The sequence below is a fragment of the Maledivibacter halophilus genome, assembly GCF_900167445.1.
In the GTDB taxonomy this organism is placed as follows: Bacteria; Bacillota; Clostridia; order Peptostreptococcales; family Caminicellaceae; genus Maledivibacter; species Maledivibacter halophilus.
The window spans coordinates 1-53,916 of record NZ_FUZT01000023.1; the positions used below are offsets into that span (position 1 = coordinate 1).

A 53,916-nucleotide genomic window follows, 5' to 3' on the forward strand; every position below is an offset into this window, starting at 1 on the left:
CTATGAAGCATTGGGCTATGGATATGGACCAGGAATAGGGGAAGGATATGATAGAACGATACTTATTCTTTCCAGAGCATCGGGAGTACCTGTGGCAGCAAATGCCCTTGCTTATGGAGCATCCTTGGCTAAAGGAAATTTGAAGGAAATAGCAAAGACTGAATTTGAAAAAGCAAATAAGGCAGGACTAAAGGATATATTAAAGGGATTGACAAAGGACAGTAAGAAAGCTTCGGATTCTGATGAAGAAGTGGCTGCTCCGCCAAAGGAAGTAGTAACAGGATCTATATCGGGAATAGATATAATGGATCTAGAGGATGCTGTAAAGGCCCTTTGGAAGGAAAAAATCTATGCAGAAAGTGGTATGGGTTGTACTGGACCTATAGTTTTAGTAAATGAAGATAAGGTTGCTAAAGCCACTGAGATACTTGCTAAGGTTGGATTTGTTGCTAAGGAAGGGGATCCCTGTTAGATAAATAGAAAATTTTAAAGTAATATGTTTGTATAACCAATTAAAATTGTTTTATAATTTTATAATGATTTATGTATAAAACCTATTCAATCTGGTCCAAGATTGAATAGGTTTTATACTTTTTTTAAAAGCCCCATGATGATTTTATCGGGGGTTTAGTTAATATGACAATTGGTGTAGGATCTAATTATTTGTTTCATATAGAATAGTGTCTTATCAGTGGCTTCATCTATTGAATAATCTGTTTGTTCATTTAATATCCTTGAAAGCATTCCCTGATAAATTAGAATAGTCATTTCATTAATATCTTCCAAATCTTCTTTTTTAAGCTGTAAATTATTTACGAATGATTTTAGTATAGATCTATTTCTATCATAAATATTTTGTCCCAATAGCATAGGAAGAAGATTTAGTGACTGATCACCAAGTTCTTCTGGAAAAATTTTATAATATTCTTTAATATCATCATTTAAGGAATTACTAAATTTATCAAAGAAAATTCTGTAATATATTTTAGGCTTACTAAAAGAATGATAGCAGAAGCATTTCCAAATACCAAAATATTTGTCAATAGGAGTTTGGACATTTTTTAGATACTTAGGTAGACTTGTTACATATTCCTTTAAGTATTTCATAGATGCAAAAAAAATAAGGTGATCTAGATTTTCAAAATAATTATATAGGGTTGCACTATTATATCCAGCCATATCCGATACTTTTCTTATAGTAATAGCTTCTATTCCATCAGTTTCTATAATTTGGTTTACTGCTTCAATAAAATAACTCATCATACGTCTTTTTTGAATTTCTTTTTTATTCATATCAATTCACCAACTAATAAAATTTTAATTTCATAATAAGTATTATAACATATGCTTTTAAAGATAACCAACTCTAAAAGTATTATAAATTTTGTTTAAAAAATATATTTTTTAATAATACTATTGGGGAGAAATATATAATCTCAAATCACCATAATATGTAATGGAAATATTACACTTTAATTTCTATATTTGTATAATTATTGTATAAATTTATACTATAACTTATATAATTAGCTAATTTATAAAAAAAAATGCAATATAAATCAAGAATATATCACAAACGAATTTACAATATAATCATGGTTATGATATAATTGTATTAGTTAGAAAAATAACAAGAATATGCAAGAGAAATAACGTTTTCTTATTTATTGCAGTTATAAATGTTATTTTTCTAGAAATAATATAAGTTATGAAAGGAGTGTAAAAATGAAATTAGAAATTGGTAATTTTTTCGTAAAGGACATTGTTTTCGGAGACAAGACTGCCTATGAAAATGGAATATTAACTATTAATAAAGAAGAAGCTTTGGCAGTAGTTAAAGAAGATGAACACATAACAGAAGCAGACCTATTTATAGTTAAGCCAGGAGACAAAGTAAGATTAGTACCCGTTAAAGAAGCAATTGAGCCAAGACACCGTGTTGGGGGAGGCCCAGTATTTCCTGGTGTAACTGGAGACCTTATGCAGCCTGGAAATGGAAAAACCCTTGCTCTTAAAGATTGCAGTGTATTAGTAGTAGGAAAGCATTGGGGTGGCTTCCAGGATGGACTAATAGATATGGGTGGAGAAGGAGCTAAATACACGTTTTTTTCACAATTAAAGAACATAGTTTTAGTTGCTGATACCGATGAAGAATTTGAAAAACGTGAACAACAAAAGAAAAATCGTGCACTAAGATGGGCAGGAATGCGTTTGGCAGAGTATATAGGAAACTGTGTAGCTGACCTTGAGCCAGAAGAAGTAGAAACCTATGAATTAGAGCCAGTAACAAAGCGTTCTAAGGAAGTAAATGACTTACCAAGTGTAGTACTTGTTTTACAGCCTCAATCTCAAATGGAAGAAATGGGATATAATGATTTAGTTTATGGATGGGATTGTAACCATATGGTACCAACATTTATGCATCCAAATGAGGTATTAGATGGGGCAATGATCTCAGGATCCTTTATGCCTTGTTCATCAAAATGGTCAACATATGATTTCCAAAATTATCCTATGATTAAAAGATTGTACAAGGAACATGGAAAAACAGTTAACTTTTTAGGTGTAATAATGTCCAATCTAAATGTTGCCCTAGAGCAAAAAGAAAGATCAGCCCTATTTGTGGCTCAAATGGCTAAGTCCTTAGGAGCAGATAGTGCAATAGTTGCAGAAGAAGGATATGGAAATCCCGATGCAGACTTTATAGCTTGTTTAGTAGCTTTAGAGGATGCAGGAGTTAAGACTGTAGGACTTACAAATGAGTGTACAGGAAGAGATGGAGCATCACAGCCTCTAGTAACATTAGATCCAAAGGCTGATGCAATAGTGTCCTGTGGTAATGTATCTGAGCTTATAAAGCTTCCACCAATGGAAACAGTATTAGGTGAACTAGAAGCTTTAGCTAGAGATGGTTTATCAGGTGGATGGGCCGATGATGAACTATTAGGGCCATCAGTTAAAGAAGATGGATCGATAATTATGGAAAATAATGCTATGTTCTGTGGAGACCAAGTTGCAGGCTGGTCTACTAAGACAATGGTTGAATATTAAGGAGGTGTATAGAGATATGAAAAAAGCTATTTTATACTTAAACCAATTCTTTGGACAAATTGGTGGAGAAGATGTTGCCGATTATGAGCCAGAGATTAGAGAAGGTCTAGTTGGACCTGCTATGGCCCTTGACAAGGCTTTAGGTGATGATGTAAAAGTTACTCATACAATAATCTGTGGAGATAATTTCATGGGTTCAAGGAAAGATGAAGCAGTTGAAACTATATTAGGATTTTTAGAAGGATTAGAGTTTGACATATTCTTTGCGGGACCTGCATTTAGAGCTGGAAGATATGGAGCTGCCTGTGGACACATATGTAAAGCAGTAAAAGAAAAATTCAAGGTGCCTGTGATAACTTCTATGAACGATGAAAACCCTGGAGTTGAAATGTTCAGTAAAGAAATGTATATTTTCAAAGGCGGTAAAAGTGCTGCTAAAATGAGAGCAGATACTAAGGTAATGGCTAAATTTGCTAAAAAGCTAATAAATGGTGAAGAGCTTTTATCAGCAGAAGAAGAAGGTTATTATGGAAGAGGAGTAAGACATCAAAAATGGTTGAATCCTCCAGTACCGGCTACAGATAGAGTTATAGATATGCTTCTTAAAAAAGTCAAAGGTGAAGATTTTGTTAGTGAATTGCCTATACCAGAATTAGATTTAGTCCCTATAGCACCTGCTATTAAAGATTTAAGCAAAGCAAAGATTGCTTTAGCAACAACAGGAGGTATAGTACCAGTAGATAACCCTGATAGAATTCAATCAGCTTCTGCCACAAGATGGGGGAAATATGATATATCTAATTTAGATAGTCTTCCAGGTGGAGTATATAAAACTATCCATGCAGGTTTTGACCCGGCTGCTGCTGATGCTAATCCCGATGTAATAGTACCATTAGATGCATTAAGGGCATATGAGAAAGAAGGAAGAATTGGATCAATACACAATTATTTCTATACAACAGTTGGAACAGGGACTACTCAAGCTGAGGCAGCAAGAATGGCAAGAGAAATTGTTGAGCATCTTAAAGCTGATGAAGTAGATGCGGTTATTTTAACATCTACATGAGGTACCTGTACTCTTTGCGGTGCAACGATGGTTAAGGAAATTGAAAAAGCTGGAATTACAATAGTACAAATGGCAAACTTAATACCAGTAGCAAAAACAGTTGGATCAAACAGAATGGTTCCAACCATATCTATTCCATATCCTTTAGGAGATCCAAGTACTTCGAAGGAAGAGCAGTGGAAGCTTAGATATCACAGAGTAGGAGTAGCTTTAGAAGCTCTAGAAACTGATATAGAAGAACAAACAGTATTTAAAGTAAAGATATAATTGTCATTTAGATATAGTGCTAGTTATAAAGATAACCAACATTAAAATTAAATATAAATTTTATAGAAAATAGTAAATATTTCTACATTTTTTCTATGGAATTTATTATACTTTAAAGTTGGTTATCTTTAGGTTAACTAGCACTATAATATTAATGAGGAGGAGATTGAATATATGAATGATAAAAAGACTAATAACATAGTTTATTATATATCACTAATAGTCGTATTTGGAATTGTAGGATGGGGAATACTAGGTAAGGATAGCTTTGAAATGGCAGCAAATGGACTATATAAGTTTCTAACAGATAACTTTGGATGGACTTACCTTATATCCATGTTTCTATTTGTGGGATTTGCCACATTTTTAGCATTTAGTAAATATGGAAATATAAAACTTGGACCAGATGATTCTAAGCCTGAGTTTAAAACATCCTCATGGTTTGCAATGTTATTTGGAGCAGGTATGGGTATTGGACTTGTGTTTTGGGGTGTTGCAGAGCCTTTAAACCATTTTGCTCATACACCCTTCGGTATACAAAGTGGAACGCCAGAGGCGGCTAATTTTGCTATGAGAAAGTCTTTTATGCATTGGGGATTTCATCCATGGGCTAACTACAGTATTATAGGGCTAGCTCTAGCATATTTTCAATTTAGAAAAAATAGACCAGGCTTAATAAGTAGTATATTTATACCACTATTAGGTGAAGAAAGAGTAAAAGGTCCTTTAGGTAAAACTATAGATATCTTTGCAGTGTTTGCAACAGTTGCAGGAGTGGCAACTTCTTTAGGACTTGGTACTTTGCAAATAAACGGTGGATTAAATTATTTATTTGGACTTCCTATAACTAAAACTGTACAAATAAGCATTATAGCAATAGTAACATTTGTTTATATATGGACGGCAGTTACAGGAATACAAAAGGGTATTAAGATTTTATCTGATATTAACTTATTTACTGCAATTACCCTATTAATAGCAGTAATATTAATTGGACCTACAATAAAAATAATAAATTCATTTACAAACGGATTAGGAATGTATATGAGTTCATTTGTAAGAGATAGCTTTCATATAGAGCCCTTTGGAGATAATAAATGGATTGGGGACTGGACCATATTCTACTGGGCATGGTGGATTGCATGGGCGCCATTTGTAGGAACATTTATAGCACGTATTTCTAAAGGTAGAACAATTAGAGAATTTATATTAGGAGTTATAGTAGCCCCTTCTTTAGCTTCATTTGTATGGTTTGCAGCTTTTGGAACCCTCGGTATAGATCTAGGTGTTGATATGGCCACAAAGGCTGCAAAGGTTACAGAAACAGCACTTTTCATTACTTTAGAGCAGTATCCCTTAGGAAGTATAATTTCTTTAATAGCTGTATTTCTATTATGTACCTTCTTTATTACATCAGCAAATTCTGCTACCTTTGTTTTAGGTATGTTTACATCTGAAGGAGATTTGAATCCATCAAATACAAAGAAAATAGTCTGGGGAATTGTTCAAGCATTACTTGCTTTAGCGCTTCTTCTTGCCGGGGGATTAACCACATTGCAGGTTGGCTCAGTGGCTGCAGCATTTCCATTTATTTTTATAATGATCTTTGCTTGCGTTTCCCTTCTCAAGGCATTGAGAGCTGAAAAAATTAATTAAAAGATTTATATAAAGATAAACAACTTTGGGGTTTAATAAATTTGAATCTTAATGTTGTTTATCTTTATTTACTTGTTATTTTAAAAAACTCTGATTGGATTCAAGGCTTTTTTTGTTGTTTTAAATCACATAAAAAATTTTACCAATAATTTACTGCCAACTATGCCACCGAGAAATAAAAATAGTGCGAATACCCAACCTGAAAGGGAGAGTGAAGCAATGCCACTATACATTGCACCTATATTACAACCAAGACCTATCCTTGCCCCATAGCCCATTAATAGGCCACCTAAAACTGCTGCTACAACCTGTTTCATTGATTTAATTTTTTTGATTCTGAATTGAGAAGCTAAAAGAGAAGCTAAAAGAGCACCAAAGATAATTCCAATGTTTCTTATAGAAGCAGGATCATTTAAAAAACCAGAATCTAAAGTAGCTTGGGCAGCTTTGCTACTAAAATAATACCATTTATCTACACTGCCTCCAACTGCTCTATATAGCCATGCTCCCCAGTTTGCAAAAGCTTGAGAGACTCCCCAAGGGTTACCTGTAGTAGAAAATGTAACTATTTGTAAAACCGATAGCAGCACTGCACCAACTATATATGACCATGAGTTTTTAAACCAAAGTTTATAGAACTTATTGTTTTTCAAATCCAAAGCTATACCTCCTTAATTAGCTTTTTTCGTCAATACTTATAGTTGCACACTTATAAAATTTTATTTTAATATTTTTAAACTATTTAAATATTCTATTTTCCCATTTATCAGCTAAAATATATAAAGCAGCGATTAACAGTAGTTGAATTATAACTGCTCCAAACCACCCAAATAGGTCAGGTAAAAATATTGCTTTGCCCTTTAAAATAAAATTAAGTTTCCACCATTCAAAATCATGTGCTCCCCAAAGAGAACCAATAATAAAAAAGAAGAGAGTTAACATTTGAACTAAAAATCCTTCACCAACTCTCATAAGGGTACCCGATGTACAGCCTCCTGCTATAACCATGCCTATGCCAAACATAAAAGCACCGATAACTGTTGCAAAGCTAATAGGAGTAATATAGGTTTGTCCTGGAATAGGTAAGCCACTAGAATAAGCACTGAATTTTATTGCTGTGAAGGCAATAGTTGTGATTGCAAAGGCTATAAGTACTGCTCTAGTTAAGGCGGTGCCACCTGTTAAGTAAGGATCCCTCATAGATGCGGTGAAACAAAATCTTGACTTTTGAAGTACAAATCCGAAACAAATACCAGTTATCCAAAATAATCCTAATTTTACAGAAATATTAGATAACAAAAACCCAATTATTATCATAATTACTAAAACTGCAATACCTAATGGCATTTGATTTTTATTAGCATTTCTATTTTTAGAGATTCTAGAAGATGATCTTTCTTTTGGTGATGGTTGACTGTTATTTGTTTTAGTCATTAGATTACACCTCTCCTTTTACTATATATCAATTATAATTATATAGAATTAACAACTATACTAACAAAATTATAACATAAAAAAATTTTTTAGTATAAAATAATAAAATATAATGTGCTAAATAGTTATAATTTGGGAAATAGATAATAATAAAATTAATATATTATTTGTCAATTAAGATATAATTTTAACATGCTATAAGATTATATGTTATAATACTATCAATAAAGTTTATTAAATAGATGAAATTACATAATTTTAATTTCCTTAATAAATTTTATTGTGATTAATATGTTCATAAAGGGAGGAACTGTTTTGCATATAGAAAGCTTTGAATATTTTTACAAAGTGGCTATGGCTAAGAGCATATCAAAGGTTGCAAATAGTGTTCATATTTCTCAGCCTGCTCTCAGTCAGCAGATTCAAAAGCTTGAAGAAAGCTTGGGATATGAACTATTAATAAGAAGCAATAAGGGAGTTGAGTTAACAGAAAAGGGGTTAATAGTTCTTCAATATGCTGATAATTTAATAAGAACTTATGAAGCTATGCTTGAACATTTAGAACAGGATTCAAAGAATAGTCAAATTATTAAAATTGAAGCATGCTGGCCAATAGCTACTTATGCATTACCATGTGTATTATATAAAATAAAGAATAAATTTCCTCATCATAATTATGAGTTGATATCTAATACATCCCAAGCAATAGAAGAGAATGTTCTAAATAATATTGCTGACATAGGTGTTGTTTATGGAAAACCGACTGCTGACTCTTTGGAATGTTATGAAATAGGTACTGATAACCTTGTTTTAGTGGCATCAGATGATTATGAAATAGATGAAGAAATAGATTTTGAAAATTTGTTAAAACAACCCTTTGTTTTACTAAATAACAAATTGAATATTGAAGAAATTTTAATAGATAAGATTAAGCAGTTGGGATATAAATCTAAAGAATTAAATATTCTTTATAAAAGTGATTCGACGGAGTCAGTGAAGTCTTCTATTTTCAAAGGATATGGCATTGCTTTTGTTCCTTATATTTCTATTAAGAAAGAACTATATGAAAAGCGGTTAAAGCAAATAAAAATATCCGATTTTTCTATGAAATATCATATGTATTTAATAAATAAAAAGAATACAAGATTGAGCAAATCTATTACTGAATTCATAAAATATTTCAAAAAAATAGGAAAAGAGAGTCTGTGCTAGAGCTTGGTAACGGTTATTTCCCAAACACCATTGATAACTTCATCAGATTCAAATTTAACATTGTAATTTTCTAATAAGCTAACAAGAGCTTCGAGGGTACAACTGTGGTCTGTTACTACTATAATAGATTCTCCGGGCCCTATACTTTGAAGCCCTTTTTTTGTTTTTATAATTGGAACAGGACATACATCACCTAAGCAATCGATTTTCTTCATAGCAATTCTCCTTTGTTAATAAGTTATTAAATATTATATCATAATTTTGTGTTATAATGTCATAGAAATCCATGCAGTTTATATCATAAATGGAGATGTTAAAATGGATAGATATCTGATTACTGGTGGAGCTGGATTCATAGGTTCAAATTTTATAAAATATTTATTTGGAAAAAATAAAGATATAAGAATTATAAATATAGATAAGTTAACATATGCTGGAAACTTACAAAACCTTAAGGAGATAGAGAATAATTACAATTATACTTTTATTCAAGAGGATATATGTAATAGAAAGAGCTTAGAAGATATTTTTAATTTGTACAGGCCAGATTACATTATTAACTTTGCAGCAGAATCCCATGTGGATAGAAGTATTGAAAGTAGTGAGGAGTTTATAAAAACAAATGTACTAGGCACCCAGGTACTGTTGGAATGTTCACTAGATAGAAATATAAAAATGTTTATACAAATTTCAACAGATGAAGTATATGGTTCTACTGAAACGGGATTATTTACAGAAATATCACCCTTAAGGCCTAATAATCCATATGCTGCCAGTAAAGCTTCAGCGGACTTACTGGTAGGATCATTTTATAATACCTATGGATTACCTGTAATAATAACCCGGTGTAGCAATAATTATGGACCATGCCAGCATAATGAAAAGCTTATACCAAAGGTTATTAATAATTCTTTAGATAGAAGGAAAATACCTGTTTATGGTAGAGGTACCAATGTTAGAGACTGGATTTATGTTATGGATCACTGCCATGCTATAAATACAGTATTGGATAGAGGAGTTATTGGTGAAGTTTATAATATAAGCAGCAATAATGAAAAAAGAAATATTGATATAATTAAAATTATTATAAATAAAACAAAAGAAATATTACAAACCAGAGGTTTAGATTCAAAGGGTATTAGTGAAGATTTAATTGAATTTGTAGCAGATAGAAAAGGCCATGATAAAAGGTATGGTTTGGATTCAACTAAGCTTATTAAGACCTTGGGATGGAATACTATAACTCAATTTGAAAGTGGGCTTGAGAAAACAATTAATTGGTATATTGATAAGAAATTAATATTGAAGTAAAAGTCTGTTAAGGAGAGAAAATATATGAAAGGTATTATTTTAGCAGGTGGTAGAGGAACGAGATTATTTCCTTTGACTAAAATTACAAACAAACATCTCTTACCTGTAGGAAAAGAACCTATGATATATAATCCCATAAAGCAGTTAATATGCTCTGATATTAGAGATATTTTAATAATAACAAGCAGAGAAAATATGGGAGATATAGTGAATGTCCTTGGAAGTGGCAGAGAATTTGGCTGTGATTTTACCTTTAAAGTTCAGGAGGAGCCAAAAGGCATAGCAGATGCTCTTTTATTGGGAGAAAGTTTTGCCTGTGGGGATTTAATTACTGTAATGTTAGGAGATAATATAGCTACTAAAAGTATTAAACCCTATATAAATAAATTTAAAAAGCAAAAAATAGGTTGTAAAGTTTTATTAAAAAGAGTTTTAAATCCCCATAATTTTGGCGTGGCCACCTTAGACAAGGAAAAAATAATTAATATACAGGAAAAACCTGCTTTGCCACAAAGTAATTATGCAGTTACAGGTATATACATGTATGATAGTAATGTTTTTGACATTATAAAAAATATTTCCATTTCCTCTAAAGGTGAGTTGGAAATAACTTGTGTTAATAATGCGTATATTAAGAAAGGAAAATTAACCTACGATATTTTAGATGGTGATTGGACAGATGCCGGAACCATAGAATCCTATAGATTGGCAAATAATATGCTTTATAGAATAAATAATGAAATTATTGATGGTGATTATAATGAAAATTCCATTTAATAAAATCTATTTTACTGGAAATGAATTAAAATTAATAAAAGAAGCACTTAATATGGAAAGTGTTAGTGGAGATGGTTACTTTACCTCTAAAGTATCCTCACTGCTGGAAGAAACATTTTCTATACCAAAGGTTCTTATGACAACTTCTGCGACCCATGCACTAGATATAGCAATGATGCTTATCGGGCTGGGACCTAAAGATGAAGTGATAATGCCTTCCTTTACTTTCCCATCCACAGCGAACTCAGTGATGCTTCGAGGAGCAATCCCAGTATTTACTGAGATACTTCCAAGCAATTTGAATATAGACCCCGATGATATAGAAAAAAAGATTACGAAGAATACCAGGGCTATTATTCCTGTTCATTATGGAGGCGTTGGATGTGAAATGGATAGGATTATTAATATTGCTGAAAAACATAGACTTTATATAATTGAAGATGCAGCCCAGGGAGTTAACTCTAAATATAAAGATAGATTTCTAGGAGCCTGGGGGTATTTGGCCTGCTATAGTTTTCACGGAACTAAAAATTATATAAGTGGTGAAGGTGGAGCATTGGCTATTAATTCTAAGGATGAAGAATTAATAGAAAGGGCACAGATCATAAGACAGAAAGGAACAAATAGAAATAAGTTTTTAAAAGGAAAGGTGGATAAATATTCCTGGGTAGATATAGGTTCAAGTTATACACCTTCAGATATTTTAATGGCAGTGTTATATGGACAGCTGCAACAGATGAATGTTATAAAAGAAAAGAGAAGGAAAATAGTCAGCTATTATATTGAGAATTTGAATAAGCATTTAAAGTCTGGATCAATAAAAGGCATGACAACTTTACAGAAGTATCAGGATTCAAATCATCATCTTTTTTATATTCTTTTAGAAAATGAAGCCTTAAGAGATAAAGTGATTAAGAGATTAAGGGAGTTTGGTATTCATGCAACAACTCATTTCGAACCACTACACAGTTCCTTTATGGGACAAACCTTAGGATATACCCTAGGAGACTTTCCTATAACAGAAAGAGTTGGAAAATCACTTTTAAGGCTACCATTATATACAAGTATGACTATTGAAGAAGCAAATTATGTTGTATACAGGTTAGATGAAATATTAAATCCAAATTATTCATAGAAAATTTAAAACTCTGTTGTGTCCTTTTGAATTTTCCATGAAGAATCTGGGTTAAAGGAGATTTAAACATGTGGAGTAGTGGATCTGTAGTAATTCCAGTTTATAATAGTTTTGATTCTTTAGATGAGCTATATAACAGATTATCTAAAGTATTAAATAATATCTTTATAGATTATGAAATTATTTTGGTGGATGACTATAGTACAGATAACAGCTTTTCTAAGATGAAAGAGATATATAATAATACCAATAATTTAAAAATTATACGACTTAAGAATAATTATGGTCAGCAAAATGCAATAAAATGTGGATTTGAGTTTGCAACCAAGGATTTTATAATTACTATGGACGATGATCTGCAGCATCCACCGGAGGAGATAATAAAAATAATGGAAAAGATAGATGAAGGATATGATGTGGTTTATGGAATAGCAAAAAAAAAAGAACATAGCTTTTTAAGAAATATGGGTTCAAAAGCCACTAATTTTCTCTTTAATACTATTTGTCATAAACCAAAGAATATAAAAGTCAGTAGTTTTCGCTGTATTAAAAAGAATATACAGGAAGAAATTAAAAGAAATAAAACAACTTTTGTATATATAACTGCTATAATACTCAAAATAACCAGGAATATTGGAAACGTGTATGTTGATCATAAACCAAGAAAATATGGTAGTTCTAATTATAAATTTTCAAAACTAATGAGGTTATTTTTAAAATTATATATTTATTATTCAGACATTAAGTTTTTCAATAAATTCTTAGAAAACAAACCTCAATTTGAAATATTTGAAAGCTATCTTTAAGGAGGCTTGAAAATGAAACTTTTAATATTAGGTGGAGGAAACAGTCAGATTAATGCAATAAAACGTAGTAAAGAAAAGGGAATTACTACAATTGTTTCAGATTATTATGAGGATGCTCCGGGGAAAGGAATCAGCGACTTTGGTGAATTGGTTAGTACATTTGATGTAAATGAAAATATAAAAGTAGCTAAAAAATATGATATTGATGGTATTATGACTCTAGGCACTGATCAGCCAATTTATACAGTGGCTGAAGTAGCTAGAGAATTAAAATTGCCTTCTTTTTTGAAGGTTCCTACAGCAAAGGCTGTTACAAACAAAAGAGTAATGAAAAAAATTTTTTCCCACAATAAAATTCCAACGGTTAATTACGTACTTATTAATAAAAATTTTAAAGAAAAGGAATTAAAAAATCTTAAATTCCCAGTTGTTATAAAGCCCGTTGATAGTCAAGGGCAAAGAGGTATTTATAAATTATATTCCATAGATGATATAAGGGGAAAAATTGAAGATACATTAAGCTATTCCAGAGAAGATGTAGTATTAGTTGAAGAATATTATGAAAGTGAAGAAATTACTGTGAGTGGTTGGGTACAAGGAGGGAATACCCATATAATTTTAGTTACAGATAGAGTTACATTTAGCAATAATCAACATATTGGCATATGCTTAGCCCATGATTTTCCTTCTAAGCATTTATACAGCCACCATGAGGATATCTATAGAATTACAAGACAAATAGTTGAAGCCTTTGAGATACAGGATGGACCTATCTATTTTCAAATGCTTATAGGCAGTGAAGGAATTAAGGTTAATGAGGTGGCCTGTAGGATTGGTGGAGCATATGAGGATAAATTGATTCCTTTACTTACGGAAATAGATATATTGGATATGGTTATAGATTATTCCTTGGGAAATGAAATAGATTATACAAGGCTTAAAAGCTATGATTTATTGAAAAACCATAAAAAGGCATCTGTCCAGTTGTTTTTTGCAAAACCTGGTAAAATTAAGTTTTTAAGTGATATGAAAGAAATAAAAAAATTACATGGAGTAATAGAAGGTAATTTTAATTTTAAAGAAGGAGATGAGCTTAGGAGAATAGTAAATGCCACTGCCAGGGCAGGGTACATGATCATTGTTGGAGAAGATAAGAAATCTCTTGCAGATAATATAAATAGAGCATTTAGGCATTTGAAAATATATGATAATGATGGTAATAATCTTGTAATGCAGTATAAGATTTATTAACATAACAGATTAATTTGGGAGAGGAAAATACCTATGAAAAGACTTTTAAGAACTAAGGGCATTTATATATTCTTAATAATATTTACAACATTATTTTTATTCAGTGGGTGTGCATCTAAGAAGGATATATCAAGAAATAACGAGATAAAAATAGCAGAGCAATATGGACTAGCTTATGCTCCAATTCAAATAATGAAGTATAAAGAAATACTGGAAAAGAATTTACCAGAAGTTGAAATAACATGGAAACAAATGGGTAATACTGCTGCAATAAGAGAGGGAATGATATCAAATCAGGTAGATGTTGGATTTATGGCTATTCCGCCATTTATGATTGGATGGGATAAGGGTATGGACTGGAAAATAGCCAGTGGATTATCTTCCATGCCTGTTGGTTTAGTTACCTATAAAAATGATATAAAATCAATAGAGGATTTTACAATTGATGATAGAATTGCTTTGCCCCAGCCCGGTAGCATTCAACATATATTACTATCAATGGCTAGTGAAAAGACTTTTAATGATGCTAGCAAATTAGATAATTTATTAGTTACTATGGCCCACCCTGATGGTATGAATGCTTTATTAGCCAGAAAAGATATAACTGCTCACTTTACCTCCCCACCTTATATTTTTAAGGAGTTAGAAAATGAAGGTTTTCATCAAATCCTAACTGGAGAAGAGGCTATGGGCAAGGATTTTACTTTTATTGTTGGGGTAAGTACAAAGGAGTTTCATGATAAAAACCCTAATACCTATAAAGCCTTTGTAAAATCATTACATGAGGCAATTGATTTTATAAATGCTAATCCCCAGGAGGCTGCAGATATTTTAGCTGATGAATATAATTTACCGAAGGAAGAAGTATTAAGCTATATAACAGCAGATGGTACAGTGTATAGTTCATCGGTAAAGGGTTTAAAGGATTTTGCTGATTTTATGAAAAGAAATAATTATTTATCAAAATCCTTTGAAAATGCAAATGAAATATTATGGGAAGATGTTAGATATGAGAAATAAGATACTTCATAATAAATATATTTTGAGATTTTTATGGATACTAGTACTGGCTGTGATATGGCAAGGTATTGCCTTAAGTCAGGTTTTTAATCCTGCTTCTTTTCCAAGGATAGAGAAAATACTATATTCTCTAATACATGATGCAGTAAAGGGAGATATAATTTTTCAAACACTATTTTCTTTAGGTCTTATTTTTAAGGGATTAGTGTTTGGACTACTGATTGCTATAATATTATCTGGACTTTCAATGGTATCCAAGGTATTTGAAGGTTTTGTTGAAACAATCATAGCTGTTGCCCATCCACTGCCGGGTATAGCATTACTTCCATTGGTTATTCTTTGGATTGGGGTAGGAGAAGGTGCAATTATATTTATTATAATACATTCAGTAATATGGCCCTTGATACTAAATTTGCTTACGGGGTTTAGGGCGATTCCTAAAATATATAAGGAAATAGGAAGAAATTATGAATTAAATACTATAGGCATTATTCGATATATATTAGTTCCTGCTGCATTCCCTCATTTTATTACAGGATTAAAGATAGGCTGGGCAAGGGCTTGGAGAGCTGTTATAAGTGCGGAAATGGTTTTTGGTGCAGCCGGAGGAGCAGGGGGCCTTGGATGGTTTATATTTAAGAAAAGAGTTTTTATGGATACTCCCGGACTATTTGGAGGATTAATAGTTATTATATTTATTGGAATAACAATAGAGGATTTATTTTTTGATAGACTTGAAAAAATGACTATTAGAAAATGGGGGATGTCTATATGATTTCATTACTTGAAATAAAGGATTTGTCTAAATTTTTCATAAAAGACAAAGAAAAAGTAAATGTATTAAATAAAGTAAGTTTTTACGTAAAAAAGGGAGAATTTTTATCTGTAGTGGGGCCTTCTGGATGTGGTAAATCAACTCTATTGGGTTTGATTGCAGGATTTGATAAATATGATGAAGGAAGTATAATCTTGAAGGGCAAAAAAATATTAAAGCCAAGCTCCAATCGTATTATGGTATTTCAAGATTTTAATCAGCTTTTTCCATGGAAAACTATTCTTCAAAATGTTTTATTTCCATTGAATATTAACAAAAAACAAATAGCATTAAATAAGAGAATACAGTTAGCCAAAAATTATTTAAAAATGGTTAAGCTAGAAGGATATGAGGATTATTATCCTCATGAAGTATCTGGAGGTATGAAACAGAGAGCTGCTATTGCGAGGGCTCTAGCCATAAAACCTGAGGTTTTATTAATGGATGAGCCCTTTGGCAGTCTAGATGTTCAGACACGTATAAATCTGCAAAGTATTTTAATTGAATTGTGGAAAGAAATAGAATCCACTATTATTTTTGTTACCCATGATATAGAAGAAGCAGTCATATTATCAGATAGGATAATAGCAATGGGCAGATCACCTAGCAGTATTAGGGATATAATAGTCAATAATTTGGATAGGCCTAGGGACAGATTAAGCACTGAATTTATTGAAAAAGCAAAAGAAATTTATGATAAAGTGAGAGAATAACAAGTTTTCTTTGAGCTTGCTATTCTCTCACTTTATATATTTTTATCCACCAATCCCTTGTGTTAATATATCTCGCAATTCTAATACCATAGATATTATCTTTAAATTCATGTACTAGATTACATTTTGTATTTAAAAAATTTTGCATGTCATCATAATAAAAATATAGATTGCCATATATTCCGTTCCATACAGGTCTATTGTTATATATAAAATCCATTTCATCAGAATATACTATATATTCAATATCGTGGCTGTATATATAATCTGAAAAGCTAATGTTATTTTCGTCTAAAAAAGAAAGATTTCTATAATCATATAGCTTTCCATTTTCAAAATAGTATTCACTATTAAGATTAGCTAGAACAGAGTCGTTCTTTTTTACAAATTTTCCTATTTCATTGAGATAATTATCATAGCTTGTGTTTAAGTATGGGTATATATTACTGACTGTAGTAATAAGAAGAACGACAGTTATAAAAACTCCATATAATGGTTTCCATTTTCTAAAATCCTTTAGCATATAAATATAAGTTGTTAATATATAAAATGGTGGAAATAAGAATATCATGCTGGTTGCATTAAATCTGCCTATCATAATTATTCCTATATTTATAGCTAAGATAATTAAAACAATGGAAAGTAAATTTTCCTTTTTAAATTTATCTTTAATGAAGAATAGCTTGATAAAGGTTGTAAATAATACTAAAGCAAATAAGTAAAACTGAAATTTAATATTGGGTGTATAATATGTTCCACTAATACCATAATAGAGCTTTAAATAAAAATTTTTTATTTGTTTAATCTTAGAGGTAATAGGACTTAATACACCAAATTGATTTCCATAACTACTATAATTACTTAAAAAGTTTGGATCGAATTTAAAACTGAGAAAGACAAAAAATAATGCAAATAGAGAAACTATAGCAATATATATTATAAGATTTTTAATTTTCAATTTCTTAGTAATAAAAATATGATATAAATATAAAAGGCCAAAGGGAAGAGATATGATAAAGCTGTTAGGATGTATACCTATACTTAACCCTACTAAAATACCTATTATTATGTCTCTATAATAATTATCAGTTTTATTATTTTTATAAAAACTATATAGACCTAATATAAGAATAAAAAGCAATATTATTTCTTGTCTGGCAAAATGTGATGCATATATAAACTGAACATCTATAGATAATAAGAAGGTTGAAAACAGAGCAAATTTTTTTGATTTAAGTAAGAGATAGCAAAGTTTGTAAAAAAAGAATAATGTTATAGTTCCAAATATTAAAGATATCAATCTAAAGGTGAAAATACTGTAACCAAATATTTTTAAGAAAAATATTTGTGTTGAGTGAAATAGGATTTTAATGGCATGGGGATGTCTTTTATATAAGTCAAAAAATGTTTCCGTTACAGAAAAACTTTTTTTCTCCAAAATATTTCTGGATAAACCACTAAGCCAAGGCTCATCAGAGTGAATAAAGGGAAATCTATTTAGAAATATTAAATTTATTATAAAATAAAATATTAAAAGTCCTATAATAGTTCTTTTGTTTAAACTGAATTTAATTTTAAACATTTTTTCACCTCATAATATAAGTATTCTCTATTTATGAATTAATCTATTGTGATAGTAAATCAATTTTTTTCTAAAATATTATTTAGGGAGTATTAATATTTCCTTTTCGTTCATGCTATAAACCTGTTTTTTTATATGATTTTTAAGGGGAAAACAGGTTTATAAAAATCACTCAAATGAAATATTAATACTCCCGAGATAATAACTAGCATAGAGAGTTAAATTAATAATAAACAACTTTAACACCTTTGTTCATTATATCATCTCTTTTAGATTATATTATCACAAAGATCATATTTGATAATGTAATACTATATTTCAAATACCTATAACAAATATCTTTGGGATTAAAGTATAATTATAGTTGTATATAAATTAACAAATTCTTTAGGTGTTTTATTAAAAAATAAACAAGAACGGAGGAATAAAATGAAAAGATTGTTTAAATTATCATTATTTGTACTTATAATGGCGATTATGTTCATAAATGTTGGATGTAGTTCATTTACCGGAGAAACAGGAACAGAAATCATTGATGCAAAGGAAGCACTAGAGCTATTTAATCAAGAAAATGTTGTAGTGGTTGATGCTCAGAATTCTGAAGGTTATTTATATAACCACGTTAAGAATTCTATTAATATTAGTAGATCCGACATAGTAATTAATGAACCTGTACCAAATTTATTGGCTCCAAAACAACAAATTGAAGAAGTTATGGGCTCAAAGGGCATTTCTAATAATTCTACAGTTGTAATTTATGATAATAACAATAATATGGATTCAGCAAGATTGTGGTGGTCTTTGAAGGTCTATGGACATGAGAATGTTAAGGTTGTGAGTGGAGGAATAAAGGCCTTAGTCAATGCTGGTGCTGAAATGACCAAAGAATTACCGAGTATTGAACCGGTACAATATTTGGCCAAGGATAAAAACACTGACATGATTGCAACTGTTGAGGATGTGAAATCCCAGATTAATGATCCTAAAAAGAATGTGATGTTATTAGATACTCGGTCTCAGGAAGAATATGATGCAGGAACTATTCCGAGCTCTATATTAATTAATTATGTTGATAACAATCATGAAGATGGCACATATAAATCAGTTTCTGATATTCAAGCAATGTACTTAGATGCAGGGCTAATACCAGAGGATACTGCTATTATGTATTGCAAAACTTCCATTAGAGGTGCTCAAACTTACCTGGCACTTTATAATGCAGGATATAGAAATCTTAAATTATATGACGGCGCCTGGGTTCAATGGTCTAAGGATACATCTTTACCAGTACAGATGCCAGATAATAGCGAAGTAGAGATAAATCAACAGGATAATTCTTAATAATATAATTATATTGAAAAACATTAAAGGCCCTGAGTTCTTTATATAAAGAATTTAGTGCCTTTAGTTTTATTTTAAATTAACTTGTTTTGATAATAAATTTAATATTATTGTTTGTTATTAAATTTTCTTATCCTGTATTGTTTATTCCGAGTATAGAAGTATTAGAATCTATGCTATAATTAATCGTGTTAAAATAATAACATATAAGAGAGGGGATTTATAAGATTATGAAAAAATTTAAAGTTATATTTTTGATTTTAGTATTAACATTGGCATTAAGTGTTGCAGGTTGTAGTTCAACTACAGAATCAGAGCAAGCAACAGAAGAAGTTCCAGCTACAGAACAAGATGCAAATCAAGATGCAAATCAAGATACAGAGTCATCTACAACTAGTGATGAGGATGTTTTAGCTCAAGCTGTAAATGATTATTATACTAATATGGGTGAAGACATCTATAAGATTCCTCAAGATAAGTTTGTAGAGAAGGTTAAAGCTGGAGAGGATATGTTTATATTAGATATAAGACAACCGGATGTATATGGTGAAGGACATGTAAAAGGCGCTGTTAATGCTCCTTGGGGAACAGCTATAAGTGAAAATCTTGATAAGCTACCAAGAAGTAAACCAATAATGGTATATTGCTATACTGGACAAACAGCAGGTCAAACAGTTGCACTACTAAATATGGCAGGTTTTGATGCTAAGTCTGTTAACTTAGGTTGGAATCTAGGAATTTCAAAGGTTGAAGGAGTAAAGGATATAACTGAAACAAATGCTAATGAATTTGGTCAGCCAACAGGAATTGAAATTGATCCAGAAATTAAAGAAGCAGTAGATAAGTATTTTAGCGGTCTTGAAGATTTAAAGGGAAGCACATATGCTAATTATAAGATAAGTGAAGACAATGCTAAAAAGCTTCTAGATGAAGAAAATAGCAGTATTATGTTTTTATCAATAAGATCAGCAGATGACTTTGCGAAGGGACATATTCAAGGTGCAGTTAACATTCCATTTGGAACAGAAATGCATAAAGAATTCAATACGTTACCAAAGGATAAAAAGATTATAGTTTATTGTTACACAGGCCAAACAGCAGGACAAACTGTGGCAGCACTAAGATTATTAGGATATGATGCTGTATCATTGAATGGTGGTACAGGAATGAGAGCAAATGAACCGCAAGGATGGACAAATAAGGGATTTCCATTAGTGAAATAAATAATCTAGAAAGATTCAATACTAATGGTTTGGCAGGTAGTGTATTGAATACCTGCCTCTTTTGTTTTTGGATTTAAGTCTTTTAATTAAAAGTCATTACCACTTATGTTAGGTAAATAACAAACAACTATATTGGATAACGATTTCAAATAGCCGAAAAATCTTTCCATAATATATAATTATAATAAAGATTTATGATTTAATAGATAAATTAATTATAGAAGATATTGTTTAAAAGGAGGTAAAAAAATGAAAAAGATAGAGAATATTTTAGGGTTCATAGGGATTTTATTAGTGGCAATTTTAGGTAATACACTTTTAAAAACAGATATGTTATTTTTTAGACTTTTAATAGGCGTAGGATTTGGATACGTATTAACTAGAGCTTACACAGGATTTGCAGGTAGTGTTAATCGTGCTTATAATACTGGTTCAACTAAATTAATGAGAACTCTAATGGTTATGTTTTTCATTTCAGCTTTAGTGACTACAGCATTTTTATTTAAAGGAGATCCTACCAGCTACAATCTTTGGATAAATCCTATTAACTTAGGATTAGTTTTAGGAGGATTGCTATTTGGATTTGGTATGTCATTTTCTTCATGCTGTGCTTCTGGAGTACTTACTGATTTAGTAACAGGTTTACCTAGAGCTTTTGTTACACTAATTTTCTTTAGTTTAGGAGTATTCATTGGATTTCCTATGCAAAGGACTGCAGGATGGGTTAGAAGATCTTGGTTTTCTACATCAGTGGGAGAAGAATTATCTGGAGGGGTGTATCTACCAGATCTTTTTAAATGGGATGGCCTTGAAGGATATTTAGGAGCAATCATAGTGACAGGGATATTCTGCTGTTTAGTGATTTATTTCTCTTATATTTATGAAAAACATCGTAAGGAAAACAACACCTATATTGGTCATGCTATGGAAAAGAAACAGGATAGCTGTGAAAGATATGATAGTAAAAATTATAGATTTTTTAGTACTGAAACTTATAATCGTTTCTTTGTAAATCCTTGGACTTTAAAACAAGGGGCAGTAGTTATTACTATATTATTTACTTTGTTAATGGGTATAACAAAGGCCGGATGGGGAGCTTCTACTCCATATGGTATCTGGTTTGGTAAATTTTTAATGGTTTTAAAGGTTCCTGTTGAATCAATTACAGCCTTTACAAAAGTTTCATCAGGGTCTTTTAAATTGCCATTCTTTGAGCATCCAATCGCAGTACAAAATGTTGGAATTATATTTGGAACTATGATTTACCTATTAACAGCCGGTAAGTTTAAAGAAACCTTTATGTCAGAAATGAACATAACTAAAAGAGAGGTATTACTGTTTGCACTAGGGGGCATCACAATGGGGCTAGGTACTCGTCTTTCTAACGGTTGTAATGTAGGAGCATTATATACTCCGATTGCTAACTTTTCTCTTTCAGGCTGGATATTTTTAATTTTTATGGTCTTAGGTGGCATTGCTGGTAATGCATTTGCTAAGAAATTAAGTACTAGTAAAAAATTAAGTACTAGCAAATAAGGACATCAAATTTAAATTTATAATATTAAGTTATATATATCGTGTATTCTGGTTTTATATTTGTATAACTAGTTAAATTGATAATAATTAAGGAGGATATATTATGAGTAAAAGAATTTTAGTTATTGGTGGAGTGGCAGGAGGAGCTTCAGCAGCAGCAAGAGCAAGAAGAATTGATGAATCAGCAGAAATAATTATGTTTGAGAGAGGACCAAATGTTTCTTTTTCTAACTGTGCATTGCCATTTCATTTAAGTGGAATAGTTGAAAAAAGTGAAGATTTAGTTTTAATGTGCCCAGAAAAATTCAAAAGCCAATATAATATTGAAGCAAGAGTTAATAGTGAAGTTACTAAGATAAAAAGAGAAGATAAAAAAATAGTAGTAAAGAATTTAGAAACTGGAGAAGAATATGAGGAATCTTACGATAAGTTAGTATTATCTCCGGGAGCAAATCCAATACGTCCTAGAAGTATTGAAGGAATAAATGGTTCTAATGTATTTACTGTAAGAAATGTAGTAGATATTAAGAAACTTAATGATTATATTGTAAACAATAATATAGAAGATATTGCAGTTGTTGGCGGTGGATTTATAGGAGTAGAGGTTGCCGAAAATCTACGTTTAGCAGGTAAAAATGTTAGCTTGATAGAAGCTCAAGACCAAATAATGGCACCGTTTGATTATGATATGGCTCAAATACTTCATAAAGAAATGATGGATAAGGGAATTAATCTTATATTAAGTGACGGAGTACAAAAAATTAACAAAGATTCAGTAGAGCTGCAATCAGGTAAAAGAGTGGATGCAAAGACTGTAATAATGGCAATAGGCGTTAGCCCTGAAACTAGCTTAGCAAAAGATGCTGATCTTGAAATAGGTGAAACTGGTGGAATCAAAGTGGATCATAATTATTTAACCAGTGATAAAGATATCTATGCTGTTGGTGATGCTATAGAGGTATATAACCGTCTAACCCATAAAAAATCAAGACTTGCCCTTGCAGGTCCAGCACAAAGACAAGCAAGAGCAGCAGCTGACCATATGTACAATATTCCCCATAGAAATAATGGAGTAATAGGGTCATCTGTAGTTCAGGTATTTGATCTAGGAGCGGCATCTACAGGATTAAACGAAAAAGCTGCAAAGGCAGCAGGAATTTCTTATGATTTCGTATACTTAATTCCTGGAGACAAAGTAGGGTTAATGCCTGAAAGTAATCCAATGCATTTTAAACTTATATATGAATATCCGACGGGGAAAATACTTGGAGCTCAGGCAATAGGAAAAGGTAATGTAGATAAAAGAGTAGATGTTATTGCAACATTGATTCTAATGGGAGGTACTTTAGAAGACTTAAAAGAATTAGAGTTATGTTATGCGCCATTATTTGGAACTGCAAAAGATGTAGTAAATCACGCAGCATTAGTGGCCCTAAACATATTAAATGGTCAGTTTAGACAAGTGCCTGTAACTAAGGTTAGAGAATTGGTAGAGGACAATGCATTTATTATAGATGTAAGGGAAAAAGATGAATACGAAGAGGGACATCTTAAAAATGCAGTTAACATTCCACTGAGTGAATTTAGAAATAGATTGGATGAAATTCCAAAGGATATACCAGTATATCTACATTGTCGTTCATCTCAAAGAAGCTATAATGCACTAATGGCTCTGCAAAATATGGGATACGATAATCTATATAATATCTCTGGTTCGTACCTAGGAATTTGCTGTTATGAATACTTCCAAGACCAAGTAACGGAAAGAGAAAAAATAGTTACAGAATATAACTTTGATTAGATGTTCTATTAGCTTGTCAGATTGAAAATTTTTCTAAGCAAAATACATCTTTAGTAAGGCCATTGAGTTTATACTCGGTGGCTCCTTTACTATTATATTTTGTTAAAAACTTATTCAATTTAATTTGTTTCACTATATAGATAACCAGATTAAAATTTATAATACTTTAAAGTTGGCTATCTTTATAACGGGAGGATAACTTATGGATTCAAATAAATATATAAATAGCTGTGAAAAGGAAATAAAAAAGAATAAAACCGAGAAAGTACTGACTGCAGTTACTTGGATCACAATTTTAGGCACATGGCATTTAATAACTAAATTCAAAGTGTTTTCATCGACTCTGGTACCATCACCATATGGAGTATGGACCACCTTCATTAGTATTTTAAATGATGGTTATAACAATGTTTCTTTATGGATACACCTTGGAGCCAGCTTTCAAAGGTTGTTTTTAGCTTTAGGACTTGCAATTATAACTGCAATTCCCATTGGACTACTAAGCGGATATTTCAGTAAAGTTAAAGCAATTGTTGATTCTATAGTTGAGTTTTATCGTCCCTTGCCACCCCTTGCTTATTATACACTACTTATATTATGGCTGGGTATTGATAATACATCAAAGGTAACCTTGTTGTTTTTGGCGGGTTTTGCACCTATATATATTGCTTGTGTATCTGCTGTTAGAAAAATCAATGAAGATTATATATTAAGTGCCAAATCTTTAGGAGCAGATCAAAAAAAGATATTTTTTAAAATAGTATTACCTGCATGCTTGCCCGATATTTTTACAGGTATTAGAACAGCTGTTGGATTATCCTATACTACTTTAGTTTCTGCTGAAATGATAGCTGCCACTTCAGGCATAGGATGGATGGTATTAGATGCATCGAATTTTTTGAAAAGCAATGTTATATTTGTAGGTATATTGATAATGGGCTTTACAGGCATATTGATAGACATTGGATTACGCTTCTTGGAAAAGAAGATTATCTTCTGGAAAGGCCAGGTATAAATTAAAAGAGAATAAAATGGAGGGACATATATGATAAAATTATTTAAGGGAATATTTCTAATTGTATTAGCAGTGATTTTAGTAGGTTCCTTTGTTGGGTGTGGTACTAATTCTGAAAAATCTACTGAAATACCAGAGAATTCATCATCATTACCTGAAGAAATAAATTTCGGTATTCTTCGAGTTCCTAATGATGAGACATTAGCAATGGCAGAAGGATTATTTGATAAGTATTTTACCGATAAAGGTATTAAATGTAATTTTATTGTCTTTGATTCAGGTGTGGATGCTAATAAAGCATTAGCATCAGGAAGTATTGATTTTGCAACCATGGGAAATACAAATTCTATTATTGCTTTATCTAAGGAAATTGAAGTAGAAATGATTTGGATTCATGAAGTCCTTGGAGAAATTGAAGCATTAGCAATTAAAAATAACTCAGGCATAGATAAAATAGAAGATCTTTCTGGAAAGAAAATTGCAACACCCTTTGCATCTACATCCCATTACATTTTATTAAATGTTCTTAAGGAGGCTGGCATTGATGATCAAGTACAGCTTTTGGATATGAAAACAGCAGAAATTGTTGCAGCTTGGGAAAGAGGAGATATAAAGGCTGCATATACCTGGCAGCCTTCTCTAGGGAATTTATTGCAAGATGGAAAGATACTCATCTCAAGCAAAGATATGGCCGATAAGGGATATATAACTGCTAATGTAGACGTTGTAAGAAAAGAATTTGCCAATAAATATCCTGATTTAGTTTCAGATTTTATAGCTTGTTTAGCAGAGGCAGCAGATATATATAGACAAAATCCAGAAGCTGCTGCAGCAATCATAGCAGAAGAACTTGAAATAACAAAAGAAGATGCATTATTACAGATGCAAGGGTCAACTTGGCATACGCCGGAAGAATTACTTAGCCAAGACTTTTTTGGAACAAGTGAGGAATCTGGTGCCTTTGCAGCTGTTATGAAAGATACATCAGATTTTTTACAGGATCAGGGATCTATTGAAAATTCTCCATCACAAGAAGAATTTAATGATTATGTAAACCCTTTATATATTGAGAAATATTTAGAAGAAGCTCCTAAAGAATAAAATAATTAATTCACTTGTTCTATCAATTTTCTTTTGTGTGATAGGTTAATATTTTAGAAAGGAATTGAAATAATGATAAATGAAAGAAATCAAGAAGTTTTAATAGATATCCAAAATCTAAAATCAATATACGGAACAAAGTCCAATTCCATTTTAGCATTAGACAATATAAACTTACAGATTAAACGAGGGGAATTTTTATGTATTTTGGGGCCATCTGGTTGTGGGAAAAGTACATTATTAAAAACTCTTGCCGGGTATATTAGACCCAGTAGTGGAGCTTGTCTTATGCAAGGAAAGCCTATCACAGGTCCTGATCGTCATAGAGGGGTTGTATTTCAGTCTCCTACTCTATATCCATGGATGAGCGTAAAGGATAATGTGGAATTTGGTCCCAAAATGAGGGAACTCCCAGCAAAAGAAATTGAAGAAATCAGAACTCATTTTTTAGAGCAGGTTAAATTAACTGGATTTAGTGAAAAAGCCACATTTGAACTTTCAGGAGGTATGAAACAGAGAGTGGCACTGGCAAGAGTTTTAGCTAACTATCCTCAGGTAATTCTTATGGATGAGCCCTTTGGAGCTTTAGATGCATTGACTAGGGTTAATATGCAGACATTGATCCGTGATATCTGGAAAGAAAATAATAGTACTATATTTTTAATTACCCACGATATAGATGAAGCATTATCACTTGGGACAAGGATTGTCATAATGTCTAAACGTCCTGGAAGGATATTAAAGGAGTTTAACATTGATTTTACCCATACAATATTTAATAATAACTTGAAGCATGTAATGTATAATGAAGAATATTTTAACCTAAAGAATGAAATTTTGGACATTATCAACAGCCAAATTGAGGAATAAAAATGTAGAAATATAGAATATAAAAAATCTCAATACTGTCAAAGTATTGAGATTTTTTATATTTCATATTTACAGTATTTTGTAGGATAGTAATAATTAAAAATCATTCTTCGGTTGCTTTAAAGTATTTTGTATAAGTAATTTTTATACTCATAATATTTTTTCATAAATACTATTAATTTTGTGAGAATAAGTTATAATTATAGATAAATATTTAACAATCAAATCTGATAACCTAAAAAAGGAGGTATGTGACATGTTGAAGCCCAAAAATTTATTGACATTAATTCTTGTATTAGCATTGGTTGTTGGTGCAGCTGGATGCACTACTACAAGTAATGAACAGCCCCAGTCACAAGAAGAACCCAAGCAGGAGCAGAGCCAGGAGGCAAGTAAAGATCAGTCTGAGGATATGGGATATGTTAATAGTGAAAGCTTAGTAGAAGCAGAAGAATTGAAAGATATGATTGATAAAGGTGAAGTTAAAGTAGTAGACTTTAGAGATGCAAAATTACCGGGAGGATACATACCAGGTGCAGTAAAAATATCTAGAGGGGATATTTCAGCCAAAGTAAATGATGTTAGTGGAATGATAGCTCCTAAGGAACAAATTGAAAAGGTTTTAGGAGAAGCAGGTATAACGAATGAAGACAAAGTAGTAATTTATGATGCAGACAAGGAGCTTTGGGCATCGAGACTTTGGTGGGTAATGAAGGTCTATGGACATGAAGATGTAAGATTACTCAATGGAGGATTAGATGCATGGGAAGCTGCAGGCTTTGAAACAGAGGCTACTGCAGATAAGGCTGAAGCTGTAACCTATACAGCAAAGGATGCTGATAATAGCTTAATAGCAGATTTAGATATGATTAAAAAGAGCTTTGATGATGCTAGTTATTTTGTGTTAGATACCCGTTCGGAAGAGGAATGGAAGGATGGGCGTATACCAGGGGCAGTTTGGGTAGAGTGGACAAATGCGTTAAATAAAGATGGAAGATATAAAAGCGCCGATGAATTAAGGAGGATTTATGAAGAGGCTGGCATAACAAAGGATAAAACTGCAATAATGCCCCATTGTAAGAGTGCTGTCAGATCAGCCCACACTTTATTTGTTTTGACAGAGCTGTTAGGATATGAAAATGTAAGAAATTATGATGGCTCATGGCTAGAATATGAAAAAAGTGGAGAAGAAATAGAAAAGTAATTAAAAAGATGTTAAGCCATTAAAGTGTTTATGGCTTAACCTTATTTTTATAATTAAGATGTGAGAAACTTGCATAATTAACATTATTAATTTTAAAATTCTTTACATGTATTATGTAATTTCCTCATGTACTTAAACATCAACATTTCCCCATGCTTTAAAAATAATTTCATTAAATCTATTTATATCTTTTATTTCAGTTGGAATATTTATCTTATAACCATTATTTGACGAGTTATCTATTTTGAGATAACCAGTTTTTAAATCTTCTGAAGTCGAAATGACATTTTGAATATTTTTATTGAATAGTTCAGGGTGAGTTATATATAAAGCCGCAACTATATCCCAATTATAAAAACCTTTAATTCCGAATTCCTTCATAATAAATTCAAACCAGTGGATTGTTTTATTTTTAATATATCTATATATTTTTTTTGAATCATTGTTCATTAGTTTTTTATATTCTTCTTCACCAAAGAGGGCTTGAAGGCAAATGTGTCCAGTTAATACTGTTACTTTGGCCTTAGAGCTTAAAACTTCATATGAAGCTTCAGGGTCGCATGAAAAGTTCAGTTCATCTAAATTCTTATTATTAATAATTAAAGGCTTAGTTATGCCGCCCATTAAAACGATTTCCTTTACATTTTCAAAAAAATAGCTATCTATTTCATATGCTCCTAATAAATTAGTTAAGGATCCCGTTGCCAAAATAGTTACTTTGCCGGGATGGGCATTTGCTGCTTTTGCTAAAAATTTAGAAGCTTCACTTTGCCTATTTTTCTGTGTCCCAGCTCCTTTATACAGAGGGATATTATTGATGTTTAAGTCATTGAAGATTTCTACCGTGTTATTGTAAACAGTATCAATATTACTGTTACCAAAGGTTGTAGTAACACCTAAAAGCTTAATATTTTTTCTGCCTAGTAAATATAACAAGGTAAGTCCATCATCAACATCACATTTATCTATTCCCATAGTATTGTCGCAATCGAATATTATTTTATACATATTTATAACCACCTTATTTTTAAATTAAAGTTGTTTATCTTTATAAAAAATTCACATTTTCATTTTAGCATATAAATTGGTAAAATATAAAGTATATTCCTATATAATATTTAGTTATTCTGTATAAACATTCTAAATACGAAATACTTTTCCAATTGATATATAATATATATGATGGATTGACTAGAATTTAACATACTAAGATTAAAAGATGTAATCTTAGTTGAGAAAATTGCATAACTATGATTTGGCAGAATTGTACAATATATATGGTATGACTTAGAAGATTTTGAAACTATATGATAGTAGATGATTTTTGCGAAAGGTAATTAAGCAATTTGCTCAGTTGTTTATATGTTTGATCTATCATTTAGAAGGAGTGAAATAATTGTCTTCAAATAGAATAGAAGAATTAAAGAAAAAACGCCAATTAAAGTATGAAAAAAAGAAAAATCAAATTTTTAAAGGGATAGCACTTATTGTAATAGTTGGTTTTATATATTTAGTTTTCTTAAAGAACAATTTTACATATAGTGTGGTTTGGCTTATAGGACTATTAATAGGCTTCACTCTTCAAAAATCAAGATTTTGCTTTACTGCCAGCTTTAGGGATCCTATAATGGTTGGAAGCACCTCAATTCTTAAGGCTGTTATTATTGCTTTTATTATATCTACAATAGGTTTTGCGATTATTCAGTTTAGATTTTTAGAAGGTAATGTAAACATTAATCCTTCAAAAATACCAGGACAAATAGCACCAGTGGGTATTCATACAGCTTTGGGAGCAATATTATTTGGAATAGGAATGGTTATAGCTGGTGGCTGTGCCAGTGGAACTCTTATGAGGATAGGAGAAGGATTTACTTTACAATTAGTAGTATTAATTGGATTTATCTTTGGAAGTCTTTTAGGAGTAAGGAATTTTGAACTTTGGGATAAATTTTTTATAAGTAAATCACCTATTATATATATTCCTAATTATTTGGGGCTTCCTGTTTCTGCAGTTATACAAGTTTTTGTATTGATTATACTTTACTATTTAGCTGATGTTTATGATAAGAAAAATAATATGATGATAAGGTGATGTGGAGGTTTTTATATGTCAGAAGTAAGAATAGACTGTATGTATGAAGCATGTCCATTACCACTTCTTAAAGCACTTAAAAAGCTAAAGGAAATGGAAATAGGGCAAGTTTTAATAATGGAAACCGATCACAGCTGTTCAATAACAAATGTTGTTGAATGGGCTAAAAAACAAGGACATGAAGTAGATTATGCTGAGATTGGTGATGGAGAATGGGAAATATATATAGAAAAAAGAAAATAAAGGGTGATTAAATGAAAATTTTAAAGAGAATATTTAATAAACCTTGGCCCTATTTAGTTGGAGGAATAATTTTAGCAGCTTTAAATATAATTTTATTTGCTTTTTCTGGAGAACCTTGGAGAATAACTACAGGATTTTTATATTGGGGAATGGGAATATTAGAAAACTTGGGAGTAGATCATTCTAAATGGTACTATTTTAACGTATTTAGAAATGATATAACAAACCAAAGAGCTTTTTTCAATAATGAGTACACAATATTAAATTTGGGTTTAGTTTTTGGAGCTCTAATAGCAGCATTATTGGCTTCAGAGTTTAAGTGGAAAAGAATGAAAAATAAAAAGCAGTTGATATTTGGACTAATTGGTGGAGTTTTAATGGGATATGGAAGCAGATTGAGCTTTGGATGTAATATTGGTGCATACTTTAGTGCTGTGCCTTCTTTTTCTTTACATGGATGGGTATATGGAATATTCATGTTTATAGGTGCATTTATAGGGTCTAAGCTTCTATTCAAGTATTTATTATAAATAAATAAGATTGGCATTTAAAATAAATTTCAAATAGAATAATGGAGCTTTTTATATTTTTATTTTAAATTTATTAAACCTTAAAGTTGTGTATCTTTGTAAAAAGTTTTATAGGGAGGTACTTCATGAAAAAAATATTAACTATTTTATTTGCATTAATATTATCTTTAAATTTAGTGGCATGTACTAATAATTCAAATGAGATTGAAGAAAATGTTTTAGAGAAGGATTGGAATGAAATTTTAGAAAGAGCTAAGGGGACTACAGTCAACTTTTATGGTTGGGGTGGAAGTCAAAAGACTAATGAATGGCTGGATAATTTTGTTGGGAAAAGGCTTAAAGAAGAATACGATATAAATTTTAATAGAGTGCCAATGAATATTGATGATATTATAAATAAATTATTAGGAGAAAAACAGGTTGGGGCGAAGAATGGCACTATTGATGTGGTATGGATAAATGGTGAAAATTTCTATACTGCTAAAAGCAATGATTTATTATTAGGTCCATTTACTGACAAATTACCTAATTTCAATAAATATATAGATAAAGATTCTTCAGAGGTAAAATATGATTTTGGATTTAAAGTAGAAGGCTATGAAGTACCCTATGGAAAGGCTCAATTTGTTATGATTTACGATAAAGATAGACTAAAAGGAGCTCCTAAAAATCATAAAGAACTTCTTGAAATGGTTAAAAAGAATCCTGGAAAATTTACATATCCAGCGCCTCCAGATTTTACAGGGAGTGCATTTGTTAGGAATATAATATATGATGTTCTAGGCTATGAGCAATTTTTAACTTTAGAAGCCGACAAGGAGAGAATACAAGAGGAAATAGAACCGGCGATAGAATTTTTAAAGGAGTTAAAGCCCTACCTATGGAAGGAGGGAAAAACATATCCAGCTACCAATGCTCAATTAGATAATATGTTTTCAGATAATGAAGTTTTAATGACTATGAGCTATAATCCCAATTATGTTTCCGGTAAAATTACAACGGGGGAATTTCCAAAGAGCAGTAATTCGGCTATATTTGAAAAGGGAACAATAGGCAATACCCATTTCCTATCGATACCTTACAATGCACCAAATAAAGCAGGAGCCCTTGCTGTTATTAACTTCATTTTAAGCGTAGAAGCCCAAAGCTCAAAATATGATCCTAATAATTGGGGAGATTTACCTGTTCTAGATAATAGTAGGCTAAACGATGAAGAGAAGAAAGTTTTTGAAAATATTAAAATAGGAGAAGGTGCACTTCCACAAAGTATATTGCTTAATCATAGAGTTCCAGAAATGCCAGCTGATATAGTTCTAATAATTGAAGAGATATGGCAGGAGAATATTGCGGTAGAGGGTGAATAAGATTGATTAAGAAACTTAAGCCTTATATTATGTTAACCCCCGTCATGCTAATAATCTTGGGAATATTTGTAATGGGACTTATAATAGCTTTTTCACAAAGCTTAGGATATTTTCCAGTTGTTGGCTTGAAGGATTTTACTTTAAAATATTATAAAGAAGTATTGACAGATAAAAGCTTTTTAGATTCTTTTAAATTCAGTCTTTATATTTCATTTGTTTCATCTGTTTTAGCAGTTGTAATTGGGGTTTTACTGGCCTATTCTATTTTTCAAAGTAAGAATAAAAGGAAAGTGGAAGAAATAATATACAAATTGCCAATAATAGTTCCCCACTCAATAGCGGCGCTCCTTGTCTATAATATGATGGCCCAGAGTGGTGTTTTAAGTAGAATACTTTATTATTTAGGGTTTATTGAGGGACAGGGGCATTTTCCATCTTTGATATTTGATCGAAAAGGGATCGGTATAATTATTTCTTATCTTTGGAAGGAAATACCTTTTATTGCTATGGTTGTATACACTGTTTTAAGTAATATAAATGAAGATCTCTTTGATGCAGCATCAAATTTAGGTGCCAATAAAAGACAGGTTTTTTGGAAGATAATTCTTCCCTTGATACTGCCCAGTATCCTGTCATCATTTATAATTATTTTTGCATTTTCCTTTGGAGCTTTTGAAGTCCCTTATTTACTGGGGCCTACCACTCCAAAAACTTTACCTGTAAAGGCATATATTGAATATACCAATCCAGATTTAACCCATAGACCATATACCATGGTTATAAATATGATATTGACATTTTATTCATTAATTTTAGTATGGCTTTATAGTAAGAGCTTTAAGTTGATTTCAAGGTTTAACATTTAAATTATAGTTAGTGCATAGAGGGTGAGATTAAGGAGAAAGGAATAGACAAAAAGATGAAGAAAAAAGGCCTTATTTTTAAATGTATGATGTATGTTCTTATATTTTTGTTAATTTTTCCAATTGCAGTATTAGTCTTGTGGAGCTTTGTTAATATATGGCCCTGGCCCAAAGTGTTTCCCGACAACTTTGGTATAAGAGGATTTAAATATATATTTAATCCTTTAAATAATTCTTTAAAGATACTTTTCTTTAGTATATTTTTATCTAGTGTAGTTACATTTATTACTCTTTTAATGAGTATTCCTGCTGCAAAGGCTTTGGGAGTATATAAATTTAAAGGGAAAAGTTTTTTTAAGATATTAATTCTTGCTCCAATAATTGTTCCTCCTATAGCTGTTGCCATGGGAATACATTTTGTTTTTATTAAAATGGGATTAGCTAATACGTTTATAGGGGTTGTGCTGGTTCATTTAATTCCTTGTTTACCCTATGGAATAAGGATACTTACAAATGTATTTGAAATCATTGGTGAATCCATGGAAATGCAGGCAAGAGTTTTAGGAGCCAGTCCATTCCAAGCCTTCATAAAGATTACATTACCACTTATTGCCCCTGGCTTAATATCTGCAGCAACTTTGGTATTTATAGTTTCCTTTAGTCAATATTTTTTAACTTTTTTAATAGGTGGCGGACAAATTGTAACATTTTCTATGCTTATGTTTCCATACATCCAAAGTGGAGATAGAATGATGGCTTCATCATATAGCATAATATTTATTTTATCTACTTTTGGTATGCTTTTGATAATGGAAAAGCTGGTAAAGTTCTATTATAGAGGAAAAAATTATTTTTATATGTAGATAACTGAGGAAATTGCATAATACATGTGAAAAATTTTAAAACACAAAATGTAATAGAGAGGTCAGGTAAGTTATCTGAATATTGTATTTTAAAATTAATAATGTTAATTAAGCACATTTCTTATCTATGAGCTTAATAGAGGAGAATGCATATGTATAAAATAGAACTAAAAAATATATCAAAGGATTTTGAAAACAGGCAAGTATTGAGAAATATTAATTTGACCGTAAATGAAGGTGAGATGGTTTCTTTGCTTGGGCCTTCCGGATGCGGGAAAACCACAACTCTAAAGGCTATAGCAGGACTTATTTCTCCCAATAGTGGAGATATACTATTTAATGGAAAATCTATTGTAGATATTCCAGTGGAAAAAAGAGGAGCTGTAATAGTTTTTCAGGACCATCTTTTGTTTCCCCATATGACTGTGGAAGAAAATATAGGCTTTGGACTTAAAATGGTTAAAGTAAAAAAAATGAAAAGAATAGAAAAAGTCAAGGAAATGATTAAGCTAGTAAGTTTAATAGGCCATGAAAAAAAATATCCTGATGAGCTTTCCGGTGGACAAAAACAAAGAGTTGCCATAGCCAGAGCATTGGCCATAGACCCAAAAGTGCTTTTATTAGACGAACCATTTTCAAATCTTGATACTAGGCTCAGAGATACTATGAGAAAATTCGTTTGTGATATACAAGAAAAACTTAAAATAACTACCTTATTGGTAACCCATGATAAAGAGGAGGCATTGATGACTTCAGATAAAGTGGCTGTTATGCTGGATGGGGAAATAAAGCAATTTGGCGACCCACTTGAAATCTATGAAAAACCAATCTCGTCTGTTGTTGCGGATTTTTTCGGTGAAAAGAATTATTTAAAGGGTGAAATAGAAAATGGTCTTTTTCATTGTAGAGCAGGTAAATTTAAAACAAATTTTAATAGGTATTCAAAGGTAGTGGCAATGATAAGGCCCGAAGAAATAGATATAAAAAGAACAAAAGAAAGCAGCGGTTTTTGGGCAAATATAGTATCAAGACAATATGCAGGCGATAAGGTTTATTATACATTATTGGTAAATAATATAAAGCTTAAGTGCATAAATAATTCAAAGAATATTTTTCAAGAGAGAGAGAAAGTATGGGCTCAAATTGATTTTGATAAGATAGTATTTTTTAATAACATGTCCGAGGTGCTGATATGATATCTATAATCCTTCCAGTATTAAATGAGGAAAAGAATATAGAAGAAATGTTATTAAATATTAATTCATTAGAAGGGAAAAAAGAAGTGATTGTTGTTGATGGTGGAAGTTCAGATAGAACTGTGGAAAAAGCCTCGGGATATGCAAAGGTTATCCACAGTGAAAGAGGAAGGGCAAATCAAATGAATGTAGGAGCAGAGGAAGCCTTAGGAGATATATTATGGTTTGTACATTCTGATTCACAACTCCACAATAGATCACTTCAAAGCATAGAAGAAGCTATTAATAGAGGCTATGTTGGTGGTGGTTTTTCTTTAAGCTTTTATGATTGTCATACGATATTTATGAGATTTGTGGCAATAACATCAAATTTCAGGGCGAAACTTTTAAAGCTAATTTTTGGAGATCAAGGTATTTTCATTAAAAAGGATATATTTTTAAAGCTTGGTGGATACCCCCATATAGAGCTTATGGAAGATTGGGAACTGTCTAAAAAACTTTATAAAGCAGGAAAAGTAAAAATGCTGAAGACCTCTATTGGAACTTCTGCAAGGAGGTTTAATAAAGGTGGTCAGTTTAAAACATTATTACTTATGCAGAAAATAAAATTGCTTTATATACTAGGAGTATCTCCTTCCAAATTGAAGGAAATATATAGGGAGGCAAGATGATGAAGGCTTTAATATTAATGACGAGGGTCCCTATACCAGGTAGAACCAAGACAAGACTAATGAAAGTTTTAAGTGGAGAAGAATGTGCTAATCTTCATAAATGTTTTTTACTAGACTTATTTAATGTATTTGAATATATTAAGGATGATATAGATATATTTTTAACATATACTCCAGAAAAATCATTTAAACTTATGGAAGATTTCATCCCAGATTATATACAGTGTTTTCCACAATGGGGTAAAGACCTTGGAGAAAAAATGTTCAATGCTTTTCAGTATCTCTTTAATAAAGGCTATAGTGAAATAATTCTTATGGGAGCAGATATACCAAGCATTCAACCCTATGATATCAGGGTTTCATTTATGGCCCTTGGAAATAATGATATTGTATTAGGACCAACTGTAGATGGAGGATATTATCTTATTGGAATTCATAGGCCTCATAAGGACTTATTTCAAAATAAAGTAAAATGGGGAAATAAATCTGTCCTTGAAGGAACCATTGATATTGCCAACGGTTTAGGATTAAAAACCAAGCTTGTCAGCAAGCTTAGAGATATAGATACAAAAGAGGATTTATTTAATTTTATTATGAAAAGTAAGTATAAACTAGAAGATGGAAATGTTATACCCTATAACACAATAAATTATATAAATAGCCTATGGAGTGATAAACAATATGTTGAAGGATACTCTAAAGTGTAAAATCAAAGATTATATTTTCGAAAAAGAATTGTATTTTGATTTAAAACTAAATAAGAATTTTAATGTTAATTTTTTAGCCCAGGGAGAATATAATATAAATTTTACTGTAGATGATGGAAATAGCAAGTATGTTTTTAGAGTAAATACAGGGAGCCAATTAGAACTAAATAATCAAATTGGGTATGAATATAATGCTCTAAAGGCTCTGGAAATTAGTGATGTAACTCCAAAGGTATATTTCGTAGATAGCAGCAAGATGTTTTTAGAATATGGAGTATTAATTATGGAGTTTTTAGAGGGAAGACCCCTTGAGTATAATAAGGATTTAAAAAAATCTGCTGAAATATTTGGCAAAATTCATTCTATTGATTTAGAAAATATAAATCATGAGTTCATTATGGAAGATAATATTTGTAGTGATAGAATTACAGAAGGAAAAAGATTATTAAAGGATTATTTAAAATCTCCCATGGTCCACAAGAAATTAAAGAATTTCTTTTACAAATTTTTAGAATGGGCAGAAAAAAATAAGGATCGTGAACGGTATTTTACTAAAAATAAATGGCATGTTATTAATAATACTGAAGTAAATTCCCATAATTTTATTATTGGAGATAAAAATAGTTATTTAATAGATTGGGAAAAACCGGTTGTATCTGATCCCTGTCAGGATATAACTCAATTTCTAGCTCCTACAACAACTCTTTGGAAGGCCAATTATGTACTTACTAAGGAAGAGATAGAAGACTTCTATAAAGCTTATATAAATAATCTGAAAAATGGCAATAAAGATATTAAAGAGAGGGTGCATCTTTATAATCCATATTTATATCTAAGGGCACTATCATGGTGTGCATATGCATGGCTTGAATATCAAAAGCCAAATAAGGATATAAAAAATATGGATACTTATAGAAAAATAGAAGAGTATTTAAATATTGATTTCTTAGAGAAATTAATGAAAGAATATATTTAAATAAGAAGTTGTCTTGAAATAATTTTTCTAATTTAATGATAAAAACATTTGAGATTGATAATTTTTTAAAGGGAATTCTAGATACTTTGTTTTTTACCTATTTATATATAAGCTGCATAGGTTATAACGTTTTTATATTTCATAGTTAAATTTCTATTTAGTCTATTAAAAAGAAAGGTAAATTTTTGCAATAACTTAATTATAGTAAATATGAAAATTATTAGATATTTATCTTCTGTAATTTTCCCCATAAAAATTGGGCTGTCCTATATTATTATTTATGAGACAGCCTCTTCTTGTATAACGAAAACCACCTATTCTAACGGTGTAGTGCTGATTTGATTTTTTTTATATTCTATATATTTTAAATTATTGAACTTCAGAAATTATATAAGCAACATTTCCTGAAAAATCATTTTCTCCTGTTGGAATTCGAATCTGAGCTCCGTCTATCCCTATATATATTCCAGTATCAACTACACCGCTATAAGTTTGTGTTATACTGGTGGAACTAGATGAAATCTCTGCTTCTGATGTAACACTTTTTATTATATAAGCACCTTCATTTAAATGATCTACACTACCTTCATCACAGTCTGTAAATTTCCAGTTTCTTGTAGGATCAGGTTCTCCAGGTAAATATTGAGCTTCATACTCATATGAAACAGACACAGATTTTTTTAGTTTAAATTCTTCAATATCTAAGTGGTAGCCTGTTCTAGATAATGTATCTACACCAGTTTTAGTTACCCATCCATTTGAAGTTGCATTTATAAATCTATTCGAGTGGCTGGATTCAGGCATTTGTATGTAGACTTTTTCTTCAAAATGTAAAGGTTTTGAGTTTCTTTTACGAGATTTAATAATAAGACTTTCTAATTCATTTTTTGTTAAATTACTTATAACTTTATCTTGAGATAAAGTTATATTAACAATTTGTGGTTCAAAATCATACTTTGTGGCCAATTCATTTAATTCTTCAAACGTAACTTCATGATGATTACCTGCAAAAGTTATTGATGTAGGAAACAATATCAATACTACCAACAAAAATATAAATATTTTTTTCATACTAATCCTCCTTACCTATATTTTATATATTAGTAAATAAATTAATATTTATGTATATTATAACATTTTTGTTTTTTTTTCAATATAAATTTAATAAAGTCTATAAAATATATGGGAAAGTTATTTTTTATTAGCTTATAGGATGATGAAAACTACTTACTTTATATATGATTTTAAGGAGCTTCCACCAGTGAGCAGAAAAGAAAAAAACCTTTGATAAGATAGTATTTAGGTTTACAGATCAAATACTATCTTATCAAAGGGGTTATCCAGATAGACAAAATTAAACTTTTCTAATACATTTATTTATTCTTTCCAATTTTATTGAATAATTTTATAAAAAAAGTACCAATTTTGAGTTTGTCACCGATAAAATTAGCAATTTTCATAAAAAAATTTGTCAAACAAATGCAAATAATAAGTAAAATCATCATTGCTAAAACAAAATCAACTTTAATAATCACAGATACCACTCCAATTTACAAGTTTAAATTTAGAAACAATAGAGTGAAGCTTGATATTTTCAAGTTTAGATGCTAAATTATTGAAAATTAATTTTTTATAGGAATATAAAAATATAATTTTCCCAAAACTCATAGGTATAAAAAAGGTAAATTCTGTTATACATAGGAAAATCTTATGAATCCTCTTAAAGCTGTATTTAACAGAATCCTCGTTTAGAAGATTTTATAAATTTTATAAAATCCGACTCAAATGGAGAAAGCTGATGATCCTTTCTATAACCTATATAGAATTCACTGAATAATTCCAATCCTTCTATTTCAACATGTTTAAGTACATTATCCCTTAACTCTCTTTTTATTGTTAATTCTGGTATAAAGGATATACCTTTACCCGCAATTACGGAAGTTTTTATAGCTTCCATGGAATTAAGCTCATAAATAATATTTAAATCCTGAGCTCCAATGCCGTGGGGTTTTAAAGCTTTTAAAATAGTCTGTCTAGTACCGGACCCGTTTTCTCTAAATATTAAAGGTAGGCGTGTGAGTTCTTTAATTGAGATTTTATCCTTCATTAGAGGCAATGATGTAACTAACAATAATCTATCTGAGGTTACTTTTTGAATTGCAAGATTTTTATTACTTTCATAACCATGGAGTAATCCAATATTTATTGTTCTGCTTATAAGATCCTGCACTACTCCCTTTGTATTACTTATTTCTAAATTTATATCTACATCTTCATTATTTTGTTTATACATGTATATAGAACAGGGAAGAGCATATTCTCCTACGGCTTTACATGATCCTATAAGAAGATATTTCTTATCTGATTTTAAGTTTTCCAGGTCCCTTTCAATATTTTCCTGTAAAGATAGAATAGTTGTGGCGTAATCAAAGACAACCTTACCAGCCTCTGTTAGTTCAACCCCCTTATTACTTCTATTTAATAGACTTACCCCAAGATCTTTTTCTAAAGATTGAATTTGCATACTAAGACCAGGTTGCGTTAAATGAAGAATTTTAGCAGCCTTAGATATACTATTAGCTTTTACAGTTGCGTAAAACGCCCTTAAATATTGTATGTTCATATAATCACCTATACCCAAAAAATTTTTAAAATTAATTTATATACATCAAAATTCCTTCAAACAGCGGATATTTTGATATTAATAAATTAAGTTTTGCTATGGAAAATCTATATAGATATTCTAGTAAAACAATTAATTTATACATATGAAAAATCCCTAGAAGCATTGGATATTTTCATAAGAATAAATTAAGCTTTACTATTAGAAATCTATATATTTAATTCAATTTAACTTACTATATTATACCATAATATCAAATAAGGTTTGTTATTCTTATGTCAAAAAATTAAATATTTAAACTAAAATGTGGAAAAATATTTTAAAAAAATCCATGATAAATTATTATTATATTTCATAAACAATGCTTATTAAGCTTCAATACAAAAATATAATATAATGAAATTAAGAATTGTAGAGTTTTTAACAAAGATTCTTTTGAATTAAGAAAAAATTTAAACTATTATTTATTTTTAATTGAGAAGAGGAGGTAAGCTTGTGAATAAAATTGCTTATTCAAAAGAAATTTTGGATAAAATGCAGGAAATTGCAGAAGATTGTATGGGCGATGCCCCACCATACTGTGAAGCTACATGTCCAATGCATACCGATGTAAAGGGTTATGTTAATTTAATAGGAGAAGGAAAACATAATGAAGCTATAAATTTAATTAGAGAAAAATTATTCTTGCCGGCCACATTAGGTAGAATTTGTGCCCACCCCTGCGAAGAAAAGTGCAAAAGAGAAGAAGCCTTTAGGCAGCCTATGGCAATAGCAGCATTAAAAAGATTTGTTGCCGACAACTATGATGATAAGAAGAACTGGGATTTATCAGTTAAAGGAGAAAGATCTGAAAGAATTGCAGTTGTTGGAGCTGGACCTGCAGGTGCACAGGCAGCTTTGGATTTGAGAAAAAAGGGATATAAAGTAACAATATATGAAAGACTTCCAGTAGTTGGAGGAATGATGAGGGTTGGTATACCTGAATATAGATTACCTAGAGATATTATTGATTATGAATACAGGCTATTAGAGGAAATAGGTATTGAATTTAAACTAGGTGTTGAAATTGGAAAGGATATATCCTTTGAGAGCTTAGAGAAGGATTATGATGCAATAGTAATAGCAGTAGGAGCCCATAAGGGCATTGTTATTCCAGTTCCAGGACATGATTTAAAGGGCGTATTAAATGCAGTTGATTTTTTAAGGGAAGTTAGTTTAACAAGAAAATATGATATAGGAAAGAAAATTGCAGTTATTGGTGGAGGAAATGTGGCAATAGATGCTGCAAGAAGTGCACGGAGGGTAGGAGCAGAGGAAGTTCATCTTATATGTTTAGAAAATGAATCTGATATGCCTGCCCATGATTGGGAAGTAGAAGAAGCACTAGAAGAAGGAGTAATACTTCATGATGGATTTGGACCTGAAAAGATTATAGGCAAAGAAGGAAAAATAACAGGTATTGAAATAAAAAAATGTATATCTTTATTTGATAAAGAGGGTAGATTCAATCCTGAGTATGATGAAAATATTAAAAATACCTTTAATTTAGATAATGTTATATTTGCAGTTGGTCAGGGGGTAGATAGTTCCTTTGTTCCGACAGAATCTATAGAAACAATACGGGGAGGAAGATTTAAGGTAGATAATGTAACACTCCAAACAAAAATGGAAAAGGTTTTCGTTGCAGGAGATGCCACAGGAAGATCAGTAATAGCTGTAGAGGCTATGGCAGAAGGTAGAAAGGCTGCACTATCCGTAGATAGATTCCTGAATAATGAGGATATGTTTACTGACAGGGAATATGAAGGTACATATGAAACTTGGCTTGAGACTGAACTAAAGGATGAGGATGTTGATCTTCCAAGAATAAAGACAAGACAAATAGATCCAGATATTAGAATAAAGGGCTTTGAAGAAGTTGATTTAGGTTTTACTGAAGCACAAGCTGTTGAAGAAGCATCAAGATGTTTAAAATGTGAATGTAAGCTTTGTATGAAGGAATGCGAGATGCTTGGTGATTTTTGTGAATGTCCTAAAGAACTTTTTGAGCAGATTATAAAAACTGGAGAGATAGATCCAATCATACCTTATTCATGTAATATGTGTAGTCAATGTACAATAGCATGCCCTAAGGATTTTGAAATGAAGGATAGGTTTATGGAAATAAGAAAAGAGATGATTAAAGCTAATAATGGCAAATCACCAATGAAGGGTCATAAAGCTATCGAAATGCACCAGTTATTAGGATTTTCAAAATTATTTACCACGGCTAGACCAGCTAAAATGTCAGAGCAGTCGAAAAGCAGGGGGGAGGTTTAATATGAATAATAAGACTAAAAGAGTTTTCATTCCTGGATGTAGCTTACCATCCTATAATCCTGAGGTAGTAAAGAAAACACTGGAATATCTACAGGAAAAATTACCTGGAACAGGGGCAATATTGAAATGCTGCGGAAAACCAACAAAGGCACTAGGGCAGGTTGGTAAGTTTAAGGAAAGATATGGTCAGCTGCAAGGGGAGATTGATAGATTAGGGGCCGAGGAAATCATAGTTGCCTGTCAGTCATGTTTTTTAACAATGTCGGAATATAGTAAAAATCAGAAAGTAGTATCACTTTGGGAACTCTTTCCCCAAATAGGTCTTCCTAAGGAAGCGATAGGAAAAGGCAAGAATAGTGATATAGTATTTGCCATACATGATTCCTGTCCAACTAGAAATAGAAAACCTATACATGATGGAATAAGGTGGATAATGAAGGAGTTAGGATACAAAATTGAAGAGCCGCCCCACACTGGAGAAAATACAAGGTGCTGTGGTTTTGGAGGAATGGTTGTTCCAGCTAATCCAGACCTTGCCCTTAGAGTTATGAAAAGGAGAACCTCTGAAATGGAGTCCGATTATGTTGTGGCTTATTGTGCAGCATGTAGGGAATCCATGGTAAAGGGTGAAAAGAAGGCAGTCCATATACTTGATTTAATATTTGGAGAAAAATTTGATTCAAAGACAGAATTTCCAGGATTACCTGGCAGCCCCATTACTTCATGGGCCAATAGATATAAGTCAAAAAAGAATATTAATGAAGTATTAAAATAAATATTCAAATTACTGGAGGGAAAATTTATGAAGAAGTTATTATCAATAATTTTAGCTTTATCCATGATTTTGGGATTGATGGGCTGTAGTGCACCGGATCAAAAGACCCAGGCAGAACTTAAAGAGCAAGAAACGAAATATGATGAATATTCTAATCCAGAATTTATAATAAGTTCTATTAAGGCTAAGGAATTAATAGAATCCGATGAAAAAATTGTAGTAATTGATATTAGAAAGGCTCCTGAATATTTATTAGGACATATACCAGAGGCGATTAATATATGGAGGCCCGATTATAGTGCAAATGAAGATGAATATGAATTTGGTGGAATGAGAGCAGATGCTGAAAAAATGGTGAAATTTCTAGGTGAAATTGGGATTGATAATGATACTATGGTTTTACTTTATGATTCCAAGGGGGATTATGATGCAGCAAGATTTTTCTGGCAGCTTGAGATGCTTGGTCATGAAAAAATGGCCCTTATAGATGGTGGAATAAATGGGTGGAAGGCCTCAGGACTTGATACAACAACTGAAAAACCGGAAATAACTAAAACAGAATATAAATTTGATGGAAAAGAAGATTTAAGTAAATTGGCAACCCTAGAGGATGTTAAGTCTGGAATAAAGGATCCAAATGTAATAATACTAGACACCCGCTCTATCGAAGAAGCAACTGGAAAGGACTTGAAGAGTGGAGCCTTTAGAAAGGGAAGAATTCCTTCAAGTGTATTTATTGAATACAAAAATGCTATCAATGTAGGAGATGGTGAAGATACTACATTTAAAACTGTAGAAGAATTAAAAGAAATATATGAATCAAAGGGAGTTACTCCAGATAAAACTATAATCGCTTATTGCCAATCGGGAGTTCGCTCAGCCCATACTACATTTGTTTTGAGTCATTTGTTAGGATATGAAAATGTAAAAAATTATGATGGTTCATGGATAGAATGGAGCTATCATGAGGACTTGGAAGTTGAAACTGGAGAAATAAAATAATATGATATGGAGGTGTTTCTTTTGGCAAAGGTAAAAGAGCAAGGCAAAAAGAAGGATTTAGGAAAATTAATAATTGCTGTATTAGTTATTGCCATAGGATTTTTTATAGCTTGGAAAATAGGTTTAGTTAGCAAAATTCAGGATGTTCAGGCAATGCAGTCTTTTTTTAAATCCTTTGGAATTTTGGGATACCTGGTTTTTGTATTGGTGTTTATTGCATCATGTGTATTTATGCTTCCTGGATCAATGCTTACAATAATTGCAGGAATAGCCTTTGGACCAATAAGGGGTGGAATTGTATCGTTATTAGGGGCAACCCTTGGTGCAACAGCAGCATTTTTAGTTGCTAAATATGTGGCAAGGGGTATGATTGAAGATAAAATAGGGAAGAATGAAATGTTTAAGAAAATAGATGATGGAGTTGAAAAGAACGGAACAAGCTTTTTGATACTAACTCGTTTAGTTCCCGTATTTCCCTTTTCATTTCAAAATTATGCCTATGGACTTACTAAAATAAATATAAGCACATACTTTATTGTATCGCTAATTTGTATGGCGCCGGGAGCATTTATATATGCATATATGGCTGGTGAGATAGTAACAAATGGTTTTTCGGCAGGATTATTGGTAAAATTTGCAGGGGCTGGTATTATCCTATTTCTAATTTCTCTAATTCCGAAGTATATTGCAAAGAAAAAAGGTATTAACATGGAAGAGCTGAAATAGTATAATATTTTAAAGTCCAATATTTATTAAATATAGAGTGCAGTTTATGCACTCTATATTTTTGTATATAATTATTTAATCATTTCAATAAAATATCTGTGAAAGTCTTCATATTCAGTAAGTTCGGGATGAAAGGATGTGGCTAGCATATTTTCTTCCTTTGCAGCAACAATATTACCATCTATTTCACATAAAATTTCTACATTTTTACCGACTTTAGTGATATATGGAGCCCTAATAAAAACCAATTCAATTGGGTCTTTAGAAACTAAAGGTATTATTTCTTTAGTGGAAAAACTGCCTAATTGTCTACCATAGGCATTTCTTTTTACATCTATATCCATTACTTCAAGATGACCCTTATTGGTTCTATTAATTTTCTTAGCTAGGAGTATCATTCCTGCACAAGTACCCCATGCGGGGAGACCTCTTTTTATTTTATTTGAAATAGTTTCTTTCATATTAAAGTCTACAAGAATTCTCCCCATTGCAGTGCTTTCACCACCAGGGAAAATGATTCCATCTATGCCTTCAAGGTCTTCATTACTTTTTATAAGCTTACCTTGAACTCCAATATTTTCAAGGCATTTCATATGTTCTCTAAAGGCACCCTGTAGAGCTAAAACGCCTATAACCATATTACCACCCACGATCGGCCATTCTATTTTGTTTTTCAACGTCACTTACAGAGATACCAACCATTGCTTCACCAAGGTCTTCTGAAACTTTAGCCAAAATTTCTGGATTGTCATAATGGGTAACAGCTTTTACAATAGCCTGTGCTCTTTTAGCAGGATCACCGGATTTAAAGATGCCAGAGCCAACAAAAACACCGTCACAGCCTAATTGCATCATCATTGCTGCATCGGCTGGTGTTGCAACTCCTCCAGCGGCAAAGTTAACAACGGGTAGCTTACCGTGTTCATTTACATATTTAACTAGTTCATAGGGTGCCCCCATATCCTTAGATGCAGTCATTAATTGTTCATTTGTCAGGGTTTGTATGTACCTGATTTCCTCATTCATCTTTCTCATATGGGTTACTGCCTCAACAACATCACCAGTACCAGGTTCCCCCTTTGTTCTAATCATTGAAGCTCCTTCGCCGATTCTTCTTAAAGCTTCACCAAGGTTTTTAGCTCCACAAACAAAGGGCACTTTAAATTTACTTTTGTCGATGTGGTAAACATTATCAGCAGGTGTTAACACTTCACTTTCATCAATGTAATCGATTTCTAGTGCCTCAAGTATTTGAGCTTCAACAAAATGACCAATTCTTACCTTTGCCATTACAGGAATAGATACGGCTGCTTGAATTTCTTTAATCATTTTAGGATCAGAAGCTCTTGAAACACCACCTTGAACTCTAATATCAGCTGGTATTTTTTCAAGTGCCATAACTGCACAAGCGCCAGCTGCTTCAGCGATTTTAGCTTGTTCTGGATTCATAACATCCATGATAACGCCGCCCTTAAGCATTTCAGCTAAATTCTTATTTAATTCGTATCTTTTATTCATCAAAATTCCCCCTTATTAAAATTAATTGTACCTAAACTGTATCTATATATATTCTACAACCACATACAATAACGTTACAATTATATTTTTTCACAAAATTGTTATTATGTCAATATTATTTTTCATATATAGATAACCAAATTAAAATGTAAATTTATACATCAAAAAAATCGCAGAAACATCGATATTTTTAAGCTGTATAAATTAAGTTTTCAGATTGGTTATTTCTAATAAGTAAGATTTTAATTTTAAATATTTTTTTTAGATAGAATATATTTTTTAGGACAAAGATAAATGGCAAAGTGAAAATTTTTTAATATGAAATGTTAAACATATTAAATATAATGAATAAAAATAAATAACAAAAAATTCAGAAAATATATTCACAAATCATATATTTAATGATATAATATTAAAAATTACAGTGACACTGTAATTTTATATGTTTATACTATAATTATTTCAGTAAATAGTAATGACATTAAAAAATAAAAAATTTTTACCAATACTTAAATTTTAAATCAAAGGAGAAAAAGCATGATTGGAATTAGCAAGGAAATTAGAAAAATAAGAAAGAAAAACAATATAACCTTAAAAGAATTAAGCGAAAAAACCGGACTATCAGTAAGTTTTTTATCTCAAGTTGAAAGAGGACTTTCTAGTATGACAATTACTTCATTAAAGAAGATTGCCGATGCCTTAAATGTTCCTATGAAAAGATTTTTTGATGAAGAAAGTGATTTATGTTTTATTAGAAAAAAAAGTGAACAAAAATTTATACGTATTGAGAGGTCTAATATGCAGTATAAGAGACTTAGTGGCATATTTGAAGGAAGAAAACTGGAGCCTATATTATTAGTTAAAAAGCCTAATAGTGGAGATACTGAAGAAATTACCCATGAAGGAGAAGAGTTTCATTATGTTTTACAGGGAGAAGCTGTCTACACAATAGAAGGAAAAGAATATATTCTAAAGGAAGGTGAATCGATACATTTTCCTTCCACATTGCCCCATGCCCTATCTAATAATTCCGATATTGAGCTAAAAGTAATAAGTGTAATAACTCAACTAGTATTTTAAGTGAGGAAATTACATAATTACTTTATATATTATGCAATTTTCCCAAATTCGAGTTATATAGGTATCTCAAGTAATTTCATCTATAAATTTAAAATAATTTTTTAGAGAGGAGATGGAAATGGTGAAGATTATTTCAGAAAAGGAAATATCACCTGATATTTTTAGAGGCTATGAAATGATAGAGGCTTTTAAAGAAAGTAAAAACATAATAAAAATGGGTAAAGCTGTTATAAAAAGTGGGACTAGGATACCAGAAAATGGATTTGGAGTTCATGATGCTGATGAATTTTCATACATTATCAAAGGATGTGTTGAATCTGTAACTAAAGAAGAAGAAAAAACTACAGTTAAAGCAGGTGACTTTTCCTATATACCAGCTGGAGAAAAGCATTGGTGCAAAAATACTACTGATAAGGATTGTGAGCTAATCTGGTTTTTAATTAAGAAAGATTAAATTGTTTATTTTGTTGGAATTTCATAAATAAGGGGGAAAAGATTATGCGTATAGCAACTGATATTGGGGGTACTTTTACAGATATTGTACATATTGACGGAAATGGACAAATAGGTATAGAAAAAGCCCATACAACACCTCCAAATTTTGAAAAAGGAGTAATTGATGTTATTAAGAAAAGTAAAATTCCCACTGAGGATGTTGTAAGCCTTAGTCATGGAACAACAGTTGTTATAAATGCACTAACTGAGAGAAAGGGAGCCAAAACTGCACTTATAACAACTAAAGGATTTAGAGATATGTTAGAAATAGGCAGAGGTAATAGACCCGATTTGTTTAATGTAAGGTTTGAAAAACCAAAGGTATTTGTTCCTAGATATCTTAGATTGGAAGTTGAAGAAAGAATTAATTATAAGGGAGAAATAATAAAACCTTTAAATAGAGAAGATGTAAGAAAATGTGTGGAATACTTTAAAAAAGAAAAAGTAGAAGCTATAGCAGTTGTATATTTGCATTCATATATTAATGACATACATGAAAGAGAAACTGTAGAGTATATTAAGGAATTATGGCCGGAAATTTATGTAACAGGCTCCTATAATATAACTAAAGAATGGAGAGAGTATGAGCGTTCCAGTACAACAGTATTGAATTCATATGTTAAACCTATTGCTGCAAAGTATATAGATAAGCTTTATGGCGAATTAGAAGAAATAAATATAAAATCTCCAAAATATATTATGCAGTCTAATGGAGGAACTACGACATTTGATAAGGCAAAGGAAAGTCCAATAAATATGGTTGAATCTGGACCAGTAGCAGGAATTTTTGGTTCAGCTATGTTAGGTAAGTTATTGGGAGAAGATCAGGTAATAGGCTTTGATATAGGAGGAACTACAGCAAAATGCTCCCTTGTCGACGGTGGGGAGGTTAAGGTCACAACAGATCATAAAATAGAAAAAACCCATATAACAGCTGGATATCCTATCAAAGTGCCAGTAGTAGATATTGTTGAAATAGGAAATGGAGGAGGTTCCATAGCTTGGATTGATGGTACAAATTCTTTAAGAGTAGGACCTAGATCTGCCGGTGCTTTACCTGGCCCTGTAGCTTATGGATTAGGTGGCACAGAACCTACAACTACCGATGCTAATCTTCTAGTTGGAAGGTTATCAGCTAAAAATTTTGATATGGAAGTTGATATGGAAAAGGTCAGAAACATAGTAAAAGAAAAAATTGCAGATCCATTTGATATGAGTGTTGAGGAAGCAGCACTAGGGATAATAAGAATAGCAAATTCAAATATGCTTAATGCGTTAAAATTGATTTCAGTTCGCAAAGGTTATGATCCAAGGGATTTTGCTTTAGTAGCTTTTGGTGGAGGAGGACCTATGCATGCTGCGCCTCTTGCAAAAGAGCTGGGAATTAAAAAAATTATTATTCCAGTGGCAGCTTCTGTATTTTCAGCCTGGGGTATGTTAATGACAGATTTAAGACAAGATGATATACAAACCTTCAATATTCGCTTAGATAGAATTGATTACGATACATTCAATGATGAATGGAAAGCACTTGAGGAAAAAGCTGTAGAGGAATACAAAGAAAAAGGAGTATCTGAAGATAATGTTGTTTTTGTTAGATATCTTGATATGAGATATTGGGGGCAGGAACATACGGTTAAGGTACAAATACCCAATGGAGAGATCAACAAAGATAATATTAATGAAATTATTGAAAGATTCCATATGGAGCATGAGAAAAATTATTCCTTTAGAATAGATGATAGTCTAACAGAAATAGTTAATTTACACCTTACAGCCTTTGGAAAAGTAGAAAAGGTAGAGATTAAAGAATTAGAAGATAGACCCTATTCTATTGATGAAGCTATTAAGGAAGTAAGACCTGTAACATTTGAATCTATTGGGAAAATAGAAACAAATATTTACGATAGAGAAAAGCTATCTCCAGGTATGAAAATAGATGGTCCAGCTATTATTGAAGAGGTTACTACATCCACTGTTGTATACCCACAAATGGAAGTAACTATTGATAAATATGGAAATCTAATAATTAATATGGAGGTGTAAATTATGGAAAATTTTAAAAAAGTTAATCCTTTTACCTTAGATATTATCAAAGATTCTCTTTATGCAATAGGTGAAGAAATGTTTATATCCGTTGCAAGGTCATCTAAAAGTCCAGTTATTTACGAAGTTCTTGATTTTGCATCAGGACTAACCGATGCAAAGGGAAGACTTTTAACTCAAGGAAATGGTGCCACAGGTTTTATTGGAATGTTGAATTCTATGGTAAAAGAAGTTATAGATAAGTTTGTAAAGACAGGAAATATAAATGAAGGAGATATAATCATCATTAATGATCCCTATAGTGGTGGAGGTTCCCATCTATCAGATGTAGGGCTTGTAATGCCAATTTATTATAAGGGAAATATTGTGGCCTTTTCTGCGAATAAAGCCCATTGGACAGAAGTAGGAGGTAAAGATCCAGGTTCTTGGACAGTGGATTCAACTGAAATATATCAGGAAGGATTGCAATTCCCATGTGTAAAAATTTGCAATAAAGGAGTAATGAATGAAGCTTTAATCGATGTAATAAAAGCCAATGTAAGATTTCCAGACCTTTCAATTGGAGATATGTGGGCACAAATAGCTGGAATGAGAACGGGGGAAAAAAGAGTTATCGAGTTATGTGAGAAATTTGGAAAGGAAACTGTTTTGTTAGCTATAGAAAAGCTTCTGAAAAATAGTGAAGAATTATCAAGAAAGCAAATCATGGCACTTCCTGATGGTGAGTATGAAGCCGAAGATTGGATTGACGATGATGGAGTTGGAAATGGTCCCTTTAAAGTAAAGGTAAAGGTAACAATTAAGGGAGATGAATTTACTGCAGATTTTAGAGGAAGTCAAATGCAGGTGCCTGGTCCTATAAACGTTTCTTTTGCTGGACTGTTATCAGCAGTGAGAATAATATTCCTTGCAGCCACTAATCCATCTCAAGATGTTAATGATGGGGTATTTAGTCCATTGAAAATCATAGTTGATGATGCTTCCATATTTAGTGCAGAAAGACCAGCAGCTGTTTCAACCTATTGGGAAACTATGCTTTATGGTGTTGATTTAATCTGGAAGGCTCTGGCACCTATTTTACCAGATAAATTGACAGCAGGACATTTGCTTTCCGTATGTGGATTTGTATTTGCAGGTATTCATCCAGATACAAAGGAATCATATATAGCTGTAGGTCCCTCCCTTGGTGGATGGGGAGCTGGTAAAGGTAAAGATGGAGAAAATGCACAATTTTGTATTGGAGACGGTGAAACTTTTAATATTCCAGTAGAGGTTCTGGAAACAAGATATGGATTTTTCGTAGAAGAATATAAATTAAGGGCTGATGGCGCAGGAGCAGGAGAATATAGAGGTGGAAGTGGAGTTGTAAGAACATATAGGATGTTGAATGATGGAAATTACTTTACTGGTACCTTTGGTAGATTTAAATACTTGCCTTGGGGAATGTCAGGGGGACATGAGGGATCAAGAAATGAATTTGAAATTCTAAAAGCCGATGGTTCTGTGGATGGTCCCTTTGGAAAGTATGCTAGGTATCCAATAAATAAGGGGGATGCAGTTAAAATGTCTACGGCAACTGGCGGCGGATATGGTAATCCATTTGATAGACATGAAGAAAAAGTTGCAATGGATGTCAAAAATGAATTTGTAAGTATAAAACAAGCAAATGATGATTATGGAGTAATAATAGATCCAATAACCCTTAATGTGAAGGATATTACAGCAGCAAGAAAAAAACATTGTGAAAATAAAGAGTAGTATATAAAAGCTGTTATGGGTAGACAACATTAGGAGTCCAAATTAATTAAAACTTAAAGTAGTTTATTTATGGTGAATAATTTAGGGACTTTTACTATGCATTTTTGGAATTTATTTAGCAATTAAATCAAAGACAATATAATTATTCCATTAGGAATAATTGCCATAGGATTTCCTCTTATATATGTAGGTGCAATAATGGCAGTGGGCCAAGGGACAGCAGATATTGTTCAAGTTATGTCTAGCTTGGGTTTTCCTTTTTGGGGTTTTATAGTATTGTGGTTATCAACTTGGACCAGTCAATTAGTTAATAATTATACCATGGGATTATCTTTTTCAACTTTATTAAATGTGACTTCTAGTAAAGGTCGTTCTATTGTAACATTAATAGGTACAATTATTTCTATTGGATTTGCTTTATCAGGAATACTTGATTACTTTATGGATTTTTTATATTTAACAGCTCTATGTTATCCACCTATGGCTGGCGTTATTTTTGTAGATTTTTTTATTAGAAACAAGGAATGGGAAGATAATGATGGATGGAATTTGATGGCAACAATAGCTTTTATAGCTGGAATAATAGTAGGTTATATTACAACATATATATATCAAATAGGGTTACCTACTGTGCAGTCACTTATTGTCACAGGATTGGTATATTACATAGCTATGAAGATAAAAGCAAAAATATCCCCTGATCATTTTACGCCTGAAAGCTTTAAAATTAAAAGCTTATAAATATATTATTAATGACTATGAACTTGTTTACATCTATTTTGAAAAAGATTAAGTTGCTTTTTAAAAAGTAATTAAAATTAATAGATCAAGGTACAAATATAATATTAAAAGTATTTGTACCTTGTTTTTATTTTGTAGAAAAATAAACGGAAATAGGCTATGAAATTTCCTCTCCTACGATTTTTATAACGTAAGCCAAAAGAATTCTCAGTGTCTACTTAATTAAGATGAATTTCTTAATCACATGTCTATATATTAAAATAATAAGAAGTTTTAATATAATAAAGAGAAAATTTAAAAAAATTAAGATAATAAATAATATGTTAAATAATACTTTATATAATATATGTACATATATCATATTGCTTGATAGAATAAAGGTAAAATTACATAATTAGTGATCAACTACTTATTATGAATAGGAGGTAAGAAAAGAAATGGCTGTAAACAAATTAGAAGATTTGAAAAAACGCCGCCAAAAGATAATGGAAGGCGGAGGAGCAAAGAGAGTAGAAAAACAGCATGCAAAGGGAAAATTAACTGCAAGGGAAAGAATAAACCTTCTATTTGATGAGGGAAGCTTTGTAGAACTGGATGCCTTTGTAAAGCACAGATGTACAAACTTTGGTATGGAAAAACTAGAAGCTCCCGGTGAAGGAGTAGTTACAGGATACGGTATGGTAGATGGAAGATTAGTATATGCCTTTGCCCAGGACTTTACAGTAATTGGAGGATCCCTTGGAGAAATGCATGCATCAAAGATATGTAAGGTATTGGATAATGCATTAAAGGTAGGAGCACCAGTAGTAGGACTAAATGATTCAGGTGGAGCAAGAATCCAGGAGGCTGTAGATGCCCTTTCAGGATATGGAAAGATATTTTATAGAAACACAATAGCCTCAGGAGTAATACCGCAGATATCAGCAATCATGGGACCATGTGCAGGAGGAGCAGTGTATTCACCTGCTATAATGGACTTTATCTACATGGTAGATCAGACCAGCCAAATGTTTATAACAGGCCCCCAGGTAATAAAAACAGTAACAGGAGAAGAAGTAACGGCAGAAGCCCTTGGGGGAGCGATGACCCACAATAGTACAAGCGGTGTTGCCCATTTTGTAGCTTCAAATGATGAAGATTGT

49 protein-coding genes and 2 pseudogenes are annotated in these 53,916 nt (G+C 31.4%); 41 read left to right on the top strand and 10 right to left on the bottom strand.

Going from position 1 to position 53,916, the window contains the following annotated elements:
* Positions 1-472, top strand: a pseudogene (locus tag B5X81_RS25155) (glycine/sarcosine/betaine reductase complex component C subunit alpha); the annotation flags it as partial.
* Positions 473-627: 155 nt separating this feature from the next.
* Here the strand turns inward: B5X81_RS25155 and B5X81_RS25160 are convergent.
* Positions 628-1,293, bottom strand: coding sequence for a TetR/AcrR family transcriptional regulator (locus B5X81_RS25160; RefSeq protein WP_079495789.1), 666 nt, complete (start codon positions 1,291-1,293; stop codon positions 628-630).
* A 432-nt stretch (positions 1,294-1,725) separates the two neighbouring features.
* Here B5X81_RS25160 and B5X81_RS25165 point away from each other — a divergent pair, with 432 nt between their 5' ends.
* The 3 genes from B5X81_RS25165 (at position 1,726) to B5X81_RS25175 (ending at position 6,040) form a co-directional block, all read left to right on the top strand.
* Positions 1,726-3,051, top strand: coding sequence for a glycine/sarcosine/betaine reductase component B subunit (locus tag B5X81_RS25165; RefSeq protein WP_079495790.1), 1,326 nt, complete (start codon positions 1,726-1,728; stop codon positions 3,049-3,051).
* A gap of 16 nt (positions 3,052-3,067) precedes the next feature.
* Positions 3,068-4,384, top strand: a complete 1,317-nt coding sequence (gene grdH / locus B5X81_RS25170; protein ID WP_079495791.1) for a betaine reductase selenoprotein B — start codon at positions 3,068-3,070, stop codon at positions 4,382-4,384.
* Between the two features lie 174 nt (positions 4,385-4,558).
* Positions 4,559-6,040: a glycine betaine uptake BCCT transporter gene (locus tag B5X81_RS25175; RefSeq protein WP_079495792.1), complete on the top strand. Its 1,482-nt coding sequence runs from the start codon at positions 4,559-4,561 to the stop codon at positions 6,038-6,040.
* Between the two features lie 125 nt (positions 6,041-6,165).
* Here B5X81_RS25175 and B5X81_RS28540 read toward each other — a convergent pair whose 3' ends face one another.
* Together B5X81_RS28540 and B5X81_RS28545 are read right to left on the bottom strand one after the other, a co-directional pair.
* The gene (locus B5X81_RS28540; protein ID WP_079495793.1) at positions 6,166-6,699 is read right to left on the bottom strand and encodes a YeeE/YedE thiosulfate transporter family protein; all 534 of its coding nucleotides are present in this window, start codon (positions 6,697-6,699) and stop codon (positions 6,166-6,168) included.
* Between the two features lie 79 nt (positions 6,700-6,778).
* On the bottom strand, positions 6,779-7,474 hold the full coding sequence (locus B5X81_RS28545) for a YeeE/YedE thiosulfate transporter family protein (protein WP_079495794.1): 696 nt from the start codon (positions 7,472-7,474) through the stop codon (positions 6,779-6,781).
* A gap of 315 nt (positions 7,475-7,789) precedes the next feature.
* On the opposite strand from B5X81_RS28545, the gene B5X81_RS25190 reads away from it, so the two are divergent.
* Complete coding sequence (locus B5X81_RS25190) at positions 7,790-8,686, top strand: LysR family transcriptional regulator (protein WP_079495795.1); 897 nt, start codon at positions 7,790-7,792, stop codon at positions 8,684-8,686.
* On the opposite strand, the gene B5X81_RS25195 is transcribed toward B5X81_RS25190, so the two are convergent.
* Positions 8,683-8,901: a sulfurtransferase TusA family protein gene (locus B5X81_RS25195; RefSeq protein ID WP_079495796.1), complete on the bottom strand. Its 219-nt coding sequence runs from the start codon at positions 8,899-8,901 to the stop codon at positions 8,683-8,685. The two genes, B5X81_RS25190 and B5X81_RS25195, sit on opposite strands and share 4 nt — an antisense overlap.
* Positions 8,902-9,004: 103 nt before the next feature.
* Between B5X81_RS25195 and rfbB the strand changes: the two genes are divergently transcribed.
* From rfbB to B5X81_RS25235, 8 genes are all read left to right on the top strand, one after another.
* Complete coding sequence (gene rfbB, locus B5X81_RS25200) at positions 9,005-9,997, top strand: dTDP-glucose 4,6-dehydratase (RefSeq protein WP_170917609.1); 993 nt, start codon at positions 9,005-9,007, stop codon at positions 9,995-9,997.
* A gap of 24 nt (positions 9,998-10,021) precedes the next feature.
* A complete protein-coding gene (locus B5X81_RS25205) occupies positions 10,022-10,774 on the top strand; it encodes a sugar phosphate nucleotidyltransferase (RefSeq protein ID WP_079495797.1) in 753 nt (250 codons plus the stop codon).
* Entirely contained in the window at positions 10,734-11,909 is a 1,176-nt protein-coding gene (gene rffA, locus B5X81_RS25210) for a dTDP-4-amino-4,6-dideoxygalactose transaminase (protein WP_244282246.1), read from the top strand. Before B5X81_RS25205 ends, rffA begins: the two co-directional genes overlap by 41 nt.
* A gap of 68 nt (positions 11,910-11,977) precedes the next feature.
* Positions 11,978-12,715 carry a glycosyltransferase family 2 protein gene (locus B5X81_RS25215; protein ID WP_079495799.1) on the top strand — a complete coding sequence of 246 codons (738 nt, stop codon included), beginning with the start codon at positions 11,978-11,980 and terminating at the stop codon, positions 12,713-12,715.
* Between the two features lie 12 nt (positions 12,716-12,727).
* Positions 12,728-13,966: an ATP-grasp domain-containing protein gene (locus tag B5X81_RS25220; protein ID WP_079495800.1), complete on the top strand. Its 1,239-nt coding sequence runs from the start codon at positions 12,728-12,730 to the stop codon at positions 13,964-13,966.
* 33 nt (positions 13,967-13,999) lie between these two features.
* Positions 14,000-14,986 (top strand): ABC transporter substrate-binding protein, encoded by a 987-nt coding sequence (locus B5X81_RS25225; protein ID WP_079495801.1) that lies wholly within the window; start codon positions 14,000-14,002, stop codon positions 14,984-14,986.
* Complete coding sequence (locus tag B5X81_RS25230; protein WP_079495802.1) at positions 14,976-15,761, top strand: ABC transporter permease; 786 nt, start codon at positions 14,976-14,978, stop codon at positions 15,759-15,761. Before B5X81_RS25225 ends, B5X81_RS25230 begins: the two co-directional genes overlap by 11 nt.
* Positions 15,758-16,513, top strand: a complete 756-nt coding sequence (locus B5X81_RS25235) for an ABC transporter ATP-binding protein (protein ID WP_079495803.1) — start codon at positions 15,758-15,760, stop codon at positions 16,511-16,513. The genes B5X81_RS25230 and B5X81_RS25235 overlap by 4 nt, the downstream gene beginning before the upstream one ends.
* Positions 16,514-16,532: 19 nt before the next feature.
* Here B5X81_RS25235 and B5X81_RS25240 read toward each other — a convergent pair whose 3' ends face one another.
* Positions 16,533-18,095 carry an ArnT family glycosyltransferase gene (locus B5X81_RS25240; protein WP_079495804.1) on the bottom strand — a complete coding sequence of 521 codons (1,563 nt, stop codon included), beginning with the start codon at positions 18,093-18,095 and terminating at the stop codon, positions 16,533-16,535.
* Positions 18,096-18,524: 429 nt separating this feature from the next.
* On the opposite strand from B5X81_RS25240, the gene B5X81_RS25245 reads away from it, so the two are divergent.
* The 8 genes from B5X81_RS25245 to B5X81_RS25280 all read left to right on the top strand — a co-directional run bounded on the left by B5X81_RS25245 (position 18,525) and on the right by B5X81_RS25280 (position 28,186).
* Positions 18,525-19,436 carry a sulfurtransferase gene (locus tag B5X81_RS25245; protein ID WP_079495805.1) on the top strand — a complete coding sequence of 304 codons (912 nt, stop codon included), beginning with the start codon at positions 18,525-18,527 and terminating at the stop codon, positions 19,434-19,436.
* Between the two features lie 230 nt (positions 19,437-19,666).
* On the top strand, positions 19,667-20,659 hold the full coding sequence (locus B5X81_RS25250) for a rhodanese-like domain-containing protein (RefSeq protein WP_079495806.1): 993 nt from the start codon (positions 19,667-19,669) through the stop codon (positions 20,657-20,659).
* A 249-nt stretch (positions 20,660-20,908) separates the two neighbouring features.
* The gene (locus B5X81_RS25255; protein WP_079495807.1) at positions 20,909-22,195 is read left to right on the top strand and encodes a YeeE/YedE family protein; all 1,287 of its coding nucleotides are present in this window, start codon (positions 20,909-20,911) and stop codon (positions 22,193-22,195) included.
* A 103-nt stretch (positions 22,196-22,298) separates the two neighbouring features.
* Positions 22,299-23,996: an FAD-dependent oxidoreductase gene (locus B5X81_RS25260; RefSeq protein ID WP_079495808.1), complete on the top strand. Its 1,698-nt coding sequence runs from the start codon at positions 22,299-22,301 to the stop codon at positions 23,994-23,996.
* Positions 23,997-24,198: 202 nt separating this feature from the next.
* A complete protein-coding gene (locus tag B5X81_RS25265; protein ID WP_079495809.1) occupies positions 24,199-25,011 on the top strand; it encodes an ABC transporter permease in 813 nt (270 codons plus the stop codon).
* A 30-nt stretch (positions 25,012-25,041) separates the two neighbouring features.
* Positions 25,042-26,112, top strand: coding sequence for a taurine ABC transporter substrate-binding protein (locus tag B5X81_RS25270; protein ID WP_079495810.1), 1,071 nt, complete (start codon positions 25,042-25,044; stop codon positions 26,110-26,112).
* A gap of 72 nt (positions 26,113-26,184) precedes the next feature.
* Entirely contained in the window at positions 26,185-26,982 is a 798-nt protein-coding gene (locus B5X81_RS25275) for an ABC transporter ATP-binding protein (protein WP_079495811.1), read from the top strand.
* A 256-nt stretch (positions 26,983-27,238) separates the two neighbouring features.
* Positions 27,239-28,186 (top strand): sulfurtransferase, encoded by a 948-nt coding sequence (locus B5X81_RS25280; RefSeq protein WP_079495812.1) that lies wholly within the window; start codon positions 27,239-27,241, stop codon positions 28,184-28,186.
* A gap of 132 nt (positions 28,187-28,318) precedes the next feature.
* Here B5X81_RS25280 and B5X81_RS25285 read toward each other — a convergent pair whose 3' ends face one another.
* On the bottom strand, positions 28,319-29,194 hold the full coding sequence (locus tag B5X81_RS25285) for a nucleoside hydrolase (RefSeq protein ID WP_079495813.1): 876 nt from the start codon (positions 29,192-29,194) through the stop codon (positions 28,319-28,321).
* 388 nt (positions 29,195-29,582) lie between these two features.
* Here B5X81_RS25285 and B5X81_RS25290 point away from each other — a divergent pair, with 388 nt between their 5' ends.
* From B5X81_RS25290 to B5X81_RS25335, 10 genes are all read left to right on the top strand, one after another.
* Positions 29,583-30,278 carry a YeeE/YedE thiosulfate transporter family protein gene (locus tag B5X81_RS25290; RefSeq protein WP_208985135.1) on the top strand — a complete coding sequence of 232 codons (696 nt, stop codon included), beginning with the start codon at positions 29,583-29,585 and terminating at the stop codon, positions 30,276-30,278.
* Positions 30,279-30,293: 15 nt separating this feature from the next.
* Positions 30,294-30,521: a sulfurtransferase TusA family protein gene (locus B5X81_RS25295; protein ID WP_079495814.1), complete on the top strand. Its 228-nt coding sequence runs from the start codon at positions 30,294-30,296 to the stop codon at positions 30,519-30,521.
* Between the two features lie 11 nt (positions 30,522-30,532).
* The gene (locus B5X81_RS25300) at positions 30,533-31,051 is read left to right on the top strand and encodes a YeeE/YedE family protein (protein ID WP_079495815.1); all 519 of its coding nucleotides are present in this window, start codon (positions 30,533-30,535) and stop codon (positions 31,049-31,051) included.
* A gap of 125 nt (positions 31,052-31,176) precedes the next feature.
* Entirely contained in the window at positions 31,177-32,415 is a 1,239-nt protein-coding gene (locus tag B5X81_RS25305) for an ABC transporter substrate-binding protein (protein WP_079495816.1), read from the top strand.
* Positions 32,416-32,417: 2 nt separating this feature from the next.
* Positions 32,418-33,281: an ABC transporter permease gene (locus tag B5X81_RS25310; protein ID WP_079495817.1), complete on the top strand. Its 864-nt coding sequence runs from the start codon at positions 32,418-32,420 to the stop codon at positions 33,279-33,281.
* A gap of 53 nt (positions 33,282-33,334) precedes the next feature.
* The gene (locus B5X81_RS25315) at positions 33,335-34,141 is read left to right on the top strand and encodes an ABC transporter permease (RefSeq protein ID WP_079495818.1); all 807 of its coding nucleotides are present in this window, start codon (positions 33,335-33,337) and stop codon (positions 34,139-34,141) included.
* Between the two features lie 152 nt (positions 34,142-34,293).
* Entirely contained in the window at positions 34,294-35,337 is a 1,044-nt protein-coding gene (locus tag B5X81_RS25320; protein ID WP_079495819.1) for an ABC transporter ATP-binding protein, read from the top strand.
* Positions 35,334-36,008 carry a TIGR04283 family arsenosugar biosynthesis glycosyltransferase gene (locus B5X81_RS25325; RefSeq protein WP_079495820.1) on the top strand — a complete coding sequence of 225 codons (675 nt, stop codon included), beginning with the start codon at positions 35,334-35,336 and terminating at the stop codon, positions 36,006-36,008. Before B5X81_RS25320 ends, B5X81_RS25325 begins: the two co-directional genes overlap by 4 nt.
* Positions 36,008-36,715, top strand: coding sequence for a TIGR04282 family arsenosugar biosynthesis glycosyltransferase (locus B5X81_RS25330; RefSeq protein WP_079495821.1), 708 nt, complete (start codon positions 36,008-36,010; stop codon positions 36,713-36,715). Before B5X81_RS25325 ends, B5X81_RS25330 begins: the two co-directional genes overlap by 1 nt.
* Positions 36,690-37,691, top strand: a complete 1,002-nt coding sequence (locus B5X81_RS25335; protein WP_079495822.1) for an aminoglycoside phosphotransferase family protein — start codon at positions 36,690-36,692, stop codon at positions 37,689-37,691. The genes B5X81_RS25330 and B5X81_RS25335 overlap by 26 nt, the downstream gene beginning before the upstream one ends.
* 369 nt (positions 37,692-38,060) lie before the next feature.
* On the opposite strand, the gene B5X81_RS25340 is transcribed toward B5X81_RS25335, so the two are convergent.
* Together B5X81_RS25340 and B5X81_RS25345 are read right to left on the bottom strand one after the other, a co-directional pair.
* Positions 38,061-38,762: a hypothetical protein gene (locus tag B5X81_RS25340; RefSeq protein ID WP_079495823.1), complete on the bottom strand. Its 702-nt coding sequence runs from the start codon at positions 38,760-38,762 to the stop codon at positions 38,061-38,063.
* A 661-nt stretch (positions 38,763-39,423) separates the two neighbouring features.
* On the bottom strand, positions 39,424-40,314 hold the full coding sequence (locus B5X81_RS25345; protein WP_079495824.1) for a LysR family transcriptional regulator: 891 nt from the start codon (positions 40,312-40,314) through the stop codon (positions 39,424-39,426).
* A 495-nt stretch (positions 40,315-40,809) separates the two neighbouring features.
* Here B5X81_RS25345 and B5X81_RS25350 point away from each other — a divergent pair, with 495 nt between their 5' ends.
* From B5X81_RS25350 to B5X81_RS25365, 4 genes are read left to right on the top strand one after another with little or no spacing between them, the layout of a single operon-like run.
* On the top strand, positions 40,810-42,633 hold the full coding sequence (locus B5X81_RS25350) for an FAD-dependent oxidoreductase (protein WP_079495825.1): 1,824 nt from the start codon (positions 40,810-40,812) through the stop codon (positions 42,631-42,633).
* 1 nt (position 42,634) lies between these two features.
* A complete protein-coding gene (locus B5X81_RS25355; RefSeq protein ID WP_079495826.1) occupies positions 42,635-43,408 on the top strand; it encodes a (Fe-S)-binding protein in 774 nt (257 codons plus the stop codon).
* A 27-nt stretch (positions 43,409-43,435) separates the two neighbouring features.
* Complete coding sequence (locus tag B5X81_RS25360) at positions 43,436-44,410, top strand: sulfurtransferase (RefSeq protein WP_079495827.1); 975 nt, start codon at positions 43,436-43,438, stop codon at positions 44,408-44,410.
* Between the two features lie 21 nt (positions 44,411-44,431).
* Entirely contained in the window at positions 44,432-45,136 is a 705-nt protein-coding gene (locus B5X81_RS25365) for a TVP38/TMEM64 family protein (RefSeq protein WP_208985136.1), read from the top strand.
* A 71-nt stretch (positions 45,137-45,207) separates the two neighbouring features.
* Here B5X81_RS25365 and pdxT read toward each other — a convergent pair whose 3' ends face one another.
* Both pdxT and pdxS read right to left on the bottom strand, forming a co-directional pair.
* On the bottom strand, positions 45,208-45,786 hold the full coding sequence (pdxT, locus tag B5X81_RS25370) for a pyridoxal 5'-phosphate synthase glutaminase subunit PdxT (protein WP_330397454.1): 579 nt from the start codon (positions 45,784-45,786) through the stop codon (positions 45,208-45,210).
* A complete protein-coding gene (gene pdxS, locus B5X81_RS25375) occupies positions 45,776-46,654 on the bottom strand; it encodes a pyridoxal 5'-phosphate synthase lyase subunit PdxS (protein WP_079495830.1) in 879 nt (292 codons plus the stop codon). Before pdxS ends, pdxT begins: the two co-directional genes overlap by 11 nt.
* Before the next feature lie 537 nt (positions 46,655-47,191).
* Here pdxS and B5X81_RS25380 point away from each other — a divergent pair.
* The 6 genes and pseudogenes from B5X81_RS25380 to mmdA all read left to right on the top strand — a co-directional run.
* On the top strand, positions 47,192-47,734 hold the full coding sequence (locus tag B5X81_RS25380) for a helix-turn-helix domain-containing protein (protein WP_079495831.1): 543 nt from the start codon (positions 47,192-47,194) through the stop codon (positions 47,732-47,734).
* 118 nt (positions 47,735-47,852) lie between these two features.
* Entirely contained in the window at positions 47,853-48,188 is a 336-nt protein-coding gene (locus B5X81_RS25385) for a cupin domain-containing protein (protein ID WP_170917610.1), read from the top strand.
* A 44-nt stretch (positions 48,189-48,232) separates the two neighbouring features.
* A complete protein-coding gene (locus B5X81_RS25390) occupies positions 48,233-50,275 on the top strand; it encodes a hydantoinase/oxoprolinase family protein (RefSeq protein WP_079495833.1) in 2,043 nt (680 codons plus the stop codon).
* 3 nt (positions 50,276-50,278) lie between these two features.
* The gene (locus B5X81_RS25395) at positions 50,279-52,033 is read left to right on the top strand and encodes a hydantoinase B/oxoprolinase family protein (protein WP_170917611.1); all 1,755 of its coding nucleotides are present in this window, start codon (positions 50,279-50,281) and stop codon (positions 52,031-52,033) included.
* 198 nt (positions 52,034-52,231) lie between these two features.
* Positions 52,232-52,774 carry a hypothetical protein gene (locus B5X81_RS25400; RefSeq protein WP_079495835.1) on the top strand — a complete coding sequence of 181 codons (543 nt, stop codon included), beginning with the start codon at positions 52,232-52,234 and terminating at the stop codon, positions 52,772-52,774.
* A 437-nt stretch (positions 52,775-53,211) separates the two neighbouring features.
* Positions 53,212-53,916 (top strand): annotated as a pseudogene (mmdA, locus tag B5X81_RS25405) (methylmalonyl-CoA decarboxylase subunit alpha); the annotation flags it as partial.

What these genes read in the sequence shown, in the direction of transcription:
- B5X81_RS25160 (WP_079495789.1), bottom strand. Translation starts at nt 1,293, where the DNA reads ATGAATAAAAAAGAAATTCAAAAAAGACGTATGATGAGTTATTTTATT.
- B5X81_RS25165 (WP_079495790.1), top strand. Translation starts at nt 1,726, where the DNA reads ATGAAATTAGAAATTGGTAATTTTTTCGTAAAGGACATTGTTTTCGGA.
- B5X81_RS25175 (WP_079495792.1), top strand. Translation starts at nt 4,559, where the DNA reads ATGAATGATAAAAAGACTAATAACATAGTTTATTATATATCACTAATA.
- B5X81_RS28545 (WP_079495794.1), bottom strand. Translation starts at nt 7,474, where the DNA reads ATGACTAAAACAAATAACAGTCAACCATCACCAAAAGAAAGATCATCT.
- B5X81_RS25195 (WP_079495796.1), bottom strand. Translation starts at nt 8,901, where the DNA reads ATGAAGAAAATCGATTGCTTAGGTGATGTATGTCCTGTTCCAATTATA.
- rfbB (WP_170917609.1), top strand. Translation starts at nt 9,005, where the DNA reads ATGGATAGATATCTGATTACTGGTGGAGCTGGATTCATAGGTTCAAAT.
- B5X81_RS25205 (WP_079495797.1), top strand. Translation starts at nt 10,022, where the DNA reads ATGAAAGGTATTATTTTAGCAGGTGGTAGAGGAACGAGATTATTTCCT.
- rffA (WP_244282246.1), top strand. Translation starts at nt 10,734, where the DNA reads ATGAAATTATTGATGGTGATTATAATGAAAATTCCATTTAATAAAATC.
- B5X81_RS25215 (WP_079495799.1), top strand. Translation starts at nt 11,978, where the DNA reads ATGTGGAGTAGTGGATCTGTAGTAATTCCAGTTTATAATAGTTTTGAT.
- B5X81_RS25220 (WP_079495800.1), top strand. Translation starts at nt 12,728, where the DNA reads ATGAAACTTTTAATATTAGGTGGAGGAAACAGTCAGATTAATGCAATA.
- B5X81_RS25225 (WP_079495801.1), top strand. Translation starts at nt 14,000, where the DNA reads ATGAAAAGACTTTTAAGAACTAAGGGCATTTATATATTCTTAATAATA.
- B5X81_RS25230 (WP_079495802.1), top strand. Translation starts at nt 14,976, where the DNA reads ATGAGAAATAAGATACTTCATAATAAATATATTTTGAGATTTTTATGG.
- B5X81_RS25235 (WP_079495803.1), top strand. Translation starts at nt 15,758, where the DNA reads ATGATTTCATTACTTGAAATAAAGGATTTGTCTAAATTTTTCATAAAA.
- B5X81_RS25240 (WP_079495804.1), bottom strand. Translation starts at nt 18,095, where the DNA reads ATGTTTAAAATTAAATTCAGTTTAAACAAAAGAACTATTATAGGACTT.
- B5X81_RS25245 (WP_079495805.1), top strand. Translation starts at nt 18,525, where the DNA reads ATGAAAAGATTGTTTAAATTATCATTATTTGTACTTATAATGGCGATT.
- B5X81_RS25250 (WP_079495806.1), top strand. Translation starts at nt 19,667, where the DNA reads ATGAAAAAATTTAAAGTTATATTTTTGATTTTAGTATTAACATTGGCA.
- B5X81_RS25255 (WP_079495807.1), top strand. Translation starts at nt 20,909, where the DNA reads ATGAAAAAGATAGAGAATATTTTAGGGTTCATAGGGATTTTATTAGTG.
- B5X81_RS25260 (WP_079495808.1), top strand. Translation starts at nt 22,299, where the DNA reads ATGAGTAAAAGAATTTTAGTTATTGGTGGAGTGGCAGGAGGAGCTTCA.
- B5X81_RS25265 (WP_079495809.1), top strand. Translation starts at nt 24,199, where the DNA reads ATGGATTCAAATAAATATATAAATAGCTGTGAAAAGGAAATAAAAAAG.
- B5X81_RS25270 (WP_079495810.1), top strand. Translation starts at nt 25,042, where the DNA reads ATGATAAAATTATTTAAGGGAATATTTCTAATTGTATTAGCAGTGATT.
- B5X81_RS25275 (WP_079495811.1), top strand. Translation starts at nt 26,185, where the DNA reads ATGATAAATGAAAGAAATCAAGAAGTTTTAATAGATATCCAAAATCTA.
- B5X81_RS25280 (WP_079495812.1), top strand. Translation starts at nt 27,239, where the DNA reads ATGTTGAAGCCCAAAAATTTATTGACATTAATTCTTGTATTAGCATTG.
- B5X81_RS25285 (WP_079495813.1), bottom strand. Translation starts at nt 29,194, where the DNA reads ATGTATAAAATAATATTCGATTGCGACAATACTATGGGAATAGATAAA.
- B5X81_RS25295 (WP_079495814.1), top strand. Translation starts at nt 30,294, where the DNA reads ATGTCAGAAGTAAGAATAGACTGTATGTATGAAGCATGTCCATTACCA.
- B5X81_RS25300 (WP_079495815.1), top strand. Translation starts at nt 30,533, where the DNA reads ATGAAAATTTTAAAGAGAATATTTAATAAACCTTGGCCCTATTTAGTT.
- B5X81_RS25305 (WP_079495816.1), top strand. Translation starts at nt 31,177, where the DNA reads ATGAAAAAAATATTAACTATTTTATTTGCATTAATATTATCTTTAAAT.
- B5X81_RS25315 (WP_079495818.1), top strand. Translation starts at nt 33,335, where the DNA reads ATGAAGAAAAAAGGCCTTATTTTTAAATGTATGATGTATGTTCTTATA.
- B5X81_RS25320 (WP_079495819.1), top strand. Translation starts at nt 34,294, where the DNA reads ATGTATAAAATAGAACTAAAAAATATATCAAAGGATTTTGAAAACAGG.
- B5X81_RS25325 (WP_079495820.1), top strand. Translation starts at nt 35,334, where the DNA reads ATGATATCTATAATCCTTCCAGTATTAAATGAGGAAAAGAATATAGAA.
- B5X81_RS25330 (WP_079495821.1), top strand. Translation starts at nt 36,008, where the DNA reads ATGAAGGCTTTAATATTAATGACGAGGGTCCCTATACCAGGTAGAACC.
- B5X81_RS25335 (WP_079495822.1), top strand. Translation starts at nt 36,690, where the DNA reads ATGTTGAAGGATACTCTAAAGTGTAAAATCAAAGATTATATTTTCGAA.
- B5X81_RS25340 (WP_079495823.1), bottom strand. Translation starts at nt 38,762, where the DNA reads ATGAAAAAAATATTTATATTTTTGTTGGTAGTATTGATATTGTTTCCT.
- B5X81_RS25345 (WP_079495824.1), bottom strand. Translation starts at nt 40,314, where the DNA reads ATGAACATACAATATTTAAGGGCGTTTTACGCAACTGTAAAAGCTAAT.
- B5X81_RS25355 (WP_079495826.1), top strand. Translation starts at nt 42,635, where the DNA reads ATGAATAATAAGACTAAAAGAGTTTTCATTCCTGGATGTAGCTTACCA.
- B5X81_RS25360 (WP_079495827.1), top strand. Translation starts at nt 43,436, where the DNA reads ATGAAGAAGTTATTATCAATAATTTTAGCTTTATCCATGATTTTGGGA.
- pdxS (WP_079495830.1), bottom strand. Translation starts at nt 46,654, where the DNA reads ATGAATAAAAGATACGAATTAAATAAGAATTTAGCTGAAATGCTTAAG.
- B5X81_RS25380 (WP_079495831.1), top strand. Translation starts at nt 47,192, where the DNA reads ATGATTGGAATTAGCAAGGAAATTAGAAAAATAAGAAAGAAAAACAAT.
- B5X81_RS25385 (WP_170917610.1), top strand. Translation starts at nt 47,853, where the DNA reads ATGGTGAAGATTATTTCAGAAAAGGAAATATCACCTGATATTTTTAGA.
- B5X81_RS25390 (WP_079495833.1), top strand. Translation starts at nt 48,233, where the DNA reads ATGCGTATAGCAACTGATATTGGGGGTACTTTTACAGATATTGTACAT.
- B5X81_RS25395 (WP_170917611.1), top strand. Translation starts at nt 50,279, where the DNA reads ATGGAAAATTTTAAAAAAGTTAATCCTTTTACCTTAGATATTATCAAA.
- B5X81_RS25400 (WP_079495835.1), top strand. Translation starts at nt 52,232, where the DNA reads ATGGCAGTGGGCCAAGGGACAGCAGATATTGTTCAAGTTATGTCTAGC.